Source organism: Mycobacterium sp. E2699 (assembly GCF_001666745.1).
Lineage (GTDB): Bacteria > Actinomycetota > Actinomycetes > Mycobacteriales > Mycobacteriaceae > Mycobacterium.
In genome coordinates this window covers 1-42,242 of record NZ_LZJH01000050.1, presented here as the reverse complement: position 1 = coordinate 42,242, position 42,242 = coordinate 1, and the positions used below count along the sequence as shown (strand labels likewise).

At 70.1% G+C, this 42,242-nt stretch carries 36 protein-coding genes, 1 tRNA gene and 2 pseudogenes; 19 read left to right on the top strand and 20 right to left on the bottom strand.

Annotated features, from left to right (window positions below; genetic code table 11):
- The coding region (locus tag A5696_RS07000) for an alpha/beta hydrolase (protein WP_067875472.1) at window positions 1–1,180 on the top strand (1,180 nt) is incomplete at its 5' end.
- Here A5696_RS07000 and A5696_RS06995 read toward each other — a convergent pair.
- Window positions 1,177–1,491, bottom strand: coding sequence for a WhiB family transcriptional regulator (locus A5696_RS06995; protein WP_067875469.1), 315 nt, complete (start codon window positions 1,489–1,491; stop codon window positions 1,177–1,179). The genes A5696_RS07000 and A5696_RS06995 overlap by 4 nt on opposite strands.
- Window positions 1,492–1,688: 197 nt before the next feature.
- Between A5696_RS06995 and A5696_RS06990 the strand changes: the two genes are divergently transcribed.
- From A5696_RS06990 to A5696_RS06970, 5 genes are all read left to right on the top strand, one after another.
- Window positions 1,689–2,342: a response regulator transcription factor gene (locus tag A5696_RS06990; protein ID WP_067875500.1), complete on the top strand. Its 654-nt coding sequence runs from the start codon at window positions 1,689–1,691 to the stop codon at window positions 2,340–2,342.
- A gap of 22 nt (window positions 2,343–2,364) precedes the next feature.
- Complete coding sequence (locus A5696_RS06985; RefSeq protein ID WP_231964249.1) at window positions 2,365–3,531, top strand: sensor histidine kinase; 1,167 nt, start codon at window positions 2,365–2,367, stop codon at window positions 3,529–3,531.
- Between the two features lie 35 nt (window positions 3,532–3,566).
- On the top strand, window positions 3,567–4,124 hold the full coding sequence (locus A5696_RS06980; protein WP_067875462.1) for a hypothetical protein: 558 nt from the start codon (window positions 3,567–3,569) through the stop codon (window positions 4,122–4,124).
- A 41-nt stretch (window positions 4,125–4,165) separates the two neighbouring features.
- Complete coding sequence (locus A5696_RS06975) at window positions 4,166–5,854, top strand: Hsp70 family protein (protein WP_067875460.1); 1,689 nt, start codon at window positions 4,166–4,168, stop codon at window positions 5,852–5,854.
- 124 nt (window positions 5,855–5,978) lie between these two features.
- The gene (locus A5696_RS06970) at window positions 5,979–8,852 is read left to right on the top strand and encodes a (Fe-S)-binding protein (protein WP_067875458.1); all 2,874 of its coding nucleotides are present in this window, start codon (window positions 5,979–5,981) and stop codon (window positions 8,850–8,852) included.
- Between the two features lie 1,082 nt (window positions 8,853–9,934).
- Here the strand turns inward: A5696_RS06970 and A5696_RS06965 are convergent.
- Window positions 9,935–11,020 carry a PPE family protein gene (locus tag A5696_RS06965; protein ID WP_067875454.1) on the bottom strand — a complete coding sequence of 362 codons (1,086 nt, stop codon included), beginning with the start codon at window positions 11,018–11,020 and terminating at the stop codon, window positions 9,935–9,937.
- A 193-nt stretch (window positions 11,021–11,213) separates the two neighbouring features.
- Here A5696_RS06965 and A5696_RS06960 point away from each other — a divergent pair.
- A pseudogene (locus A5696_RS06960) lies at window positions 11,214–12,502 on the top strand (pyridoxal phosphate-dependent aminotransferase).
- Window positions 12,503–12,537: 35 nt separating this feature from the next.
- The gene (locus tag A5696_RS06955; RefSeq protein WP_067875448.1) at window positions 12,538–13,821 is read left to right on the top strand and encodes a YibE/F family protein; all 1,284 of its coding nucleotides are present in this window, start codon (window positions 12,538–12,540) and stop codon (window positions 13,819–13,821) included.
- Here the strand turns inward: A5696_RS06955 and rfbA are convergent.
- Genes rfbA through A5696_RS06940 form a run of 3 tightly spaced genes read right to left on the bottom strand, consistent with a single transcriptional unit; the run spans window position 13,769 to window position 15,812 of the window.
- Window positions 13,769–14,638, bottom strand: a complete 870-nt coding sequence (rfbA, locus tag A5696_RS06950; protein WP_067875445.1) for a glucose-1-phosphate thymidylyltransferase RfbA — start codon at window positions 14,636–14,638, stop codon at window positions 13,769–13,771. The two genes, A5696_RS06955 and rfbA, sit on opposite strands and share 53 nt — an antisense overlap.
- Before the next feature lie 21 nt (window positions 14,639–14,659).
- Window positions 14,660–15,028, bottom strand: a complete 369-nt coding sequence (locus tag A5696_RS06945; protein ID WP_067875442.1) for a nuclear transport factor 2 family protein — start codon at window positions 15,026–15,028, stop codon at window positions 14,660–14,662.
- Window positions 15,029–15,056: 28 nt separating this feature from the next.
- Window positions 15,057–15,812 carry a maleylpyruvate isomerase family mycothiol-dependent enzyme gene (locus A5696_RS06940; RefSeq protein WP_067875439.1) on the bottom strand — a complete coding sequence of 252 codons (756 nt, stop codon included), beginning with the start codon at window positions 15,810–15,812 and terminating at the stop codon, window positions 15,057–15,059.
- A 100-nt stretch (window positions 15,813–15,912) separates the two neighbouring features.
- Here A5696_RS06940 and A5696_RS28825 point away from each other — a divergent pair.
- Window positions 15,913–16,748 (top strand): annotated as a pseudogene (locus tag A5696_RS28825) (PE family protein); the annotation flags it as partial.
- A 21-nt stretch (window positions 16,749–16,769) separates the two neighbouring features.
- Here the strand turns inward: A5696_RS28825 and A5696_RS06930 are convergent.
- From A5696_RS06930 to A5696_RS06900, 7 genes are all read right to left on the bottom strand, one after another.
- Window positions 16,770–18,095: a UDP-glucose/GDP-mannose dehydrogenase family protein gene (locus A5696_RS06930; RefSeq protein ID WP_067875497.1), complete on the bottom strand. Its 1,326-nt coding sequence runs from the start codon at window positions 18,093–18,095 to the stop codon at window positions 16,770–16,772.
- 162 nt (window positions 18,096–18,257) lie between these two features.
- Window positions 18,258–19,751 carry a hypothetical protein gene (locus tag A5696_RS06925; RefSeq protein WP_197516906.1) on the bottom strand — a complete coding sequence of 498 codons (1,494 nt, stop codon included), beginning with the start codon at window positions 19,749–19,751 and terminating at the stop codon, window positions 18,258–18,260.
- A gap of 142 nt (window positions 19,752–19,893) precedes the next feature.
- On the bottom strand, window positions 19,894–21,018 hold the full coding sequence (locus tag A5696_RS06920) for a hypothetical protein (RefSeq protein WP_067875433.1): 1,125 nt from the start codon (window positions 21,016–21,018) through the stop codon (window positions 19,894–19,896).
- Window positions 21,019–21,154: 136 nt separating this feature from the next.
- Window positions 21,155–22,621 (bottom strand): hypothetical protein, encoded by a 1,467-nt coding sequence (locus tag A5696_RS06915; RefSeq protein WP_082956599.1) that lies wholly within the window; start codon window positions 22,619–22,621, stop codon window positions 21,155–21,157.
- A 274-nt stretch (window positions 22,622–22,895) separates the two neighbouring features.
- Entirely contained in the window at window positions 22,896–24,848 is a 1,953-nt protein-coding gene (locus A5696_RS27945) for a hypothetical protein (protein ID WP_067875430.1), read from the bottom strand.
- A gap of 109 nt (window positions 24,849–24,957) precedes the next feature.
- Window positions 24,958–25,530: a dCTP deaminase gene (dcd, locus tag A5696_RS06905; RefSeq protein ID WP_067875425.1), complete on the bottom strand. Its 573-nt coding sequence runs from the start codon at window positions 25,528–25,530 to the stop codon at window positions 24,958–24,960.
- A gap of 42 nt (window positions 25,531–25,572) precedes the next feature.
- Window positions 25,573–26,214: a hypothetical protein gene (locus tag A5696_RS06900; RefSeq protein ID WP_067875488.1), complete on the bottom strand. Its 642-nt coding sequence runs from the start codon at window positions 26,212–26,214 to the stop codon at window positions 25,573–25,575.
- A gap of 340 nt (window positions 26,215–26,554) precedes the next feature.
- Here A5696_RS06900 and A5696_RS06895 point away from each other — a divergent pair, with 340 nt between their 5' ends.
- From A5696_RS06895 to A5696_RS06885, 3 genes are all read left to right on the top strand, one after another.
- Window positions 26,555–26,860, top strand: coding sequence for a DUF732 domain-containing protein (locus A5696_RS06895; protein WP_067875423.1), 306 nt, complete (start codon window positions 26,555–26,557; stop codon window positions 26,858–26,860).
- A 253-nt stretch (window positions 26,861–27,113) separates the two neighbouring features.
- Window positions 27,114–27,187, top strand: a tRNA-Gly gene (locus A5696_RS06890).
- A gap of 93 nt (window positions 27,188–27,280) precedes the next feature.
- Window positions 27,281–28,009, top strand: coding sequence for a ubiquinone/menaquinone biosynthesis methyltransferase (locus tag A5696_RS06885; RefSeq protein ID WP_067875419.1), 729 nt, complete (start codon window positions 27,281–27,283; stop codon window positions 28,007–28,009).
- 43 nt (window positions 28,010–28,052) lie between these two features.
- Here A5696_RS06885 and mtnA read toward each other — a convergent pair whose 3' ends face one another.
- Window positions 28,053–29,030 carry an S-methyl-5-thioribose-1-phosphate isomerase gene (gene mtnA / locus A5696_RS06880; RefSeq protein ID WP_067875416.1) on the bottom strand — a complete coding sequence of 326 codons (978 nt, stop codon included), beginning with the start codon at window positions 29,028–29,030 and terminating at the stop codon, window positions 28,053–28,055.
- Between the two features lie 162 nt (window positions 29,031–29,192).
- Between mtnA and A5696_RS28820 the strand changes: the two genes are divergently transcribed.
- From A5696_RS28820 to A5696_RS06865, 3 genes are all read left to right on the top strand, one after another.
- Entirely contained in the window at window positions 29,193–31,079 is a 1,887-nt protein-coding gene (locus tag A5696_RS28820) for a hypothetical protein (RefSeq protein WP_067875413.1), read from the top strand.
- A gap of 69 nt (window positions 31,080–31,148) precedes the next feature.
- A complete protein-coding gene (locus tag A5696_RS06870) occupies window positions 31,149–31,910 on the top strand; it encodes a S9 family peptidase (protein ID WP_067875410.1) in 762 nt (253 codons plus the stop codon).
- 183 nt (window positions 31,911–32,093) lie between these two features.
- Entirely contained in the window at window positions 32,094–32,363 is a 270-nt protein-coding gene (locus A5696_RS06865; protein ID WP_369803304.1) for a DUF732 domain-containing protein, read from the top strand.
- A gap of 17 nt (window positions 32,364–32,380) precedes the next feature.
- Here A5696_RS06865 and A5696_RS06860 read toward each other — a convergent pair whose 3' ends face one another.
- Complete coding sequence (locus tag A5696_RS06860; RefSeq protein ID WP_067875404.1) at window positions 32,381–33,877, bottom strand: bifunctional phosphatase PAP2/diacylglycerol kinase family protein; 1,497 nt, start codon at window positions 33,875–33,877, stop codon at window positions 32,381–32,383.
- 25 nt (window positions 33,878–33,902) lie between these two features.
- Between A5696_RS06860 and A5696_RS06855 the strand changes: the two genes are divergently transcribed.
- Complete coding sequence (locus A5696_RS06855) at window positions 33,903–34,637, top strand: hypothetical protein (RefSeq protein WP_067875400.1); 735 nt, start codon at window positions 33,903–33,905, stop codon at window positions 34,635–34,637.
- On the opposite strand, the gene A5696_RS06850 is transcribed toward A5696_RS06855, so the two are convergent.
- The 3 genes from A5696_RS06850 to A5696_RS06840 form a co-directional block, all read right to left on the bottom strand.
- Window positions 34,628–35,308, bottom strand: coding sequence for a GAP family protein (locus A5696_RS06850; RefSeq protein ID WP_067875397.1), 681 nt, complete (start codon window positions 35,306–35,308; stop codon window positions 34,628–34,630). The two genes, A5696_RS06855 and A5696_RS06850, sit on opposite strands and share 10 nt — an antisense overlap.
- Before the next feature lie 26 nt (window positions 35,309–35,334).
- Window positions 35,335–35,985 (bottom strand): GAP family protein, encoded by a 651-nt coding sequence (locus A5696_RS06845; protein WP_067875485.1) that lies wholly within the window; start codon window positions 35,983–35,985, stop codon window positions 35,335–35,337.
- Window positions 35,986–36,049: 64 nt separating this feature from the next.
- Window positions 36,050–36,355, bottom strand: a complete 306-nt coding sequence (locus tag A5696_RS06840) for a hypothetical protein (protein WP_067875394.1) — start codon at window positions 36,353–36,355, stop codon at window positions 36,050–36,052.
- A 159-nt stretch (window positions 36,356–36,514) separates the two neighbouring features.
- Here A5696_RS06840 and A5696_RS06835 point away from each other — a divergent pair, with 159 nt between their 5' ends.
- Window positions 36,515–38,020 (top strand): glycosyltransferase family 39 protein, encoded by a 1,506-nt coding sequence (locus A5696_RS06835; protein ID WP_067875482.1) that lies wholly within the window; start codon window positions 36,515–36,517, stop codon window positions 38,018–38,020.
- Here A5696_RS06835 and A5696_RS06830 read toward each other — a convergent pair whose 3' ends face one another.
- Window positions 38,021–38,854, bottom strand: a complete 834-nt coding sequence (locus A5696_RS06830; RefSeq protein WP_067875391.1) for a family 16 glycosylhydrolase — start codon at window positions 38,852–38,854, stop codon at window positions 38,021–38,023.
- A gap of 404 nt (window positions 38,855–39,258) precedes the next feature.
- Here A5696_RS06830 and A5696_RS06825 point away from each other — a divergent pair, with 404 nt between their 5' ends.
- The gene (locus tag A5696_RS06825; protein WP_067875479.1) at window positions 39,259–39,870 is read left to right on the top strand and encodes a hypothetical protein; all 612 of its coding nucleotides are present in this window, start codon (window positions 39,259–39,261) and stop codon (window positions 39,868–39,870) included.
- Here the strand turns inward: A5696_RS06825 and A5696_RS06820 are convergent.
- Window positions 39,862–40,887: an NADP-dependent oxidoreductase gene (locus A5696_RS06820; RefSeq protein ID WP_067875475.1), complete on the bottom strand. Its 1,026-nt coding sequence runs from the start codon at window positions 40,885–40,887 to the stop codon at window positions 39,862–39,864. The genes A5696_RS06825 and A5696_RS06820 overlap by 9 nt on opposite strands.
- A gap of 47 nt (window positions 40,888–40,934) precedes the next feature.
- Here A5696_RS06820 and A5696_RS06815 point away from each other — a divergent pair, with 47 nt between their 5' ends.
- Window positions 40,935–41,657, top strand: coding sequence for a DUF3060 domain-containing protein (locus A5696_RS06815; protein WP_067875388.1), 723 nt, complete (start codon window positions 40,935–40,937; stop codon window positions 41,655–41,657).
- Window positions 41,658–41,669: 12 nt separating this feature from the next.
- Here the strand turns inward: A5696_RS06815 and A5696_RS06810 are convergent, their stop codons facing one another.
- Window positions 41,670–42,074, bottom strand: coding sequence for a hypothetical protein (locus tag A5696_RS06810; protein WP_067875385.1), 405 nt, complete (start codon window positions 42,072–42,074; stop codon window positions 41,670–41,672).
- Window positions 42,075–42,242: the final 168 nt, after the last annotated feature.

Below are 42,242 nucleotides of genomic sequence, written 5' to 3'. Positions count from 1 at the left end.
GATGTGGGCCCAGGATGTCGCCGCGATGAGCGGCTACCACGCCAGCGCGTCGGCGACGGTCGCGCAGCTGGGCAACTGGGAACAAGCGCTGCAGAACGCTTTCGCCTCGGTGGAGCTGGGGATTCAACAGGCGCCCACCACGGTGGCCAACGGCGTCAACAAGGTCGTCACCACGGTCGTCGGCACCATTTTCGGGGCGCCCGCCGCGCCGCCCTTCTCGGCAACACAGGGGGGGACTTTCACCGGCGGCCCCTCGCTGGCCACCAGGCTGGAAGAGGCCGCGCTGTACCCGGTGAAACCGTTCCTGGCCTTCTCCGGGCTCGAAAACTACATCGAATCGCCGAATTCCCCACTGCTACAGCTGTTTACCGGAAACAATCCGCTGCTTGGGATAGGCCTCAGCAACACGCCGCCGCGGTTGTTGCCGTTGCTGATGGGCGAAACGGTGCAGCACACGACCTATAACGGGATGCCCGTCGTGCAGATCACGCCGGCTCATCCGAACGGCGACTACGTGGTCGGCATTCACGGTGGCGCGTTCATCTTCGCGCCCTCGATCTTCCACTGGCTCGATTACACCGTGATGGCCTACCAGACCGGCGCCACCATCGAGGTGCCGATCTACCCGCTGCTGCAGCAGGGCGGCACCGCCGGCACGGTGGTGCCCAACATGGCCGGCTTCATCAACTCGCAGATCGCAGCGCACGGGGCGCCGCACGTCAGCGTGATCGGTGACTCGGCGGGCGGCAACCTCGCGCTGGCGGCCGAGGAATACACCTTGGCCCAGAACCCGCTCGCCCCCGTCCCGTCGTCGATGGTCCTGCTGTCCCCATGGCTGGACGTGGGGATGACCAATCCCAATATTGCGCTCGTCCAGGACCCCCTGATTCCCGTGCCGCCCGGCCAGGTGATCGGCAGGGAGTGGGCGGCCGGGCTGCCCGTGACCAACCCCGAGGTGAGCCCGCTATACGGGAACCTCAGCGGACTCCCGCCGACATACGTCTACTCGGGCAACCTGGATTCGCTCGCACCCGACACGCTCGTCCTGCAGCACGACGCCGCCCTGGCGGGGGCGCCCATCAATTTCGTGCTGGCCAACGGCCAGATCCACGACTGGATCATCCTCACCCCGGACGGTCCCCAATACTGGCCGCAGATCGACCAGGAATTGGGCATCTAGCCGGTCTTACGCCGGTTCCGCCGGGTGACGAGGAACTCCGACCAGGAGCCCACCTCGGGGTGCTGCTTGAGCAACGCCCGCCGCTGGCGTTCGGTCATGCCGCCCCACACGCCGAACTCCATCTGGTTGTCGAGGGCGTCGGCGAGGCACTCGGCGACGACGGGGCAGTGCCGGCAGATGGCGGCCGCTTTCCGTTGCGCCGCGCCGGCGACGAAGAGGTCGTCGGGATCGGTGGTGCGACATAGCGCCTTGGACACCCATGAGTTGCGGGAGTCGTCGGCCCATTCGCTGTGGGCGGTGGTTCCATCCATGCTGGGCACTCCTGTGCGCGGTTGAAACCCCCCTGCGGCGGCGGGCCCACGATCCCCTCGGCGGTGCTCGCGGGCCCGCACTCACTATTCCGAAGCGGCCCGACGCTGTCTGTCCGCCGACCAGTCCGAGCGCGGGATGAATCGCACGTTCCCCCGATCGGGGGAAACGGCGGTACCCGTGTGTGACACTGATCGGCATGGTCGGCCGGGCAACGACCGAGAAAGTGCGTGTGGTGGTGGGCGACGATCACCCGCTGTTCCGCGATGGTGTGGTGCGCGCGCTGACGTCGAGCGGCCAGGTTGATGTGGTCGCCGAGGCCGACGACGGCATCGCCGCCCTGGAGCTGATCAAGACCCATCTGCCGCACGTCGCCCTGCTCGATTACCGGATGCCCGGGATGGACGGCGCCAAGGTGGCCGCCGCCGTGCGGGCCGACGACCTGCCGACCCGGGTGCTGCTGCTCTCGGCGCACGACGAATCGGCGATCGTCTTCCAGGCGCTGGCGGAGGGCGCCGCGGGATTCCTGCCCAAAGAATCGACGAAAAACGAGATCGTCCAAGGCGTTCTCGACTGCGCCGAGGGCCGCGACGTGGTGTCGCCGGCCCTGGCCGCCGGTCTGGCCGGGGAGATCCGAAGGCGCGGCGAAGCGCAGCCGCCGGTGCTCAGCCCCCGGGAGCGCGAGGTGCTCGATTTCATCGCCCAGGGTCTGAGCATCCCCGCGATCGCCGCCGAGCTGTACCTGGCGCCGTCCACGGTCAAGACCCACGTGCAGCGGTTGTACGAGAAACTCGGCGTCAGCGACCGCGCCGCGGCCGTCGCGGCGGCGATGCGGCGCGGGCTGCTCGAATAGCATGGCCCGCCCGCTGGCTCGAATGGTCGACTTCGTGGCGGCCGAGCCCGTCCGCCTGTCGGCGTTTCTGCGCTTGCCGCTGATCGGTTTGATCGTCCTGTTGGTGTCGGTGTGGGAGGTCGAGCACTGGCTCCCGTTGGCCTACGCCCTGATCCTCGGCACCTACAGCGTCGCCGCGCTGTTGTGGGTGGTGGTGGTGCTGCGCGGACCGGTGCCGTCGTGGGCCGGCTGGGCATCGACGTGCATCGACGTGCTGACGGTGGTCGCCTTGTGCGTGGTCTCCGGCGGGGCCACCGTGGCGTTGCTGCCGGTGTTCTTCCTGCTGCCGATCTCGGTGGCGTTCCAGGACCGCCCGGCGCTGACGGCCGCCGTCGGAATCGCCACCGCAGTGGGATATCTCGGCGTGTGGTTCGTCTATTCCAAGCGCGACGACACGGTTGAGCTCCCGGGCGTGGTGTACACGCATTTCGGGTTGCTGCTCTGGTTGGCGGCGGCGATGACCGCGCTGTGTTATTTCCTGACCCGCGCCGCGGCCCGGGTGGCGGCGTTGCTCGACATGCGCCGCACGCTGGTCACCGAGGCGATGCGCGCCGACGAGCGCAACGCCCGGGCGCTGGCCGAGCGGCTGCACGACGGGCCGCTGCAGGATCTGCTCGCGGCGCGCCTCGAGCTCGATGCCGTCCGCGAACGGTACACGGACCCGGGACTGGACGCCGCCGTCCAGGCGATCCACGACACCGCAGCCCAGCTGCGCAGCGTCGTCACCGCGCTGCATCCCCAGGTGCTCACCGCGGTGGGGCTGACCGCCGCGCTGCGTGAGCTGATTCGCGACTACGAGCGCCGCGGCCACTTCACCGTCGAAGCCGACCTCGGAGAGGTCGGCCGCCCCCGGTCGCAGTCCTTGTTGTACCGGGCGGCCCGCGAATTGCTCGCCAACGCGAACAAACATGCGCGGGCGAGCACCGTGCGGGTGAGCCTCGCCCGAGCGGGCGACGTCATCACGCTCAGCGTCGTCGACGACGGAGCCGGGTTCGACCCGGCCATCCTGAAACGATGCGTCGCCCAGGGGCACATCGGCCTGGCGTCGCTGGCGGTCCGCATCGATGCGATGGGTGGATCGCTGAAGGTCACGTCGACGGTCGGCGGTGGTACGCGGGCGTCGGTGACCGCGCCGGCCGGCGCCGACTGAGCCGGGCCCCAGGCGGGGTCAGTACCATCGGTTTTGTGGCACGCAACGGCCCACCCGACGATTTCCACAACCAGCAGACGCAGTATCGCAACTACGGCGGCCTGGGCGGACCCCCACCAGCGGGGGACGAAGCCCCGCCACCACCGGAAATGCCGGCCGACCAGCCGGAGCCCGTCGAGGCCGTCGACCCGTTCGACCAGGAACACGAACCCACCCCCTGGTACCGGAAACCCGTCGGGATCATCGCGTGGGTGATCGCCGTCCTGATCCTGCTGGCGCTGATCGTCTACGGGCTCATGCAGCTGCTTCAAGGCGGTCAGGGCACCAGCCACACCCCGAGCACCACGAGCAGCACCACCGCGACGACCGTTACGACCACGACCACGCCGCCTCCGACCACCACCGAGTCGCCCGCGCCGCCGCCCACCAGCAGCGCGGCCGAGCCGCCGGTCCAGCAGCCCACCCAGCAGCAGCCGACACGTCAGCCCACCCAGCCGCAGCCGACGCATCGGCACCATCTGCCGTCGCTGCCGTCGGTGATCACCATCCCCGAGGTCCCGACGGTGATCACGCTGCCGCCCGGCATCGGGTGACGGCGCCACGCTCATAGACTCGCTGGAATGGGGTGTGCGATATGAGCGAGTCGCTGGGCTTGTCGATCGGCGCGGCCAACCTGGTTGCGGCCCGCGGGACCGGTGCTCCGGTGGTTCGCAGCGCGGTGTTGACGCTGTTCGAGAACCGGCCGACGGAGATCGGGCTGCCCGAAGAAAACCCGAACCTGACCGAATCCGGGCTGGTGTTGCGCGGGTTCGTCGAACGGGTCGGCGACCGGGCTCCGTTGGTGGCCGCCGACGGCACGAAGTACCTCGGCGAGGTACTGACGGTCGAGGCGATCGAGGCGATGGCCCGCGCGGTCGGCTACGGCACACCGGTAACCGTCGCGGTCCCCGCGTACTGGTCCGAAGCGCAGACCACCGCGCTGCGAGAGGAGTTCTTCGCCCAGCGGGACCTGACCCGCGGCGGTGTGGCGCCGGCGCTGATCTCCGATGCGACGGCCGCGCTGGCGACGCTGCGCACCCGGCCGGGGTTTCCGGCCGACGGCGTCGTCGCGCTGTGCGATTTCGGCGCCACCGGGACGAGCGTCACCCTGGTCGATGCCGGATCCAACTTCCGGCAGATCGGGCCGTCGGTGCGCTACACCGATTTCTCCGGCGACGCGATCGATCAGCTCGTCCTGCAGTACGTGCGCGCGGGTGCCTCCGACGCCACCGGTGCCTGGCCCGGGGAGGGCGACGGCGGCGCCCTGGCCAGCACCGCACGGATCGGCTCGCAGTCGCGCCTGCTCGCGGACTGCCGTCGCGCCAAGGAGCGGCTGTCGGCGGCGACCGTCGCCACCATCGCGGGTCCGGGTGGTGAGGTCCGGCTCAGCCGCTCCGAACTCGACCAGCTCATCTCCCCACCGCTGGACCGACTCGTCAGCTCCGTGGAAGACACTTTGCAGCGCAACGGGATTCAGCGCTCCAGCCTGGCCGCCGTGGCCGCCGTCGGCGGGGGCGCCGACATCCCGCTGATCAGTGCGCGCCTGTCCGAGCGCCTGCAAGCGCCGGTGCACGTCGCACCGCAGCCCGCCTTCAGCGCCGCCGTCGGCGCGGCGGTGCTCGGCGAGCAGCAGGCCGCGGCGGGCCTCGCGACGGCGGCGGGTCCCGTCGTCGAGAGCCCGACCGAGACGGTGGAGACCGCCCGGGCCGCCGAGGGCGCCAGTCCGCTGGCCTGGTCGCAGGACGAAGACGACGCCGCCGAGCCGGTCCCGTACTCGGGACCCGACATGACGGGCGAATACAGCCGGGAGCCAACGGGATTGGAACCCGCGGACAGCGGCCGCTACGCCGCCGCCCCGGCGTCGCTACCCTGGTACAAACGCACCGCGCTGGTGCTCAGCGTTGTCGGCGCGGCCGCGGCGATACTGGTCGCGGTGGTGTTGGCGCTCACCCTGGGCCACCCGAAACCGAACCCGGTGAACAACAACACCCCGAACGAACCGGCGCCGCCGCAAACATCGCAGACAGAGACGATCACGGCGCCGAACGGCACCACCACCGTCACGGTGCTCCCGCCGCCGCCGCAGCCCTCGACGCAGCCGCCCGACACCACCACCAGCCAGGCGCCCACCACGACGGCGGCGCCGACGACCACCAGCGCCCAGCCAACCACTACGAGCGCCGCACCGACCACGACCGCGGCGCCGACCACGACCGCCGCGCCGACCACCACGCGACAGCGCCCGTTGCCGCTGCCCCTCCCTCAGCCGCCGTTCGGGCACTGACGCGGCCGGCCGCCAGTAAGTTAGGGCAGCCTATCTCGCACCGAAAGCGGCGGAGATGTAACTATGAGCAGGGCTGATCGGGAAGCAGAGCAGGCAGAGTGACTATGCATCGGGGAGATTTTTTGTGACCACGCAGATGCTCATCAGACTGGTCGTGGGCATGGGCATGACGTTGCTCGTGCTCCTTTTCGCGGCACGGCGGGTCCTGTGGCTCTTCAAGCTGGTCACCTCCGGGAAACCCGCCCCCGGGCACACCGATGACATTCCGGGGCGGGTCTCCGCGGAGCTGTCCGAGGTCTTCGGGCAACGCAAGCTGCTGAAGTGGTCGCTTCCCGGCCTGGCGCACTTCTTCACCATGTGGGGCTTCTTCATCCTGCTCACCGTCTACATCGAGGCCTACGGGCTGCTCTTCCAGTCCAACTTCCACATCCCGATCATCGGCCGATGGGACGCGCTGGGCTTCCTGCAGGACTTCTTCGCGACCGCCGTCTTCCTCGGCATCACGACCTTCGCCATCATCCGGCTTCGCAGCGAGCCGAAGGAATACGGCCGGCAGTCCCGGTTCTACGGCTCGCACACCGGGGGCGCGTGGCTGATTCTGTTCATGATCTTCAACGTCATCTGGACCTACGTGCTGGTCCGTGGCTCCGCCGTCAACAACGGCACGCTGCCCTACGGCAAGCCGGCGTTCCTGTCGCATCTGTTCGGAGCGATCCTGCGCCCGCTCGGCCAGCCGGCCAACGAGACCATCGAGACGGTGTCGCTGCTGCTGCACATCGGTGTCATGCTGGCGTTCCTGCTGATCGTGCTGCACTCCAAGCACCTGCACATCTTCACGGCGCCGATCAACGTCATCTTCAAGCGGCTGCCCGACGGGCTCGGCCCGCTGCTGCCGATCGAGGCCGACGGCAAGCCGATCGACTTCGAAAACCCGCCCGACGACGCCGAATTCGGCCGCGGCAAGATCGAGGACTTCAGCTGGAAGGGGATGCTCGATTTCGCCACCTGCACCGAGTGCGGGCGCTGCCAGTCCCAATGCCCGGCGTGGAACACCGGAAAGCCGTTATCCCCCAAGCTCGTCATCATGGACCTGCGCGACCACTGGATGGCCAAGGCGCCGTACATCCTCGGTGACAAGGAGACGCCCGCCGAGAACACGCCGGAGGGCGGGCTCGGCGAGGAACTGGCCGGTGAGAAGCACGCCGAGGAACACCACGTCCCCGAGTCCGGCTTCGGGCGCGTCATGGGCTCCGGGCCGGAGCAGGCCACCCGGCCGCTGGTCGGCACCCTCGAACAGCGTGGCGTCATCGACCCCGACGTGCTGTGGTCCTGTGTGACGTGCGGCGCCTGCGTCGAGCAGTGCCCGGTGGACATCGAGCACGTCGACCACATCGTCGACATGCGCCGCTACCAGGTGATGATGGAATCGGAGTTCCCCTCCGAGCTGTCGGTGCTGTTCAAAAACCTTGAGACCAAAGGCAACCCGTGGGGGCAGAACGCCGCCGACCGGACCAACTGGATCGACGAGGTCGACTTCGACGTGCCGGTTTACGGCGAGGACGTCGACAGCTTCGACGGCTTCGAGTACCTGTTCTGGGTGGGCTGTGCGGGCGCCTACGACGACAAGGCGAAGAAGACCACCAAGGCCGTCGCCGAGCTGCTGGCCGTCGCCGGGGTGAAGTACCTGGTGCTCGGGACGGGCGAATCCTGCAACGGCGACTCCGCGCGCCGGTCGGGCAACGAGTTCTTGTTCCAGCAGCTGGCCCAGCAGGCCGTGGAGACCCTCGACGGGCTCTTCGAGGGCGTCGAGACCGTCGACCGCAAGATCGTCGTCACCTGCCCGCACTGCTTCAACACGCTGGGCCGCGAATACCGGCAGCTGGGCTCCAACTACACCGTGCTGCACCACACCCAGCTGCTCAACCGGCTGATCCGGGACAACAAGCTGGTGCCCGTGACGCCCGTCGCCCAGGACATCACCTACCACGACCCGTGCTACCTGGGCCGGCACAACAAGGTCTACGAGGCGCCGCGCGAGCTGATCGAGGCGTCCGGGGCGAACCTCACCGAGATGCCGCGCAACGCCGAGCGCAGCTTCTGCTGCGGCGCCGGGGGTGCCCGGATGTGGATGGAAGAGCACATCGGCAAGCGCATCAACCACGAACGCGTCGACGAGGCGCTGGCCACCGGGGCAGCGACCATCGCGACCGGCTGCCCGTTCTGCCGCGTGATGGTGACCGATGGTGTGAACGACCGGCAGGAGGAAGCCGGTCGCAGCGGCGTCGAGGTGCTCGACGTGGCCCAGATCCTGCTCGGGTCGCTCGAGTACGACAAGGCGACGCTGCCCGAAAAGGGCACGGCCGCAAAGGAAGCCGAGCAGCGCGCCGCCGCGGCGCCCAAGGCCGCCGTCGCGACCGCGCCCGCCGAGGCGCCGACCGAGGCGGAGGAGCCCGCGAAGGCCGCCGAGCCGGCGAAAGCCACCGAGCCGGCGAAGGCCGCCCCGGCCCCCGCCAAGGGGTTGGGTATCGCCGGCGGGGCCAAGCGGCCCGGCGCCAAGAAAGCCGCGCCCGCGCCGGCCGCCAAAGCCGAGGCCCCCGAGGCGCCCGCCGCTCCGGCCGCTCCGGCCGCTCCCGCGAAGGGACTGGGCCTCGCGGCCGGCGCCAAGCGGCCCGGCGCGAAGAAGGCCGCGCCCGCGGCGAAAGCAACCGAGGCACCCGCCGAGCCCGCCGCTCCGGCCGCTGGACCCGAGGCGCCTGCGGTTCCCGCCGCGCCGGTGAAGGGCCTGGGCATCGCCGCCGGCGCCAAGCGACCCGGTGCCAGGAAGGCCGCACCCGCCGCCAAGGCGGCGGAGGCGCCGGTCGGGCAACCCGCGGAGAAGGCCGAGCCCGAGCAAAAGCCGGAGCCGTCCACGCAGCCCGATGGCGACGCGGCAAAGCCCGAAACCCCCGTAAAGGGCCTGGGCATCGCGCGCGGCGCGCGCCCGCCGGGCAAGCGTTGATCACAGACTGAGGTCTCTCAGAGAACGGCCCTCGCCAGCATATGCGCTGGTGCGGGCGTTCTCAGTGGCGTAGACACCGAGGGCCCATTCGTCACCCCGCCACCACTTGTGTCTTGTCACCTATCGGTCGGCCAGGTGAGCGTGATCGGCGCGGCGCGGCCGGCCGGGATCAGTTGCACTGTGAGCGGCGCCGCAAAGTGCGACACTGTGGCGGTGCCGACAACGACGCGGTGATCAGGGGGTTACGAAAGGAAGAACTGATGAAGCGGGCAATAATCGGCGTTTCAGCCGCGGCAGCGATAACACTGGCACCCCTCTTCATCCCACCGGTACGAGCGCACGCCGACGAGCCCTGTGCCAGCATCCCCGATCCCGCTGCCCACCAGGCTTGCATTGACAGACCCCCGCGCGATAACCCCATGCGCAGATACCAACTGGGTGATTGTGAGGGAGCGAGCCCCCTGGACGGACAGGTGGGCCAAATTTGTGGGTAACTTCTCGCTCCGAAAGCACGCGCCCGTCAATGAGGGCGGTTATCCGGAGAGGTTTAGAACCACGCCGCTCTGATCAGCGGAATGCGGCAACGCGTCGGAAAAACCTCGCGTGCCAGGGCAATGATTTTGGGCGATGCTGGAGTGCGACAACCCGGCGGCCATCAGGGGGTCACGAAAGGAAGCTCTGAATGAACAGGGCAGTCATGGGCGTGTCGGCGGGAGCGGCCATTGCACTGGCGTCCCTCTGCTTTCCAGCACCACAAGCACGCGCCGACGATCCCTGTGCCGGCATCGCCGATCCCGTCGCCCACCAGGCCTGCGTCGACAACTCCCCGGCCGATGACCCCGCGCACAGATACCAAAACGATTGCCAGGCCAGCCCTCTTTATGGACAGCTGGGCCAAATTTGCCGGGACTTCTGGGTCCGAAAGTCTGCGCCTCCCAATGGAGGTCGGGCCGGCGAGTCGGCAACTCCGTAACGGGGTCGCTTGCGGAATCTGGCACAGCCTGGCGCGGAGGTTGGCCGGGCGGGGCGGTCCCTGGTCTTTGATTGCGCTGATGACACATCCGGCGTCGTGATCCTCTGTCTCATCCGCCTGCCGGCGGTCGGCGCATGATCGTGCCGAAGATCGGCGGTCCGTAGCCTTTCTCTGCCGGCTTATCCTGCTGGGCCTTACGTGCGCCCGGCGGCATCGGCGGGACGAACATCGGGATCAGCGGAGTGCCGTCGGCTGTCGTCGCCACCAGCGGTGCCTCTGCGGCGGCAAGCTGGATCGGGGAGGTGACCGCCGAGGGCGGGACCACGAGGTTGCTGACGTACATTCCCTTGCCCATTGACGCGGTGACAGAAGTCTCAGCGGGCGCATAGGCAGCGGCAGCGTAGACGTTGGGAGCGCCTCCCACGGCCTCGGGACCGGTGAGGTTGTAGGCAATGGCCAGGTTGCGCGGGGTGGCGGCCAGGATGTCCGGGTACTGACCGGGGAAGTAATCGTGGCCGCTCGTAACCAGGCTTATGAAGGACTGTGGGTTGAAAAGGCCGCTGCTGACCAGGTTCTGCAGATAGCCGTTGACGGTCTGAACGAACGGGTTGGAGAAGAAACCGGATTGCGCGGGTGCTGCCGCCGCGGACACCGCGGCCGTTTGAGCCGCCGTGGCGGTCGGAGTGGTCATCGGGGACGGCAGGCTGAACGTCGGCATCGCCATGGTCTGCAGGCTGGTGGCTTGATAGCCGAGCATGGCGGTCGTGTTATCCGCCCACATCTGCAGGTACTGAACCTCGGTTGCGGCGATCGCGGGGAAGTTGATGCCGAAGAAGTTTGTCGCGATCAGGTGAGCCAGGTGCGCGCGATTGGCGGCGACCACGCTGGGATGCACGACTGCTGCCTGGGTGTCGAGGAACGAGCCGGCCATGGTGGTGGCCGCCATCGACATCTGGGCGGCCTGGGCTGCGGTGGTGTGTAGCCAGGTGACGTAGGGAAGGGTGGAGAGCGTCATCGCCGTCGCTGACGGTCCGTGCCAGGGAATGCGCGCCACTGTGGAGGCGTGGTCAGCGGCGGTCTGTCCCAGCTCGACCGCCAGCTGGCGCCAAGCGTTGGCAGCGGTGAGCAACGATCCGGGCCCCGGCCCTGAATGAATCAGGGCTGATGTGATCTCGGGAGGGGCCCAGAAGTCCACGCCTACCCTGTCAAAGCTTCGAGCCGAGCCTCGATGCCACGCATGCGGGCCTCCCCTTCGGTCAGGCTCGGGTTTGGCGACGTGCCCGATTCGTCCACACGAGCGTAACGCGTGTTTACTCACATCGGGAATAGTGAAAATGCCGCGCGCCGCGCGCGCGTTGATCACAGAATCAGGTCTCCAGCAAATTTCGGTGGACAACGATGGCACCATAGTGTCGTGACTACACACCAGCTGCCCGTGCATCCGGTCGGCCATCACCGGCAGCGGACCTTCGCGCAGTCGTCGAAGCTGCAGGACGTCCTGTACGAGATCCGCGGCCCGGTGCACCAGCACGCCGCGCGGCTGGAGGCCGAGGGACACCGCATCCTCAAGCTCAACATCGGCAACCCGGCGCCGTTCGGCTTCGAGGCGCCCGACGTGATCATGCGCGACATGATCCAGGCCCTGCCGTACGCGCAGGGCTACTCCGACTCGCAGGGCATCCTGCCCGCCCGGCGCGCGGTGGTCACCCGGTACGAGTTGGTCGAGGGCTTCCCCCGGTTCGATGTCGACGACGTCTTCCTGGGCAACGGGTGCTCCGAGCTGATCACGATGACGCTGCAGGCCCTGCTCGACAACGGCGACCAGGTGTTGATCCCGGCGCCGGACTACCCGCTGTGGACCGCGTCGACGTCGCTGGCGGGCGGCACCCCCGTGCATTACCTGTGCGACGAGACCCAAGGCTGGCAGCCGAACATCGCCGACCTGGAGTCCAAGATCACCGAGCGGACCAAGGCGCTGGTCGTGATCAATCCCAACAACCCGACCGGCGCGGTCTACAGTCGCGAAATCCTCACGCAGATGGTCGATCTGGCGCGCAAGCATCAGCTGCTTCTGCTCGCCGACGAGATCTACGACAAGATCCTCTACGACGACGCCAAGCACATCAACGTGGCCTCGCTCGCGCCCGACATGCTGTGCCTGACGTTCAACGGCCTGTCGAAGGCCTACCGGGTCGCGGGCTATCGGGCCGGGTGGCTGGCCATCACCGGCCCCAAGGACCACGCCAGCAGCTTCATCGAGGGCATCAGCCTGCTGGCCAACATGCGGCTGTGCCCCAACGTTCCTGCGCAGCACGCCATCCAGGTCGCCCTCGGCGGCCACCAGAGCATCGAGGACCTGGTGCTTCCGGGCGGCCGGCTGCTCGAGCAGCGCGACGTCGCCTGGACCAAGCTCAACGAGATCCCGGGGGTGTCCTGCGTCAAGCCGGAAGGTGCGCTGTACGCGTTTCCCCGCCTGGATCCCGAGGTCTACGACATCGCCGACGACGAGCAGCTCGTCCTCGAGCTGCTGTTGTCCGAGAAGATCCTGGTGACCCAGGGCACCGGCTTCAATTGGCCCGAGCCCGATCACCTGCGCATCGTGACGCTGCCGTGGTCGCGCGACCTCGCCGCCGCGATCGAGCGGCTGGGCAACTTCCTGAGCAGTTATCGGCAGTAAGCAAGCTCGCAGCGGCGCCCTCTACCCTCGACCGGGTGACCCACTCGCACTCGCACTCGCACAGCCTGCGCAGTCCGTCCGGGGGCCCCGCTTCGCTGAATCCACTGCCCGCCAAGATCGTCGTCGGGCTTTTGGTCGCGATGGGGGTGGCCGTGATCGCCGGCGCGGTGCTGCTGTGGCCGAGCCGCCAGCACGTCGACATCCCGCTGCCGTTCCAGAACGCGTCCGGCGGTTCCGCGAGCATCCAGAAGGGGCACGTGGTGTCGAGCGCCATCGGCGACTGCGGCAGCCCGTCGGCCAGCCAGGTGCTCACCACCGCGCCGCAGCCGGCCCAGCCCGGCGCCGGGCGGTGCGTGCAGACGCTCGTCGCGATCGATTCCGGGCCGAACGCCGGCGCCAAGACGCTGCTGGAGTCCTCCCCGGGCCCGGGCCAGCCGCACTTCGCGCCGGGTGACCGCGTCCGCGTCGTGCGGCAGGTCGACGAGCAGGGAACGACGAACTACGCGTTCTACGATTTCGAACGCGGCTGGGCGCTGGTCGCGCTCGCGGTCGCGTTCGCGGTGGTGGTCGTGGCCGTGGCCCGCTGGCGGGGGCTGCTCGCGCTGGTCGGCATCGTGGTCGCCTTCCTGGTGCTGGTGGTGTTCCTGCTGCCGGCGCTGCGGGACGGCGCACCGGCCCTCCCGGTGGCGCTGGTGGCGTCGGCGGCCATCCTCTACGCGGTGATCTACCTCGCCCACGGCGTCAACCTGCGCACCAGCGCCGCGCTGCTGGGCACCCTGACGGCGCTGTTGCTCGCCGCCGGATTGTCCTGGGCCGCAGTCGATCTGGCACATCTCACCGGTTTGTCCGACGACCAGAATTCGCAGGTGTCGGCGTATCTGGGCAACGTGTCGATCAGCGGGCTGCTGCTCGCCGGGTTCATCATCGGGTCGCTCGGCGTGCTCAACGACGTGACGGTGACGCAGGCGTCGACGGTGTTCGAGCTCGCCAATCTCGGCGGTGACACGTCGCGGCAGGCCATCTTCCTGGGCGCGCTCCGGGTGGGCCGCGACCACATCGCCAGCACGGTCTACACGCTGGTGCTCGCCTACGCGGGTACCTCGCTGCCGCTGCTGCTGTTGTTCAGCGTCGCCAACCGCTCACTGGGCGACGTGCTGATCAGCGAGAGCGTGGCCATCGAGATCGCCCGCTCCGCGGTCGGCGGCATCGCGCTGGCACTGTCGGTGCCGTTGACGACGGCGATCGCCGCGGTACTGGCAAAGCCGGTCAGCGTCGCTGTTCCAGCAGCGCCAGCAGGTAGTCTCCGTAGCCGGACTTGACCAGGGTCTGTGCCCGTTCGGCCAGCTGCTCGTCGGTGATCCAGCCCTGCAGCCACGCGATTTCCTCCGGGACGCTGACCTTCAGTCCCTGCCGCCGTTCCAGCGTGCGGACGTAGTCGCTGGCGTCCAGCAGCGAGTCGAAGGTGCCCGTGTCCAGCCAGGCGGTGCCACGGGCCATCACCTCGACCGCCAGCCGGCCCCGATTGAGGTAGATCTGGTTGACCTCGGTGATCTCGTACTCACCGCGCGCCGATTTCTTCAGGCTCTTGGCGATCTCGATCACGTCGTTGTCGTAGAAGTACAGGCCCGGGACCGCGTACTGGGACTTCGGCGTGGCCGGCTTCTCCTCCAGCGACAGCGCCATGCCGTCGTCGGAGAACTCGACGACGCCGTAGGCCGACGGGTTGGCCACCCAGTAAGCGAAAATCGCTCCGCCGTCGATGTTTTGGAAGCGGCTGAGGCTGGTGCCCAGCCCGGGACCGTAGAAGATGTTGTCGCCCAACACCAACGCCGCCGAATCGTTCCCGAGGTGGTCGGCGCCGAGCACGAAAGCCTGTGCCAGACCTTCGGGTTGGGCCTGCTGGACGTAGCTGAGGTTGATGCCGAACTGCGAGCCGTCGCCCAACAGCCGCTGGAAGCCGGCCGCGTCGTGGGGCGTCGTGATCACCAGGATGTCGCGGATCCCCGCCATCATCAGCGTGGACAGCGGGTAGTACACCATCGGTTTGTCGTAGACCGGCAACAACTGTTTGCTGATGCCGATGGTGATCGGATGCAGGCGAGTGCCCGATCCACCGGCCAGGATGATCCCGCGCATGACTGCCTCTCCTAGTGGGCGCTAATTGACGAGGTCGGCTTCGGTCACTTCCGTGGCCGCCAGCGCCGCCGCCAAATCCCGGTGCCGGAACACCGCGGTGACGTGGTCGCGGACCACCCGGAAGGCCGACGCGGCGGTGGTGACGCCCCCGTCCGGGGTGCTGACCTTCTGTTCGACGACCACGACGCCGTCGTGCACATACATCCGGCCCAGTTCCGCCGCGCCTTCGCGGGAGCCGGCCCACCGGCGTAGCGCCTCATGGCCCTGCGCGGCCCCGTGCGCGTCGCCGATTTCGATGTCGTCGCTGGACAGGGCCACCAACGTGTCCAGGTCGGAGGCGTTGAGGGCGTCGTGCCACGCCAGAACGGTGGCGATCTCCGATGTGGTCATGGTCAGCAAGGTACCGTGTCCACCCGAATCACAACGGCGTACGGTCCAGCCACTTCTGCCAGACGGCGTCGTTCCCGAACAGCTGGATACCGGTGTCGGCCACCGGGACCCGACGGACGATCGCCAGCAGCAGCTCCGTCGCGCCGCCCCGCAGCGCCGCGCTGCCCTTGCCGTGTTCGTGGGACCAGGTGATCGCTCCCCCGTCGACGCCGATCGTCCATTCGCCGGCCGCTCCGAGCCCCGGATCGGTGGCGTGCAGGTGCAGGGTGTCGCCGTCCTCGAGCGGCAGCGGCGCCCCGTCGCTTCCGGCCTGAATCGCCACGCGCTCAAGCCACTCCGTGATCGCGTCGGCCGCGACATCCGCCCCGAGGGTGAACTCGCTTCCCGTCGCGATGGCGGCGTCGGCGCGGTGCACCGCCGTCTCGTGCAGCCGCCGCCGGACCCACCAGTTCGCCGGGCGCGTCCCGAGGAAGGTCCACACCGGCGTCTCCACGCCGGAGAGCTCGACGGCGTCGACGAGCCGCTGCGCGCCGCCCTGCAGCCACGAGATGGCGTCGGCGGGATCGGGTGGCGGCTTACCGCCCTCCACGGTGCGCGGATCGAGATAGTGGTCGAGCCGGTCGCGCACGATCTGCGCCGCCCAGCGGTCACCGCGCCCGACGTGGCGCATCAGTTGGGTCAGCGTCCAGCCCGGGCACGTCGGCACCGGCGTCGACTGGTCGGCGGCACGGAAAAGCTCAGCGAAGGCCCGGTTCTCGTCGAGGAACGCGGCGGCATAGTCCACCCGGCCAGGCTACCGCCGGCCCCACGCCGTCGATCCACTGCGCTCGGTGCGCGCGAGCGATAACGTCCGTCCTAGGACCTGAGGAAAGGTGCGGGGGGAAATGTCATTTGTGATCACTGCACCGGAGGCGCTGGGGGCGGCGGCTTCGGACTTGGCCGGTATCGGTACCACGCTGAACGCGGCCCATGCCGCCGCCGCGGCCTCGACAACGCGGGTGCTTGCCGCGGGCGCCGACGAGGTGTCGGCGGCCGTCGCGGCGCTGTTTTCCGGCCAGGCGCAGGAGTTTCATGCGCTGAGCGCCCGGGCGGCGGCGTTTCATGACCGGTTCGTGCAGACCTTGAGCGCGGGCGGGGCCTCGTACGTCGGCGCCGAGGCCGCCAACGTCCAGCAGACCCTGCTGAACGCGGTGAACGGGCCGACCGAGGCGCTGTTCGGGCGGCCGCTGATCGGCAACGGCGCCAACGGGGCGCCGGGAACCGGGCAGAACGGCGGGGACGCCGGAATCTTGATCGGCAACGGCGGGGCCGGCGGCTCCGGCGGTGCCGGCCACCCCAACGGCGGCAATGGCGGGGCCGCCGGGCTGCTCGGCGCCGCCGGGGGGGGCGGCGCGGGCTGGTCCGGGCCCGTCGGGGGAAACGGCGGTAACGGCGGAAACGGTGCGCTGTTCGGCGCCGGGGGCGCCGGCGGCGCGGGCGGCCTCTCCAGCGCCGGCCCGGGCGGGCACGGCGGCGCCGGCGGCAACGGCGGGATTTTCGGCGCCGGCGGCGCCGGCGGGGCCGGTGGCCTGTCCACGAGCGGCGCCGGCGGGGACGGCGGCGCCGGCGGCAACGGCGGGACTTCAGCGTCGCGAGCAACGGCGGCATCGGCACCCCCGACGGCGGCGCCGGCGGCCACGGCGGCACGGGCGGGCTGGTCGGCTCGCCGGGTAATGCCGGGCTGGCGTAGGGCACGCCGCCGCTAGGGCCGCGGCGCCCCGAGCCGGAACACCCGCCACCCGGCCCGCTCCCAGCGGGCGACGTCGAGGCAGTTGCGCCCGTCCACGACGACGCGGGCCCGCACCCGGCCGGCCAGGTCGGCGGGGTCGAGGTCGACGAATTGCCGCCACTCGGTGAGCACCAGCACCGCATCCGCGCGCTCGCAGGCCTCTTCGACCGAGACCGCGTAGTTCAGCGTCGGGAACAGCCGTTGCGCGTTGTCCAGCGCCTTGGGGTCATACACGTTGACCGCCGCGCCGTTGAGTTGCAGCTGCCCGGCGACGTTGAGCGCAGGCGAGTCACGCACGTCGTCGGATTCGGGCTTGAACGCCGCACCCAGCACGGCGATGTTGGCGCCCAGCAGCGAACCGCCGCACGCCGTGGTGGCCAGTTCGACCATCCGGGTGCGCCGGCGCATGTTGATGCTGTCCACCTCACGCAGGAAGGTCAGCGCCTGGTCTGCCCCCAGCTCGCCGGCGCGGGCCATGAACGCGCGGATGTCCTTGGGCAGGCAGCCACCGCCGAAACCCAGTCCGGCGTTGAGGAATTGGCGTCCGATGCGGGGGTCGTAGCCGAGCGCGTCGGCCAGCAGGCTGACGTCGGCGCCCGCGGCCTCGCAAACCTCGGAAATGGCGTTGATGAACGAGATCTTGGTTGCCAGAAAGGCGTTGGCGGATACCTTGACCAGCTCGGCGGTCTGCAGATCCGTCACCAGGAAGGGCACCCCCGCGTCGAGCAGCGGACCGTACAGCTCTCGGACCGCCGTCTCGGCGCGCGTCGAATCCGGTTGTATCCCAAGCACAATCCGGTCCGGATGCAGGGTGTCGTGTACGGCGTATCCTTCGCGCAGGAATTCCGGATTCCACGCGACTTCGACGTCGACCCCGCGCGGCGCCAGCGCGGCGGCGCGGTGGTTCAGCTCGGCCGCGGTGCCCACCGGGACCGTCGACTTGCCGATCAGCACCGACGGCCTGCCCAGCCGGGGCACCAGGGCGTCGATGACCGCGTGCACGTGGCACAGGTCGGCGCCGTATTCGCCCTTCTTTTGCGGCGTGCCCACGCCCAGGAAGTGGACGTCGGCGAAATCGGCCGCCAGGTCGTAGTCGGTGGTGAACTGCAGCCGTCCGGCGGCCAGATTGTCGGTCAACAACTTTCGCAGACCGGGCTCGTAGAAGGGGATGTCACCGCCGGCCAGCTTGGCGATCTTGCCCGCATCGATATCGACGCCGACGACCTCGTGTCCCAGTTCCGCCATTCCTGCCGCATGCGTGGCACCCAGGTATCCGGTGCCAAAGACGGTGCATCGCATACCACCGGTGTAGGTGGCCGCCATGAGCTAACTGCATCGCGCCGCTGATCGGGAGGCAAACGGCAGATGACAGCTGGCCGCGAAAGGCCTAGTGGCGGTCGCGAGGGCGGCGTAGCTGGCGATCGCCGGCGTAGCCGGGCGAAGCGGGTCGCCACCGTCGATCTAGTGGTGGCCCCCGAACCCGCCGTGACCGCCGCCGAAGCCGCCGCCACCATGGCCGCCGCCGAAGCCGGGGAACCCAGGGAATCCGCCACCACCGTGGTCGCCGCCGTCACCGCCGCCGTGGGGACCGCCGAACCCGCCACCGGGCGGGCCGCCGAACCCGCCACCGGGCGGGCCGCCGATACCCGGGATGGGCAGCGGGATCGGTACCGGAATGGGCGCCACCGGCGGCGGCGCGGGAGCCGGGGCCTCAGGGATCGGGGCCGGGGCCGGGGCCGCCGGCACCGGAGCAGGGGCCGGTGCCGGCGCCTCGGGAACAGGGGCGGGTGCCGGAGCGGGAGCCGCGGCCGGTGGCGGTGCCGGAGCGGGAGCCTCGGCCGGTGCCGGGGCCGGCGCCGCGGGCGCTGGTGCGGGAGCCGGTGCGGCGGGAGCCGGGGCCGGCGCCACCGGCGCCGGAGCGGCCTGCGTGGGGGCGACGACCTGGTGATCGGGGCTGGGCCGCACGCTCGCGGCCGGCCGCATCGCGATCGCCAGAGAAACGACCAGCGCCGCCACGCCGACGACGAAGGTCGCGGCCAACGCGCTGCCGACCACCCTGAAGGACTTGCGCTCGCGGTAGCCCGCACCGACCAACTGGGTTTCTTGCGCGCCGGTGTAGGCCTCGTCGAAGTCGTCGGGGACGGCGCTGTAGGCCAGCGCGTCCACTCGGCCACCCGCCGGGGTGTCGAAGTAGCCGGGGGCCACCGCGAACGGGTCGATGGCGCCGGTGCCGGGATCCTGGGCGTAGGCCAGCGCCGCGGTGGACGACGCGAACAGCGGGGCGTTCGCCGACGCCAACGCCGCACCCCGGGCCAACGCCGTGTCGGGCTCCTCGGGCGCCGTCAGCGGAAGCGTGGTCGCCGCCTCGAGCGCCGGTTTGATCATCGGGATGTCGATGCCCGATCCGACGACGAACACGGCGTCGGGCCGGGCCTCCAGCGCCTCGGCACCGGACACCATGGAGGCCAGCTGCGTCACCGCCGCGTCGTCGTCGGCGGGCAGGGGCTGCCGGTAGACGTCGGTGACGGACCCGTCCGCGCTGTCGACGACGGCGAGGGTCGCGGTCTCGGGCTCGATGTAGAGCAGGGCCGTGCGCGCGTAGTTGGTCTGGTTGCCCACGGTCTGGGCCAGCGCGGCCGCGGCGAGGAAGGCCGAGACCAACATCACATTCTCGACCTTGTGGGCGGCGAGCGCGTCGCGCAGCGCGGCCGCCTCGATCGGGTCGGTGAAGGTTACGCCCGTCGATGCGAGCTGGTAGCCGCCCTCGGACGCACCCTCGCGAGTCCCCAGGATGGCCGAGACCACCTGGTCGGCCGCGGTGACGGTTGCCGCGTCATCGTCGGCGGCCACCTCGAAATTGTCCTCATCGACGGTGGCGCCGTCGCCGTTCTCACCTTCGACCAGCACCATCCGGACGGCCGTCGGCGCCATCGACACGCCCAAAACGGTGTCCATAGCTCCTCCATTGTTTGTTGCCAGCCGGTGAGGTCGGGGCCGCAGTCGCCACAGGCTTCAGCCGTCGCGGCACGCCGGCAATCCCCACCCTGTATTCCCCTGGTTCCACGATTTTACGCGGTTCCGCCGGTCCCGGACGGGGCTAGGGGCCCAGGATTCCGTGCCCCAGATGGCGGCGCAGCCAGTCCCAGTGGTCGTCGTGATCGTCGTCCCTGGGCAGCGACGGCGGCCACTGCTGAGGCGGATTCGAGTTCGGCCCGGGGTTCGGGGCGGCCGGCGCAGGAGCAGGCGCCGGGGCCGACGGCGCGGACGGCGCGGGCGGCGGGGCTTGCGCGGGCGGCGGCGCCGCCTGAGTCGCCGGGGCGACGACGTTCTTGCCGATATCCGGTCGCTGGTCCGCGTGCGGACGGATGCCGACGGCCAGCGCCAGCGCCACGGCACCGACGACGAAGATCGCGCACGCGCCGAGGACAGCCAGCAGTTTTCGGTTGCGTCGCCCGCCGTCTTCCCGGCCCTCGACTGGCGGTGCGTCGGCCTCGGCGCTGTAGGCCAGCACCGGCGTGGGGCCCTCGACGTAGGGCATCGCGACCGTGCTCGGCGCGCCCAATTGCTGGGTGGCCGAAGCCAGCGCCGCGCCTCGCGCCAGCGCCATCTCGGGTTCCTCGGGCGTCGTCACCGAAAGCGATGTCGCCGCCTCCAGCGCAGGCTTGATCAAGGGGATGTCGACGCCGGAGCCGACCACGAAGACGCCATCGGGGCCAGCGCGCATCGCGTCCGCGCCCGAGACCAGCGCGGCCAGCTCCGCGAGCGCGGCATCGTCACCATCGGGTAGGGGTTTGCGTCGCACGTCGGAGATCGACCCGTCCGACGTGTCGACGACGGCCAGCGTCGCGGCGGTCGGTTCGACGAACAGCAGCGCGGTGCGGGCGCAATTGGTTGCGCTGCCGACCGCCTGAGCCAGCGCCGCCGCGGCGACGAACGTCGAGACGAGCACGACGTTTTCGATCCTGCGTTCCGTCAAGGCTTTTCGCAGCGCGCCCGCGGCGGTTCGATCCGTCCAGGTCACGCCGCTGGATCGCACCTGATAGCCGCTTTCGGCCGCGCTTTCCCGGGTGCCGACGATGGCCTCGACCACCTGATCGGCCGCGGCGACGCCCCGAACCTGAAAGTCGGCCTGATCGACCGTGACTCCGCCGGCGCCTTCACCTTCGACGAGCACCATGCGGACCGTCTCAGGTGCCACAGACACACCAAGTACGATGTCCACCGCTCCCCCACATTCTCCAAAGTCGTTCGCTGACAGTCTCGTTGCCCCCGCACATCGCGACGAGAGCTTCGGCGCGACCAGACCCTGTGCGCCACCCTAGCTCGCGGACCGGGACACGCCTGGCGTCGCCGAACGGTTATCTGTGTCCGAAGCCGCCGAATCCGTGGCCGCCCCCGAAGCCACCGAAGCCGTGGCCGCCACCGAAACCGCCGTGCCCCCCGCCGAACGGGCCGCCACCGAAGGGTCCGTGGCCGCCGAACGGACCGCCGAAGGGCCCGCGCCCGCCGCCGAACGGCCCACGCGGGGCCGGCCCGCCGCCGAAGGGCCCGCGGAGCGGCGGCCCGACCACGGGCACGCGGGGCACCGGCACGAACACCGGCGGCGGGATCACGGGGACCGGGAGGGGCGGGGCCGCGGGAACCGGCGCCGCGGCGGGCGGGGCGATGGGATGCGGTGCCGCCACCGGGGCGGGCGCCTCGATCTTGGGCTCGATCTTTGGCTGGGCCTGCGGCACCGGCGCGGGCGCCGGCGGCTGCGCGGGCTGAACGATGTTTTCGTTGGGGCTGGGCCGCAATGCCACCGTCGGCCGGATCCCGATCGCCAACACAATCTCGAGCGCCACGACCGCGGTGATGAAGATCACCGCGAGCGTGCTGCCCACCAGCAGGATGGATTTGCGCCGCTGGGTCTCCTCCATGCCGATGGACGTTTGCGCCTCGGCCTCGTCGTCCGGCACAGCGCTGTAGGCCACGTTGGGCTCGCCCGTGTCGGCCTCGGGAGGCGGCTCGGGGACGCTCCGGTACTGGGGCTGGTAGGCGGGCAGCAGGCCGGGAACCTGCCCGGCCAGCGCCAACGGGTCGACCTCCCCCGTCCCGGGATCCAGCGCGTAGGCCAGCGCCGCCGTGGACGACGCGAACAGGGGCGCGTTCGCCGAGGCCAGCGCCGCACCGCGGGCCAGGGCCATCTCCGGCTCGTCGGGCACCGACAGGGCAAGGGACGTCGCCGCCTCCAGGGCCGGCTTGATCAGCGGGATGTCGACTCCCGAGCCGACGACGACCACACCGTCCGGGTGAGTTTCCAGCGCTTCGGCACCCGACACCATGTCGACGAGCTCGGCGACCGCCTCGTCTTCGTCGTCGGCGAGGGCCCTGCGGTGCACCTCGGAGATCGACCCGTCCGCCGTGTCGACCACGGCCAACGTCGCGGTGTAAGGCTCGACGAACAGCAGCGCGGTGTGCGCGTAGTTGGTCGCGTCACCCACGGCCTGCGTCAGCGCCGCGGCGGCCATGAAGGCCGACACCAGCATGACGTTTTCGATCTTGTGGGCGATGAGTGCGTCGCGCAGCAGCGCGGCGTCGACGTGATCCGTCCAGGTCACTCCCGTGGACAGCAGCTGGTAGCCGCCCTCGTCGGCGCCTTCCCGCGTGCCCAGGATGGCGGACACCACCTGGGTGGGCGCCGCGGAAGGAGCCGCGGGCGACCGGTCTGCGTCGACGTCGAAGTTGTCCTGGTCGACGGTCGCCCCGTCGGCACATTCACCTTCCACCAGCACCATGCGCACTTTCGTCGGCGCCATCGAGACGCCAAGCACGATGCCCACCACCGCTGAAAACTCCCTTTGGTAGTTTGCCGCGTCGCCGCGACTGCTGCGTCGACGACGATTTTTCCCAGCTGGCCACTGTCGCCTGCCATCGCAGCGCGCGGCTCCGCGATCCGGGATTAGCTGGGCGCTATGCAGTTCTGCCACCGGGGCGGCGCGGTTTTCGACCTGCCCCGATAGCTCGACGGTACCCGCGCCGCGGCGGGGTGTTAAGCGCTAGCCGCGGCGCGTTAACCACCTTGCAACGCCGAGCAACTTGGCCGTCGCCGTACGCGCGCTAGTGGTGTCCGCCACCGCTGTGTCCGCCACCGCCACCGCCGCCACTGTGACCGCCACCAAAGCCGCCGCCACCGCCGAACCCGCCGCCACCGCCGCCGAAGCTGCCGCCGCTGTGACCGCCGCCGAAGCCGCCGCCACCGCCGAACGGACCGCTACCACCGCCGAACGGACCGCCGCCACCGGGCTCGCCGCCACCGTGGCCGCCGCCGAAGGGTCCGTTACCGCCGAACGGCCCTCCTCCGCCGCCGAACGGACCACCGCCGCCACCGAACGGCCCGCCACCGCCGGGCTCGCCACCGCCGTGACCGCCGCCGAACGGACCGCCCGCGCCGGGCTCGCCACCGCCCTGACCGCCGCCGAAGGGCCCGTTACCGCCGAACGGACCGTGTCCGCCGCCGAACGGACCGTTGCCACCGAACGGCCCGGGACCGGCGGGCTCACCGCCGGGGCCTTCACCGGGGAGGTGGATGGGTCCTCCGCCCGGGCCGCCCGGACCGGTCACCGGGGACGGGACGTGCCCGCCGCCGGGGCCGCTCGGGATGGGCAGCCCGCCCTCACCGGGGGGCGCCTGGTGCGGCGGCGAATGGGGAATCGTGCCGCCACCCTGCGGCGGCACCGACTGCGGAACATGAACCGGCACTTGAGGAATCACGGGACGAGGCGGGGCTTGGATGACCGGGGGGCTCACGACCGGGTCGGGAACGGGCACGCGGATCGGCACCGGAATCGGCACCACGGGTGGGACCACGACGGGGACCGGAGCCGCCGGAACGGGCGGGGCCGGAAGCGGTGGGGCGGCCGGAGCCGGAGCCGGTGCCGGCGGGTTCAACGGCCTGGGCGCCATCATCGGCTGCGGGACGCTGATGTTCGGCTTGGGGGCGGCCGCCTGCACCGGCGCCGGCGCGGGCGCCTGCTGTGTCGGGATGATGAGGCTTTGGCCGGGGGTGGGCCGCAGCCCGACGGTCCCCGTCGTGCGGATGCCGATCGCCAGCGCGAGCTCCAGCGCCAGCACCGCGCTGATGCCGACGACGGCCAAGCCGCTCCCGACCAGCAGGACCGGCCTGCGACGTGGCTGGTCCGACGCTTGAGCGAACAGCTTCTCGATGACGACGGTCTGGGCGTCGGCGTCGTCGTCCGCCACCGCGCTGTAGGCGAGGTCGTCGCCGAGTTCGTCACCGACCCTGAGGTAGTCGGGCACGGCGGACCGGTCCAGGGCGCCCGTGCCGGGATCCTGGGCGTAGGCCAGCGCCGCGGTCGAGGAGGCGAACAACGGCGCGTTCGCCGACGCCAGGGCCGCACCGCGGGCCAGCGCCGTCTCCGGCTCCTCGGGCGCGCTCACGTCGAGCGACGTCACCGACTCCAGCGCCGGCTTGATCGGGGCGAGGTCGACGCCCGAACCGACCACGAACAGCCCGTCCGGGGCCAATTCCGTGTTCTCCAGCCCGGCGACCATCCCGATGAGTTGGGTGATGGCGTCGTCGTAGGACTCGGCGTAGATCGGCTGCTTGTGGACATCGGCGATGGAGCCGTCGGACGTCTCGACGACGGCGAGCGTCGCGGTGTCGGGCTCCACGTACAGCACCGCCGTGCGTTCGTAACCCACTGCGCCACCGACGCTTTGGGCCAACGCGGCCGCCGCCAGGAACGCCGACACCAGCATGACGTTCTCGACCTTGTGGGCGGCCAGCGCGTCGCGCAGCGCGGCCGCCTCGATCTGGTCGGTCCACGTCACGCCGATCGCCGACAGCTCCAGGCCGGCGTCGGCGGCGCCCTCACGGGTGCCGAGGATGGCGGCGACTACCTGGTCCGGCGCGCTCGCTGTGGCCGCGTCGTTGGCCGCGGTGACGTCGAATTCATCCTCTTCGACCGTGGCGCCGTCGCCGTTCTCCCCCTCCAGCACCACCATCTGAATCGATGCTGGTGCCATCGACACCCCGAGCACGATATCCAATACAAACCCCTCCAAAGGTATTGCGAGACAGGGCCATGGTCGGGCGGAGGAGACTAACCACGGACAACTCATCATCCCGCAGACTGGCTGTGCGGGACCCCTATCGAACCTAGGTACTTCTTATGAAGTTCTGATAGGAGCGGGACGGTGTCGGCCCCCGCTGACCCTGATATTTCGACCCTACGCGCGAGCTGCCGTATGGGTGCTCCGCCGGGCTCGTCAAGCGCAGGATGCACAGCTGGCCGATCTTCATGCCCGGCCACAGAGTGATGGGCAGATTCGCGACGTTGGACAGCTCAAGGGTGATGTGCCCGCTGAAGCCCGGGTCGATGAAGCCGGCGGTCGAATGGGTCAGCAGGCCCAGACGCCCGAGGGACGACTTGCCCTCCAGGCGCCCCGCGAGGTCCTCGGGCAGCGTGAACAGCTCCAGCGTCGAGCCGAGCACGAACTCACCGGGATGCAGCACGAACGGTTCTCCGGCAACGGGTTCCACCAGGCTCGTCAGCTCGTCCTGCTGCTGCGCGGGGTCGATGTGGGTGTAGCGGGTGTTGTTGAAGACCCGGAACATGCAGTCGAGGCGGACGTCGATGCTGGACGGCTGCACCAACGTGTCGTCGTACGGGTCGATGCCCAAACGGCCTGCGGTGATTTCGGCCCTGAGGTCGCGGTCGGAGAGCAGCACGCGATGAGCCTATCCGCTGCCGGGTGTTGAGCCGGCCGGCCTTCAGTCCGCCAGGTACATTTCGCCACCCTTGGGGTATCCGCCCCCGGTGGTGGTGACGTGGACGTGGTCATAGTGGCCCAGCCTGCTCGCCTGCGCTCCGGTGGGCGTGTAGTAGACGCCGCGCCAGATCGCATCCTGGATCCCGAAGCGGCTCGCGTTGCGCATCACGTACGCGACGATCGCGTTGCCCAACGCGATGCCGTCGGCGCTGCCCGGGTCGGGAATCATCACGTCGATCGCCAGGCCGAGCGGATGCCAGGGCAGCGGATCCGGCCGCACGCCACCCATCGAGTGGATCTGGGGGAACGCCGCGCTGATGCTGCGCGCCGTCAGGATCGTCCTGACCTGCAGGCCCTGTTCCGGTGCGACGTCGGTGAGCAGGAAGCGGGATCGCGTGTGGTAGCGCGACGCGGCCAACTGGCCGTGGGCGAAGCCGGCGGCTTTACGGGACATATTCGCCGGTGCCGCGACGATTTCCAGGCAGCACGGCGCGACGTCACTGATAACGGGCTTGGCGTCGACATGGGTTGGTGACGGACGGACGTCGCCGGCCGTCGCGAAGAAGACGGCCGCCGGAGCGAGCACGGCAGCCAGCACTCCTGGTGACTTACGCCGCTTCTTGGCTAACCGATGCCGACCCACGTCGAGCACATTACGGGTTGATCACGAAATAATAAATATCGAATGGCTATAGAGCACTTCAGGGCCATTAGCGCCATTCGCCGGATGCTTTGTGTGGCGGATCGGCGCCAACGGCCCGCGGCTCGGGTGAGGCCGACTGGCGGGTTTGCTGTGAGTGCTTCACCGTCCGGTCGTGGACAAACTCGGCCGAAACGAAAGATGAACGCTCGGTTGAACTTTGGAACTAGCGACCAGAAAACCGCCAGCGACGGGAACTACAGGACCTGGGAAGCTCTAAGCGCTGCCTGGGGCGCCCCGTCTCGTTCCGAGCGTCATGTCGAGTCTTGAAGGTGGTGGGCAAATGATTAAGAAGATGTGTGGATGCATGCTCGGCGCCGCGATGGTCCTGATGCTGGCGCCCGCAGCCGTCGCCAACGCCGACGATAAGGACACAGAATTTACCAACTACCTTGCGTCGAACGGCATCCACGTTGGTAACGCGTCCCAGACCGGGAATATGGGGCGCACGATGTGCCAAGATCTTTCTGCCGGGTACACCCAGAACGATGAGGTCGACCAGCTGAAACTACGGATGGACCAGAATCAAGCCAGGCTGTTCGTCCTCGCTGCCACCGCGGAGTACTGCCCCGAGAAGCACAAGTCCTAACTCAGCTTCCGCGCGCCGGTTAGCGATCTTCTCGGTCGGCCGCTGGGCATCACCGAGCGCAGCGCCACAGCTGAGCGCGTCAGGCTTGTGAGCGTCTTGCGCTCGGCGACGGTCATCGGCACTTCGTCGGAGTCGACGCGCGCAGCCAAAGCAGACGCACAAGGTTGCGTTCTAGGCGAGGTTCTGCAGCGACCTGTCGCTGAGCCGCTAGACTGTCACCGCTGTAAAGGTTCGTGCAGCTCACAGCGACCGCGCCGATGTAGTTCAATGGCAGAACATCAGCTTCCCAAGCTGAATACGCGGGTTCGATTCCCGTCATCGGCTCCACGACAACCGAGCTGGCGGCGCACCCTCTTGACGCACGAAGTGCCGTGGTACATTCCGGGACTGTCGACCTCGGGGGTTGTGCGGAGGCTCACGATGGTTACACGCCGATGGAATCAGTCGGACGAGGCCAAGAGCAGCTACGTCCAGGAGCTGTTTTCGGCGCTGGCGACGCGCTACAACGTGATGACCGATCTGTGGACGCTGGGGCTTCATCGCGTGTGGAAGCGGCAGGCGTTGGAGCTGTGCGGCCTGCGGACCGGCGAACGCGTGCTGGACGTCGCCACGGGGACGGGCGATCTGGCGTTCCTGGCGGCGGCGGCGGTCGGGCCGGAGGGCCAGGTCGTCGGCGTCGACTCCTGCCCGGCGATGCTGGAAGTCGCCCGGGGGCGGCAGCGCGGGCCCGTGGACTTCCAGGACGGCGACGCCACCGACCTGCAACTCCCGGACGCGTGCTTCGACGCGGTCACCATCGGCTTCGGCCTGCGCAACGTCGCCGACCGCGGCCGGGCGCTGCGCGAGTTCCACCGGGTCCTGCGGCCCGGCGGCCGGTTGATGGTGCTCGACTTCAGCACGCCGACCTCCAAAGTGCTGCGGTCCGTTCACGACGTGCTCTACTTCCGCGTGATGCCGGCGGTCGGCTGGGCCGTGGCCTGGCACCGCGACGCCCATCACTACACCGCCGATTCGATCCGCAGCTGGATGTCGCGGGACGGGTTGACCCGGGCGATGCGGGACGCGGGCTTCGTCGACGCCCACTACGTCTCGCTCAGCACGGGGTTCGCAACGGTCCATTTCGGTAGGCGCGCGGCCACCGACGCCTGAGGCCCGAAAAGCCTTGATCCGCAATATTTTTGGGTGATCAGCTTCAGGACGGCCGGTAGCGGCCGTGTTCGGTGACGACGGCGGTGATCAACTCGGCGGGGGTCATATCGAAGGCGGGATTGAAGACCTCCGCGTCCGGCGGGGTGATCGCGGTGCCGGCGAACATCCGAAGTTCGTCGGGCGCGCGTTCCTCGATGGCGATCCCCGCGCCGGTGGCCAGCGACGCGTCGATCGTGGACGACGGCGCCACCACGACGAGCGGCACGTTGTGGTGATGTGCCGCGATCGCCAGGCCGTAGGTGCCGATCTTGTTGGCGACGTCGCCGTTGGCCGCGATCCGGTCGGCGCCGACGAGCACGCAGTCGACGAGGCCGCGCGCCATGGCCGCCGCCGCGGCCCCGTCGGGCTGTACCCGGTAGGGCACGCCGGCCTGGGCCAGCTCCCACGCCGTGAGCCGGGCACCCTGCAGCAGCGGCCGAGTCTCGTCGACCAGGACCGACTCGACCAGTCCGCGCCCGTGCAGGTGCCACACGACTCCGAGCGCGGAGCCCCAGGCCACCGTGGCGAGGTGGCCGGCGTTGCAGTGGCTGAGCAGCCGCAGCGGGCGGCGGTCACACAGCGCGAGGACGATCTCGGCGGCGCGCGCGGAGGCGGCGCGGTTGAGGCGTTCGTCCTCGTCGAGGATTTCCAGGGCCTCGGCGAGCACGGATTCGGCGCCCTGGTCGAGCTTTTCGAGCGCGCGCGCCACTCCCCAGCTCAGGTTGACGGCGGTCGGTCGCGCCTTGGCGACGCGTTCGGCTCGTTCTTTTATGGCCCGGACGTCGCCGCCCTCGCGGACGGCGAGCACGACGCCCAGCGCGCCCGCCGCGCCCAGCGCCGGCGCGCCGCGCACGGCCAGCCGGCGGATGGCGTCGATCAGCTCGTCGACGGTGCGCAGGGTGAGGACGCGGTACTCGGCCGGCAGCGCGGCCTGGTCGATGATCGTGACCGCGTCGCCGTCCCAGTCGATGGTCCTGCGCACGAGCCGACCCTAGGCCACCTCCCAAGCCGGGCTTCTTAAGACCTACATAACTCGGGCAGGACCCCGGTACAGCGTGCCGGGTGAGGATTGGGTTAGCGGTCCGTGTGATCCCTCCTCCGCGCGAGCGGCGGCCGGCCGCCAAGACGCTGGGAGGCGCGCATCGTGGACATTGTGCTCGGGGTCTCGTTGGCGCCAGAATCGGTTCACCTGGTGCTCTTGCAGGGCGAAAACGCCGACGGCGCAACGGTAGATGAGAAGGAGTTTGCCGTCACCGCCGAGGGTGATTCGCCCACCGTCAGCGCGTCGGATCAGGCGATCGCCGCGATCCTGGGCACCCGAGAAGATGCGGCCGGCGCCGGCCTCGAATTGTCCGCCGTCGGGGTGGCGTGCACCGACCAGCTCGAAGCGACAGCGCTACGCGACGCGCTCGCCGCCCACAAGCTCGAGAACGTGATGCTTGTCTCGACGTTTCTGGCGGCGACCTCGTTGGCTCAATCCGTCGGCGGTGCAATGGGTTACGAGCGCACCGCGGTGCTCTTGGTGGAACCCGACACCGCAACGTTGGCCGTCGTCGAGACCTCCGACGGTTCCGTCGCTGACGTCCGGCGGCTGAACGCCACGTCCGGGGACATTGCAGAGCTGGCGGAGATGATCGCCGGGCTCGACGGGCTGCCCACGCGCCCGGGCGGCCTGTTTGTCGTCGGCTCGGGCGTTGATATCGGCCCGATCAAGCCGCATCTGGCGGAGTTGACCCACCTCAGCGTGAGCGCACCTGAGGAGCCGGAGACCGCGCTGGCGCGCGGCGCCGCCCTGGCGTCCGCGAATGCGCCGTTGTTCGCGTCGTCGACCGCCGCGCTGGCCTACGCACAAGATCCGGGCACGGGTGCGGTCGACGCGAGCGCCCTATCCGAATATCTGTGCATCGCCGATGCCGAGCCAGGCGACGACGAAGTCGCCTATAGCGCTGTAGCGGACGATGAAGCGAGCGCGCGGACCGTCGTCATCGATCCCGGCGATGCAGGCTCGGGCGAGCCGCGCGGTCCAAGGCGCGGCCTGCTGGTCGGAAGTGCCGTTGCGGTGGCCGGCTTCAGCGCGATGTTGGCATTAGAGGTCGCCATGGCGGTCGGCGTCCACACCACGGTCGGCCTGCTGCCTGCCCCGCTGCAGAACGTGATTGCCCCGGTCGAGCAGGCATTCGCGCCGGCGCCCGGGCAAGTCGCGGCCACGAAGGTGGCGGCCCCCAAGCCCTTGAGTCCGCCGACCGGGACACCTCCGCCGGCCGCTCCGGTCGCGGCGGCACCGGTTCCCGCGGCTCCCGTCCCCTCGGCCCCGGTTCCGGCGGCACCGCCCGCGCCGGTTCCCGTCGGGGTCCCGCCCGTGGCGCCGGCTCCGATTCCGGCAGCGCCGCCCGTGCCGGTTCCCGTGGTGGTTCCGCCAGTAGCACCGGTTCCGGTTCCGCCGCTTCACCTGCCCGAGCCGCCGGCGAGCCCGCCGGTGGTCCACCGGCCGCCCCCGTCGGCGCCCGCCGGGCCGCCGCCCGTCCATGTCTCCCCGCCGCACTTGCCGCCGCCCCAACAAACACCGCCGGGCCAAGGGCCGTCGCCGCATGGGGGCGGCGGACCGCCGGACAACCCGGGCGCCGGCGGCCCAGTCCCGATCCATGGACACCCCGGCGGCGAGCCCGAAGGCGAAGGCCCGGTCAGCGGCCCCGGCCCGAACCACGGAACGCCCGGCGGCACCCCTCCTGAGGGTGGCGCTCCACTCGGCGGTGGTGCGACCCCCGGGGAGAGCGGACCGGCCGGCGGGGGCGAACCCCATGGCGGGAGCGGGCCTGCGAGCGGCGGCACCGAAAGCCCCGGCGGCGGTGGGCCCGTGGGCGGTGCCGAGCCCGGCGGTGGAAGCCACGGCGGCGGCGTCGAGAGCGGCGGCGGGGCCAGCTCCGGCGGCGGGGCCAGCTCCGGCGGCGGGGCCAGCTCCGGCGGCGGGGCCAGCTCCGGCGGCGGGGCCAGCTCCGGTGGCGGCGCCGAAAGCGGCGGCGGCCACCGGTAGCCCTACGAGCCCGCAGGCGAGACAGCAACCTTTGGCCGCCGTGGGCCACGGCAGGGTTAGATCTCAGCCATGGGCGAACGCGTCACGTTCCCGAGCTCCACCGGCCCGATGCTCGCCGGGGTCATCGAGGTGCCGGACGGTGCGGTGCGCGGCTGGGGCGTGTTCTCGCACGGCTTCACCCTCGGCAAGGACAGCCCCGCGGCGGCCCGGATGTGCAAGCAGCTGGCCTCCGACGGCATCGGCATGCTGCGCTTCGACGCGCTGGGTCTCGGCGGGTCGGAGGGGGACTGGGGCGACGGGTCGTTCACCGTGAAGGTCGACGACATCGTCAAGGCGTGCGAGTTCATGGCCGGCCGCGGCACCCCGGCCGACATCCTGGTCGGACACTCGTGGGGCGGCGCGGCCGTGCTCGCCGCGGCGCGTCAGTCGCCCGGGGTGCGGTCGGTCGTCACGGTCGCGGCGCCCGTCGACCCGAGCCACGTGGAGAAGCACTACGACGCGGTGGTGGACCGCTGTCTGTCCGAGGGCAGCGCCGAGTGGATGGTCGGCGGGCGCACGCTGACGCTGAAGCGGGCATTCGTGGAAGACGTCCGCAGGGCCCACCTGCGCGACAAGATCAAGGGCCTGCAGCTGCCGCTGCTGATCCTGCACTCGCCGACCGACAACACGGTCGGCATCGAGAACGCCAGTGAGATCTTCCGCCTGGCCCGCCACCCGCGCAGCTTCGTCTCGCTGGAGGGCTCCGATCACCTGCTCACCAAGCGCGGCCAGGCTCATCGGGCGGCCCGGGTGATCGGCGCGTGGGCCGACGCATATCTCGGCGATCCCTAGGGTGCCGAACCAACCGCTCCCGCATTTGCTGCGCGAAACGTGATTTACCGCTTTGATATACGTGCGCCGTCCCGACCCCCCGGGCGATAGCAAATAGGAGAAGGAGTTATGGCAGCACTGAGGCTCTTTGGCAAGTCCATTCGCGCAGCATTTGCAGTTGGCCCCCTTCTGACCGCCGGCATCGTGTGCGCGGGCCCGGCACACGCGGATGAGGCGACCTATCTCAACCGCCTGCACGCCATCGGCATCCAGGACCTCGAGGGCGGTGACCCGGCGCTGGTGCAGACCGGCTGGAAGATCTGCCAGCAAATCTCCTGGGGCGCCCCGCCGTCGCAACTGCAGTCCCTGGCGCTGCAGAAGTCCACCATGGACCTGGGCCCCAGGGGGCTCACACCGCGGCAGGCGGACGCCCTGATCGACTACGCCCTGGTGGACCTGTGCCCGCGCGCCTAGCGTCGGCCTGAGCCGGCTCAGACCGGCGCCGGCGGCCGAAAGACCGGCAGGATGCGGTATTTCGCGGTGAAGCTGGCGTGGTCGTATTTCTCCCCGACCTCGCCGTCGTGGGCGATGACCGTCGGGCCGTCGACGGCGGAGAAGCTGAACTCGGGCACCTGCAGTTCGTGATACAGCGGGCTGCGCAGCAGCCGTCCCAGCGCCAGCGCCGTCAGGATCCGGGTCCGCGCCCACGGGCGCCCGATCTCGAGGATGCGCACGTCGATCAGGCCGTCGTCCATGCGCGTGCGCCGCGACGGGGCGAAGCCGGTCGGCAGGTACACCGAGTTGCCGAGGAAGAACAGCGACGTCCGCAGGGTCTTGTTGTCGTAGCGGATGGTGATGGGCTGGCCCTTGCGCAACGTGTGCAGCATCGCGTAGAAGCCGGCCACGGGTTTGCCGACGCGCTTCTCGAGCTTTTCGCGATACCGCACGAACGTCGGGTAGGCGCCGATGCTCGCGGTGTTGAGCACCATCCGGCTTTCGTTGAGGCACAACAGGTCAACGCGGGCGACGCTGCCGGTGCGAATCGCCTCCACCGTTTTGGCCACGGTGTCGCAGCCGATGTCCTTGGCGAAATGGTTGAACGTTCCGGCGGGGAAAACCGCCAATGGCAGGCCCGCGTCGATGGCGACCGACGCGGCGGTGGCGACGGTGCCGTCGCCTCCGCCGACGGCCAGCACCTCGGCCCGCTCCGCGGCGCCGCGCAGCGCCTCCTGCGGGTCGTCGTCGGGCCCCAGTTCGACGATCTCGGCCTTGGGCAGGCCGGCGCGAACCTCGTCGGCGACGCGGGCGCCCGTGCCGCCGCCCGACGACGGGTTGATGACGAGCACCACGCCGGAGCCGTCGGGCCGTGGCGGCGTGTCGACCACCAGCGGTTCGGTTTTCGGCAGCGTGGTTTCGACGATCGGGGGGACGACACGGCCGCCCAGCACGGCGAGGCCGGCGCCGATGCCGAATCCGGCCAGGACGTCGCCGGGGTAGTGCGCGCCGGTCGCCACCCGCGACAGCCCGACCAGGCCGGCCAGCAACGCCAGGACGAACCCCAGCGGCGGATTCTCCAGTCCCACCCCGACGGCGAACGCGGCGGCGCTGGCGGAGTGGCCCGACGGCAGCGAGTTGGACGCGGGGCGGCGGCGGACCCGCCTGATCAGCGGCACCGCGTCGCGAACGGGCCGCGGGCGCGGGCGGATTCGCTTGGCGACCTGGTTGGTGAGCAGGCTGGTGGCCCCGAGCGTAAGGACACCGCGGGTCGCGCCGCGCTGGGCGGACGGCTTGCCCGACGACAGCAGCGCCGCGGCGATGGCCAGCCACAGCTTGGAGTGGTCGGCCGCGCGGGTCAGCGGCGGCATGACCGTGTCGAGCAGCGGGGTGGGCGTGTCGGCGATCGTCTCGAACAGTTCGCGATCCAGCGTGCCGAGCCCGCGAGTGATCTGCGTGACGCCGCGCTCGCGTCGCCAGGGCCGCCCATCCATTGCCCTACACCTTAAATTGGCAACCGTGCGCGCAGACGGCTACTCGGCGGCGTGGCTGGAAAACGCCCGACGCCGGGGCGTGCCGGCCGATGTCGTCGCCGACATCGCCCGGCGGCACGGCGTCACGCCGGAGGCCTTCGGCGTCCTCGACCGGCTGGAGGAGATCAAGGACCCGCACGGCAAGTCCTACTTTCTGCTGTCTCGCGACATCGGCGGGGACGACGCGCGCACCGCGACGCTGCTGACCTACGTCCTCAACGCGGGCACCGACTACGGCAAGGCCCCGCGCACCGACTTTCCCGAGACGCCCTACACCGCCGCCGAGGTCGCGCGAATCATCAACCGGCAGAATGCAAATCGCTGGAGTTACGCCCGCGACGTCGGGTTCGTCCATCGCAACGGGGGACGCCTCGTGACGACCCCCAACGGCATCCTCATGGGTGTCGGCGGCAATATGATCCAGCGCCAGTTCAGCCGCCGGGGCGGCACCACCTGGGGCGACATCTTCATGGTCAACATGGGCAGGCTCGCCGACCCCGCCGAGCGGCTGCGCCGGCTCGTCCGGTCCGGGCGCGCCTGGTCCCGGCTGGACCTCGACCGGGTCCTGCACCACGAGGAGCGGCACTGCCGGCAGTGGGCGGCGAAGGGTTACCTGGGCATGCTCAGGGACTACGGCCGGGAATTGTTCCGCGAGTTCGTCTTCGGCGAGACGAACAGGCTCGAAGCCGACGCGGGCCTGTCCGACGGCGGCTACAGGTGATGCAGGGCGCGAATTCCGTGGTACAGCACCATCGCGCCGATCACGATCAGCAGCGCCGCGAGCAGGGCGGCGTTGTTCTTGTCCATCCAGTCCTTGACCCGCGCCAGCGTCGGGTCGAGGCGCTGGCCGGCCGCCGCGTAGGCCAGGATCGGGATCGCCACGCTGGAGGCCGCGATCGCGACGAAGAACGCGGCGGCCAGCCAGTCACCGGCGAGGCCGAGCCCGGCGGTGCCGATGCCCAGGCCGGCCGGGATGCAGATCAGCGCGACGTCCGGTCGCACCACCGCCAGCACCGCGCCGGTGATCGCCGCCCGGGCCGGCGTGATGGTGTCGAACGAGCGCAGCCACGCCGGCGACTCGGTGTGGCTGTGCCGGGTGAACCACCGGACGACGCCGTAGACGATCAGCGCCGACCCGAGCACCACGCGCAACCACGACGACCACCTCGGCGGCGACTTGTCCAGACCGCCGAGCAGGCCGGATGCCGCGACCGACAGCGCCGTCAGCGCCACCAGGCCCAGCACCCAACCGGCGAGGAAGGACAGACTGGCCGGCCGCGCCCGCGGCGCCTGCAACACGAGCACCGCCGGGATGACCGTGAGCGGCGAGAGCGAGATGACCAGCCCGAGCGGGATCAGCCCCGTGGCGACGGTGGCCCAGCTTCCTGCCATGGGCTGCAATCTAGCCTGTCCCGCTGCTACAGCGCGTGAATTCCGTTGTAAAGCACCAACAAACCGATCAGGACCAGGATGACCGCAAGCATGGCGGCATGGTTTTCCTCCATCCACGCCTTGAGCCGTTCCAGCGCGTCATCGAGGCGGCCACCCGCGCCGACGTAGGCGAGTATCGGTGCGGCGACGGTCGAGGAGGACACGGCGACGAACACGGCGCCGGACACCCAGCCGGCCGCCGGGTCGAGCCCGCCGGTGCCGATGGCGAGGCCGGCCACCGCGCACAGGATCAGCACCTCCAGCCGTACCGCCGTCAGCACCACCCCGGTCACGCCCGCGCGCAGCGGGGTCATCCGGGAAAACGAACGCATCCAGGCCGGGCTCTTGCCCTGACGATGCCGGGTCAGCCAGCGGACGACGCCGAACACGATGAGCGCCGAGCCCATCACCACGCGCACCCACGACGCCCAGGTCGGGGGTGTGTGGTGCAGATCGCCCAGCAGATCCGAGGCCGCGACGAACGCCGCGGTGAGGGCCACCATGCCCAGCAGCCACCCGCAGAGAAAGGACAGGCTGGCCGGCCGCGGGCGGGGCGCGTGCAGGACCAGCACCGCCGGGATGACGGTGATCGGTGAGAGCGCGATGACGAGCCCGAGTGGAATGAGCTTGGTCAGCACGGAAACCAGGTTGCCTGCCACGGGCAGCCATCATCGCATTCCCGCGGCCCTTCGGCACCGCCAGCTAGCGTTTCCGGCGCAGCGTCCAGGCCGGGACCCAGTGCGTCACCGTCTTGCGCTTGGAGCCGTACGCGATGGGGTAGGTCACCAGGCCCCACCAGTCGCCTTGCTCGCAGATGCCCCAGCAGCTGAGCCGGCCCTCGACGACCTTGTGCAGCTGCAGGCCGTTGGGCTGATACCGCCCCGACCGATGCGGCTCGCGCGGGAACAGCACCGTCAGGTCGACGAGCACCGCGACCGGCGGGCGCACCACCCGGAAGGGGCTGCGCACGGGCTGGCCGTTGTAGCCGATCGAAGCGAGCTCGCCCATCGATCGATCATACGTTCGAATCCGGGTGGGTTGAGTCCTTTTCTTGTCCGGGGGCGGACCCGGGCCGACGAGCGCCGGGGCACCCGTGCGCGTCTGGCAACATAGCGGGCGGTGAGCGTCTCCGATACCGCCGAGTCACGGCAACACCGCGGCGGCCCGCTGGCACTGCCGCCGGTCGGGCTGGACCCGCTGATCGTCGGATTGTTCGCCGCCGCAATCAGTCTCGCCGGCGCCGCCCGGCCGTCGTTTTGGTACGACGAGGCCGCGACGATTTCGGCGTCCTACAGTCGTTCGCTCGGCCAGCTATGGCGCATGCTGGGCAACGTCGACGCCGTCCACGGCCTGTACTACGCGCTGATGCACGGCTGGTTCCAGCTCTTCCCGCCCACCGAATTCTGGTCCCGCGCGCCCAGCGGCCTGGCGGTGGGCGGCGCCGCGGCCGGGGTGGTCGTGTTGGGCAGGCAGTTCTCGTCTCGGACCGTCGCGGTGTCCGCCGGGGTGTTCTGCGGCATCCTGCCCCGGTCGACGTGGGCGGGCATCGAGGCGCGCCCGTATGCGCTGTCGATGATGGCCGCGGTGTGGCTGTGCGTGCTGCTCGTCGTCGCGGCGCGCCGGAACACCGCGTGGGCCTGGTTGTCCTACGGCCTCGCGCTGGCCGTGTCGATCCTGCTCGACGCGTACCTCGTCCTGTTGGCGCTGGCGCACCTCACGTTCGTCGGGGCGTGCCACGGCGCGCGAAAAGTGTTGCTGCGCTTCGCGATCACCTCGGGGGCGATCGTGTGCGCGTTGGCTCCTTTTCTGGTCGCGGTCGCCGGGCAGTCGCATCAGATCCGTTGGGTGCCGCCGATCGGGCACCGGACGATCGAAGACGTGGTGGTCCAGCAGTATTTCGAGCGCAGCCCGCCGTTCGCGGTCTTGTCGGCGCTGGTGATGGTCGGGGCTATCGTGTTGTGGCTCAGCGGATCCCCGCGGCTCGCGGTGGGCGATCGGCAGTTGTTGACCCTCGCGGCCGCCTGGCTGTCTATACCCACCGCCCTGATCGTCGCCTGGTCGGCGCTGCTGCACCCGATCTACACGCCGCGCTATCTGGCCTTCACCGCCCCCGCGATGGCCCTGATCCTGGGCGTCTGCACGGGGGCCGTGGCCGCCAGGCCGTGGGCAGCGGCGGCCCTGGTCGGTGTTTTCGCGATCGCCGCAGCCCCGAATTACGTTCGGGCGCAACGCAACCCGTATGCCAAATACGGGATGGACTACAGCCAGGTCGCCGACCTGATCACCGCGAAGGCGGCGCCCGGTGATTGCCTGCTGGTGAACGACACGGTGACATTCATGCCCGCCCCGATGCGCCCGCTGATGGCGGCGCGCCCGGACGCCTATCGGAAGCTGATCGACCTCACCCTGTGGCAGCGGGCGACGGACCGCAACGACGTCTTCGACACCAACCTCATCCCGGAGGTCGTCGCGGGGCCGTTGAGCCATTGCGGCGTCGTGTGGATCATCACCCAGGCCGACGGGTCCATGCCCGCTCACGAGCGGGGTTCGGCGCTGCCGCCGGGCCCGGTCTACGGTCCCACCCCCGCGTTCGCCGTGCCGCACGATCTGGGCTTCCGGCTGGTCGAGCGCTGGCAGTTCGACCTTGTTCAGGTGATCAAAGCGCAGCGGTAGTCACCAGATGCGGATGTAGTCGACGAGCATGTCCGCCGGGTAGGTCGCCGCGGCGGGGTCGCCGGCGCCGACGCCACCGACCGCGAGGGTGAACATGGGCGTCATCCAGTAGCCGGGGTTGTTGAACGGCCACCGGAAGTCGTCGGGGGCGCCGCCGTGTACGTGGATCGGTTTGTTGGGCACGGTGAAGTACTGGGAGCCGTCGCGCGCGAACTGGAATCCGTCCTCGCCCCAGTGCATCCGCCAGGTGTGCCAGCCGCCGTCCACCAACCCGGGAATCGACTTCCCCTCCCAGGTCTTGCCGTTGGAGGCCGCGTGCACCGTCGTTCCCGGGGGCCACGAGCCGTTGCCGTACCACTCGAAGACGTCGACCTCGCCGTCGGGCAGCGGGTCCTCGTTGACACCCCAGAACGCCGACCACAGGCCCGGGTCCAGGCAGTTCAGCTTGATCTTCGCTTCCCAGGTCTGGTTGATCATGCTGCGGAAGTTGCCGCGCACTTTGGCGCCGTAGTAGGTGTCGCCCTCCTGGGTGGCGCGCAGGACGAGGTTGGAGTTGCCGTCCTGGAACACGTTTCGGCGGTCGTCGCGGTAGATCCCGGCGACCGGCGGGAACACGTCGTCCTGCCAGGTCTGCACCGTCCACTTGCCCGGGTCCGGGGCCGAGCCCGCCGGGCCGTCGAACTCGTCGGAGAAGATGTAGCCGCCGGGGCCGGCCGACGGCGCCTCCGGCGGCGCCGGGAGCGACGGGTGGGCCAGCGCCCTGGGGAGGGGCGTCGCGGCCACGGCCGCCAGCATGCCGAGCCCCGTGGTCAACAACATGCTGCGACGGTCCATCTGCACTCCCACCAATCGTTCGACAACCGGGACCCGTGGCCCGGTGCGATTCTCCCCTAGGCAACTCTCGCAAACGGTGTTATGAAACCACGCGCCGGGGGCGCCGCGCATCTCGCCAGACCGTGGTGGGCCCGGGCAATTTCGCGGGTCAACGGCTGCTTTGCGGGCCTGATCGGCGCCCGCCGGGTCCGGCAGCCGGTTCGGGCGGCGCCGTTCGCCGGGGCCGAGCCGCGGGCGGGCCCGCCGGTCGGCGCCTGCGCTCCGCCGGCGACCGCGCCGGCCCGTCGCCCCATGCCGGTACGCGGCCAACCGCACCGAACGAGGCAACCATCAATTTCCTTGACATCACCACCCCCGGTGGTATCAAGGAGCTTGATAGTCAAATCTGGAAAGGAATGGAAGCGATGTCTGGTGGATTCTTTGGCGGCGGCTTCGGCGGGTTCGGCGGTGGCCCCGGTTTCGGCGGTCCCGGCTTCGGCGGCGGCTGGGGCGAAAAGAGTTGGGGGCACGGCGGGTTCGGCGGTGGCCCCGGCTTCAAGGGGGGATTCGGCCCCGGCGGCCGGCCCTTCCTGAAGCGCGCCGCGTTCGTGACGGCGGCGATGCTGCTCGACGGCCCGGCCGACGCCGCGCAGGTGGTGCAGCGGGTGTCCGACGCGACGGAGGGCGCTTTCACCCCGCCGCAGGACCTGGCGGAGCTCGCGATCGGGCTGCTCGCCGGGCGCGGCATGGTCAAGGTCGACAACGGTGTGGCGACGCTGACCGAACTCGGCCAGAACGTGCTGGCCTGGCGTGGCGTGAGCAGCGAGACCGCGCACGCCTTCCTGGGCCGGGCGGCCAAGTTCGGCGACGCCTTCAAGATCCGCCGGACGCTCTTCGAGCTCGCCGGTCTGGCCCGTACGATCACCTGGACCGGCACCGACGAGCAGAAGGAGCGGCTCGCCGAGACCCGGACCAAGGTGCTGGAAGCGCTGACCGACGCCAAAAAGGAGCTGCACCGCGTCCTGGGCTCAGCCTGACGCGGGCTCGCTCAGCTTGACCAGCATCTTGCCGATGTTGGCCCCGGTGAACAGGCCGTTGAGGGCGTCGACGCAGGATTCGACGCCCTCGAAAACGGTCTGGCGGTGCTTGATCAGGCCCTCGTGCTCCCATCGGTGCAGCGCGGCGAACGCCTCGTCGAAGCGGGCCCAGTCGTCGAGCGCGTTGAAGCCCTGCATCGACGCGGTCTTGGACAGCAGGTTCACGTAGTTGGCCGGGCCGGGATGCTCGCCGGTGAGGTAGCTGGAGATGACGCCGCACAGCACCACCCGCGCCTTGGTCGCCAGCCGACCCAGCACCGCGTCGAGGATCGGCCCGCCGACGTTGTCGAAGTAGACGTTGACCCGGCGGGGGCAATGCTCTTTGAGCGCCGCCGCCAGGTCGTCGTTCTTGTAGTCGATGCACGCGTCGAACCCGAAGTCCTCGACCACCGCCCGGCATTTTTCCGGGCCGCCGGCGATGCCCACCACCCGGGCGCCGGCGATCTTGGCGATCTGGCCGGCCACCGATCCGGTGGCGCCCGCGGCGGCCGACACCACCACCGTCTCCCCGGGCCGGGGCCGGCCGATGTCCATCATCCCGATGTAGGCGGTCGCGCCGGTGGGGCCGTACACCGACATCACCGCCAGCTGATCGACCGCGCCCTGGCCGGGAACCGGGGTGCTGAAGACGTCGTCGCGGATGATCACGTACTCCTGGAAGCCCGACAGCGTGGTGACGACGTCGCCGACCTGGAAGGCGTCGCAGCGCGTCGCCACCACCTCGCCGATCCCGGCGGCCCGAATCACCTCACCCAGCTGCACCGGCGGCAGGTAGCCCGGCTGGTCGTTCAGCCAGGTGCGGACCGCCGCGTCGAGCCCCACGTAGGTGGTTCGAAGCAGCGCCTCGCCGTCGGCGGGCTCGGGCGCCGGCCTGGTGACCAGCTCGGTGTCCTCGGGCCGGACCAGACCAGTCGGGCGGCGACGCAGCAGGATTTGGCGATTCGGCAAGTCGGGCACGGTGCTGAAACTACCCATTCGACACGTTCGGGTGGGAGCATCGCTGCATGAAATCGCACGACGACCCCGAAGAGCGCATCCGGGAACTCGAGCGCCCCCTGGCCGACGCGGCGCGGGCGTCCGAGGGCGGACAGGCGCCGCCGTCCGGGGGTTACCCGTATGCGCCCGGCCCGGCGGGCCCGCCGCCAGCGCCGCCAGCGCCGCCGGCCGGCCCGTGGGCCTATGGTGGCCCGTCCTACGGGACGCCGCCGAGGTCGTCGTCGGGCAACCGCACCTGGTGGATCGTGGGCACGTTCGTCGTCATCGCCTTTCTCGCCCTCGCGGGCGGCATCGCAGCCTTCGCCGCGCACCAGCTGTCCGGGGTCCGGTCGATCATCAACTCGTCGCCGTCCGTCTCGGCGACGTTCGGTCCGCCGTCGAGCGCCACCAGCAGTCCGAGAAGCCCCGGCCCGTCGAGCACCCGGCCCCGTTCGACGACGCCGTCGGCGTCACCGACCCCGTCGCCGGGCGCCAGGCTGAGCGTCTCGGGCATCAACGAGAATCGGACGATCGCCTGCAACGACAACATCGTCAGCGTCAGCGGGGTTTCCAACACGGTCGTGATCACCGGGCACTGCACCAGCCTGACCGTGTCCGGCGTTCAGAACGCCATCACGGTCGACGCCGTCGACAGCATCGACGCGTCGGGCTTCAGCAACAAGATCACCTACCATTCGGGAAACCCGAAGATCAGCAACTCCGGCGGATCCAACGAGGTGAAGCAGGGCTGACGACCCGCGCCGCTAGCCCGTCGCGCCGGGTTCGGCGGAGTCCTCGGAATCGCCGTCGAGGACGCTGACCGCGATGCCGTAGGGCAGGAAGCGCACCTTGCGGCTGGGGTCGACGTTGTTCTTGTTGGCACGCAGCGCGTCGAGCTCGGTCGCATAGACCTGCTCGACGTGGGCGCCGCCGTCGGCGTCCACGGTGTAGATGGCCCACACCCCGTCACCGGCCTCGCCGGCGGTCTCCGGCTCGCGGCGCGGCCGCCGCGACAGGTCGTCGAAGAACGCGGACCAACTCGTCCCGGGCACGGGCGCCGTGACGAATTTGCCGATTCGCTCGAACACGTCGCGCAGGCCCTCGCTGCCCTCCCTGATCACGCGATCGAACTCCTCGGGATCGAATCCGAACGCACCGTACTCGCCCACGCGAACCTCCTTGCAGTGCCGGCGTTACCGCCCAGTGTGCGCCCAGTTGTCGCCGCGTGCCACGGACCGGCCTAAGGGGCGGGGGGCGGCGGGGGGGGCGGGTTGATCGGAATCGGCACCGTGACGAACGGAAGGTGCAGGTACATCGTCAGCGGGGGCCGCTGGTAC

Excerpts from the sequence above, each read along its gene's own strand:
- rfbA (WP_067875445.1), bottom strand. The coding sequence starts at position 14,638 with ATGCGCGGGATCATCCTGGCCGGTGGATCGGGCACTCGCCTGCATCCG.
- A5696_RS06885 (WP_067875419.1), top strand. The coding sequence starts at position 27,281 with ATGGTTACACGCCGATGGAATCAGTCGGACGAGGCCAAGAGCAGCTAC.
- A5696_RS06985 (WP_231964249.1), top strand. The coding sequence starts at position 2,365 with ATGGTCGACTTCGTGGCGGCCGAGCCCGTCCGCCTGTCGGCGTTTCTG.
- A5696_RS06945 (WP_067875442.1), bottom strand. The coding sequence starts at position 15,028 with ATGACCACATCGGAGATCGCCACCGTTCTGGCGTGGCACGACGCCCTC.
- A5696_RS06830 (WP_067875391.1), bottom strand. The coding sequence starts at position 38,854 with ATGGACCGTCGCAGCATGTTGTTGACCACGGGGCTCGGCATGCTGGCG.
- A5696_RS06860 (WP_067875404.1), bottom strand. The coding sequence starts at position 33,877 with ATGGATGGGCGGCCCTGGCGACGCGAGCGCGGCGTCACGCAGATCACT.
- A5696_RS06840 (WP_067875394.1), bottom strand. The coding sequence starts at position 36,355 with ATGGGCGAGCTCGCTTCGATCGGCTACAACGGCCAGCCCGTGCGCAGC.
- A5696_RS06975 (WP_067875460.1), top strand. The coding sequence starts at position 4,166 with ATGAGCGAGTCGCTGGGCTTGTCGATCGGCGCGGCCAACCTGGTTGCG.
- A5696_RS06925 (WP_197516906.1), bottom strand. The coding sequence starts at position 19,751 with ATGGACACCGTTTTGGGCGTGTCGATGGCGCCGACGGCCGTCCGGATG.
- A5696_RS06815 (WP_067875388.1), top strand. The coding sequence starts at position 40,935 with ATGAAATCGCACGACGACCCCGAAGAGCGCATCCGGGAACTCGAGCGC.
- A5696_RS06990 (WP_067875500.1), top strand. The coding sequence starts at position 1,689 with ATGGTCGGCCGGGCAACGACCGAGAAAGTGCGTGTGGTGGTGGGCGAC.
- A5696_RS06850 (WP_067875397.1), bottom strand. The coding sequence starts at position 35,308 with ATGGCAGGAAGCTGGGCCACCGTCGCCACGGGGCTGATCCCGCTCGGG.
- A5696_RS06870 (WP_067875410.1), top strand. The coding sequence starts at position 31,149 with ATGGGCGAACGCGTCACGTTCCCGAGCTCCACCGGCCCGATGCTCGCC.
- A5696_RS06895 (WP_067875423.1), top strand. The coding sequence starts at position 26,555 with ATGATTAAGAAGATGTGTGGATGCATGCTCGGCGCCGCGATGGTCCTG.
- A5696_RS06995 (WP_067875469.1), bottom strand. The coding sequence starts at position 1,491 with ATGGATGGAACCACCGCCCACAGCGAATGGGCCGACGACTCCCGCAAC.
- A5696_RS06930 (WP_067875497.1), bottom strand. The coding sequence starts at position 18,095 with ATGCGATGCACCGTCTTTGGCACCGGATACCTGGGTGCCACGCATGCG.
- A5696_RS06825 (WP_067875479.1), top strand. The coding sequence starts at position 39,259 with ATGTCTGGTGGATTCTTTGGCGGCGGCTTCGGCGGGTTCGGCGGTGGC.